Raw genomic sequence first — 56994 nt, 5'->3', positions numbered from 1 at the left:
ATTGAAATAGACCCATTCAGCGATATTTAGAGTCTGCTCAAACGGGCTTTCCCGGATGGCGTTGACGAGACGCTTCTTCCATGTCGGGGTTCCAAGGTTCCCCGCGCTAAACCCGGTAGTGTAGTTGTACTCTTCCCCGAACAGGTAGTTGTCGGTCCAGAGGCCACAGTCGTATCCGCTCTTCGCCAGTCGTTCAGCGATCGTTACCGGTGGGTCCTCGTCTGGGAGGCCCCATCCGGGGACCGAGTCAGAGTAGACGCTCGTCGCCAATCCCGGCATCGCCGAGTTCGTGTCCGAGGCGGTTGCAATTGCATCGGTAAAGTCGACGGCATTAACGAGGTCTGCTAACTCGGGGAGGAAATCGGAAAAATACTGCTGGTTTAGAGAATCAGCCGAAAGTATGAATACGTTAGGTTCGTCACTCATATCGGATAGCTACGAGCGTGACGGTTAGTGTTTTCTGTTTCATTCCCGTACCTCCACGTAAACGACGATAGGGCCTGTTAAGTTTCGAATGATGAGCGTTACGACAGACCAAGACGAACACAGTGTGGAAGTCGGCCCAGACGCACTCTACGGGGACGACTGTGGAAAACATCCGGGCCGCCGAGATATGTACAAGCGTCGACAATCATGGAGTGTCGTTCGTCTTCATCTAACGAAAACGACATTCTCCCTTGGGGATACTGTGGCGGCTACAATAGCGCTTGCCACGAACAGCCGACCGGAGATGGTCGTCTCGACCACAGGCCAACTTCTCGAAGGCGAACCGTCGTGTGTTCACGAGTTACGGACGAGCAGTTCGTAGCAGTTCCGGTTCCCCTAGTACCTCGATGAACGGCTCGACACCCTCCCGGATCGTCGTCGGTTCATAGTCGTTCAACTACTTTGCCTTCGAAATGTCGGCACGGGTGTGTTCGGCGTCTGCGTCGTTACGTTCGGCGTAGTGTGACTCCAGTTCCGGCGCGATCTGTTCACGGATTTCCTCGGCCAGCGTCGGAATTTCGATGTTGTCCATACTGCCGACGTTCATGGCCTTGCCGTCCGTGGCATCAGACTCCAGCAACGTCCTGTTCGCCTACATCATGTCATGGGCGTAGGTGAAGTCTCGGCTCTGGGTGGCGTCGCCGTAGCTGATTGGCGGTTCGCCGTTGAGATAAATCCTTCAAGCTGTTGGAAGATATAAAAACCACTACATCTTGGCCGTCGCTCGCAAACTGTTCGGCGAGGTGACTCACGATGAAGCCTGCATTGTCGGTGACGAGTATCTCCATTATCCATGCCCCAGAACGGATACGATAAAAACCTCCGAGTCGGATTCGGTGTAGGTTATCCTATGATTTTGCGACCTCGGCCTCGGAGTCCTCGCCGCGGATGAGGCGCTCGGCCCGGTCGCGGTCTGCGGGGTACCCGACGTCGACGCGCCAGCCGTCCATCCGGATGGCGTCGATGGTGCGGCCGCTCTGGATGAGGAGGTCGATGGCCTCGCTGATCTCGTACTCACCGCGGTTGGAGGTTGAACGAGATAGCGGACGTGAACGTGTAGAAGCCCCTTATCACGAGGTTCGACGGCGAGTCCTCGGGCTTCTCCACCACGTCAGTGATCTCGCCGTAGTCGTTGGTGTCATAGGCCCCGTACCGACTAGCTTCTTCATAGGGCACTTCCTCGGTGAGGAAGGCAGCATCAGCGCTGTACTCCTGTTGGCGTTTTACTACGTCATCCAGATTCGCGTCGAAGATGTTATTGCTCAAGATGAGCATGAAGTCGTCCTCAGTGTTCCTCAACGGTGAGCAACGCGTGGGCAAGTCCCTTCTATTCGCACTGGTGAGCGTACGTGATGTGGATACCCTCGTATTTGTCGCCGTAGTACTCAATGATGTCCTGTTTGCGGTATCCCACCACGACTACGAACTCGTCGGCCCCCAGTTCGGCCAGTTGGTCGAAGCAGTGGGTCAGAATCGGCTTTCCGTCCACTTCGACCATTCCTTCGACTTGTCCTCGGTCAGAGGTCGAAGCCGAGTTCCTTCTCCGGCGGCTAGCACGACGGCTTTCATGTGCGTGTTGACTCCGAGCGAGTGTTAAATAGTTTTAGACTCCGAGCGACCATACTACGTCGAACGACGGCGGCCGCGTTGCTCGCTATTCGGGAGAAAGAATTATTGATGGATGTTAAGAAATCAGAATAGCCTTTCAAAGGCACCTCTACGGATCCAACCAGTGGATACCTCGACACGTACTCCGTCTATCCGAACCCTCAAAAGACCAGCCGGAAATCCATCGAACGATGAACGTCAGCATCGTCCGAAGCGGATATGCCGGGACCACCGTGGTAGCCTGTCTCGCCGACTACGGACACGAGGTGACGAACGTCGACATCGACGAGAAACTCGTGGCGGCCATCGAGGACGGAGACGAGCCCATCGACGAAACAGGGTTGGACGGACTCGTTTCAGAATGCGGTGGGGATTGATTTAACTCGACGACCGACTACGGCATGATCCGCAAGACGGACGTGACCTTGCTCGCGCTTCCGACACCGTCGCGTGAAGACGGTAGCATTGACCTATCGGCGATGAAAGCTGGCGCACGCTCACTCGGCGAGGCCCTCGCCGCGAAAGACGATCCGCACATGGTCAAACCCACGGTGGTTCCAGGTACGACCGAGGAGACTATTGCACCACTCGTGGCCGAAGCAGCGGTGAAGAAACTGGGCGAGGACCTCCATGTGGCGATGAACCCCGAGTTCCTCCGGGGGAAGCGCAGTCTCGGACTTCAAGAATCCGGACAAGGTGGTGTTCGGCACTCGGAGTGACTTCACCTGCGACTGGCTTCGAGAGGTGTTCGACCCTCTGTTCGCTGATTCCGACGCTGAACTAGTCGAGACGGGGATTCGAGAAGCAGAGATGATAAAGTACGCCAACAACGCCTTCCTCGCGACCAAGGTGAGTCTAGTCAACTAACTCGGGAACCTCTGCAAGGAGTACGGTGTAGACGCCTACGAAGTCGCAGAGGCAATGGGCATGGACGACCGCATCGGCGAGCGGTTCCTCTGTTCGGGTGTGGGATGGGGCGGCAGTTGCTTCCCGAAAGATGTGCCCGCGCTGATTGCCATAGCTAAAGACGCAGACTACGACCCTAGCCTGTTAGAAGCCGCAGTCAAGGTCAACGACGAGCAGCCTAAGCGTATGCTCGACCTACTTGAATTACATCTCAACCCCGCCGGAAAGGGCGTGGCCGTTCTCGGACTGGCATTCAAGCCCGGCACTGACGACGTGCGTAACTCCCCGTGATTCCCATCATTGAGAGCCTCCGCGAGCGTAACGCCAAAATCGTTGCCTACGATCCAGTAGCGACTGAAAACATGCGGGAGCACTTCCCCGACATCGAGTACACCGAGTCGGCCGCCGAGGTACTTGACGAGACGCACGGCGCACTAATCGTGACTGACTAGGAAGAGTTCGCGACATTGGATGACAAGTTCGACGCAATGACAGACTCTGTCGTCGTCGACGGCCGCAGAACCGTAGAGCGTCGGAACGGAATCACCTACCAAGGACTGACGTGGTGACCGACGTTACGTCGCAGTTGCGTTATCCGCCTCGTAGCGCTGACGGACCTCTTCCGGCGTAAGTGCGCGGTCGAAGATGCGAACCTCGTCTATTGCACCGTTGTAGGCGTGCCGTGTTTCCCCACTGTATCCGCTTCCAAGTCGGAGTTGTCCGTTCCAGTCGACTATTCTGTTGCCGATTCTGTCGGTTCCGACCTGCGTGCCGTTCACGTAAATCGTTCGGTGAGTACCGTTGTAGGTGGCCGTGACTTGGGACCACTCACCGACCGGAACCTCGCTCGCTCCGAAGTAACTTCTCTCAACTCCAGGAACACGGAATACTATTTGTCTGCCCTCACCGATGACGAGAACGTTGGAGAGATCTGGACTGCTAATCAGGCGGCGATAGTCGTTCTTCTCGGTTACGTCGATTCGGTCGGGCTTCACCCACAGGCTGAGCGTGAACTGCTGGGGGGCAGTTACGTTCATTTCGACGTACTTCGTCTTGTTCTGATCGAATGCCAGCGCCTTTCCTGAGACGCCGTCTACCTGCGATGTAGATCCGTTCACCGTTCCGCGATGGCCGCCGACTCGATCGTACACCGCTTTGTCCCTGGCCTTCTCAAACGGCCAATGCGCGAGGCCGCTTCGCCGGTGAGATTTCACGAGCTGCCCCGAAGTCACTGCGACTTCGGAGACCGACTGGGTGTCTCCGTCGACGGTGTACTTACCGGCGTACGGAACGGTCACGCTAAAAACCCCGTAGGGGTTGGCCTTTACCGTCCGCTCGTAGTCGAACTTCGCGCCTTCAACTTCGACTTCCTTTGAGATCGTCACCTTCTCGCCCGGCGAAGCGTTGCCGACAATCCTCGCACCTGGGACGAGTCCGAACACTTTGATCGACTTGCTGTCACTGGCGTAGAGCGCCCGGTAATGACCTGCGCCAGTCCGGCCGTTGGTTCCGGCACTTCCGAACCGGTGATGGAGTCGGGCGTAGTTGGAGTTCTTCGGAACCTTCTGCACGTCGATGTCTTTCGTGACGATGAACCCAACCCTATCGTTCAGCTTTTGATATTGTGATTCGGGATTCCGCGAAGAGAGGAATGATTCGTAGTGGTTCTCTGCAAACTTGTATGACCTCGCCTCGCCGTTCACGAAGTAATTATAGACACGATTGCGACCCCACTTGCTCAGTACGTAGTTCTCCGGATACTCCAACCCTTGCTCGTCGGCGTACTCATCGATCCACGTCGCGGCCTCGAACTTCTCGTCCTCGATTTTAACCTGCTCGTGTCGGACGCCGGTCTGCACCGCGCCCGCACTAGTCACGAACAGCAGGAGGATCACAACCATCGTGACCGTACCCCGTTCCGGGAGCCCGAACAACGGTCGCCACGTCTCGCCATGCGGTTCGTCATCGCCGAGCGCGACCGGTGAAGTCACGTCCAGCTTGGCAGACAGGACGACGAAGCCGTAGCCCGCGAAGATGGCGATGAAGGGCGCGAACTCGCCGACGAACCGCCGCTGGAACGTTGCCAGCACGAGGAAGTACCACCCGTAGGTAGAGACGACGAGCCACGCACGGCGTTCCTGCCGGTAGGCCCGCCACCCGACCAGCGCCAACATCGGCAAGCCGAGGAACCACGCGAAGCCGAGTTCGAGAATCGGGCCGATAAAGAATCCGGACGCACCGCCCGCGAATATCGACTGGGTCTCCGCCGGTCCCGACTTGAACAGGAGGAAGGTCAGCCGCTGGTTCAATCGGGCGGCGTACGTCGGCAGGAACGTCTGGAGAACCAACAAGCCGGTCAGCACACCGGCGACTTCGGCCCCGCCGAGGACGAACGCTGGCATCTCGGCCCGACGGACTGCTTCGCCGGCAAGTGACACGGCCAGCACGCCGACGAATAACAGCATCGGCGAGTAGGCCACTACGTCGGTATGCCATCCGAAGCCGGTGTGAGCGAGATGGGTGAGCACCGATGCGAACGCCAGTCCGACCAGAATCGGCGTACTCGACACGAGCGGCGACCGATTGACTCGAACGTCTACGGCGGCCCGAACGGCGACGTAGGCACCGAGCGCACCGATGAGTAGCGGTCCGGCTTCCCATGCCATCACCTGTCCGGCCACTGCGACGCCCAACACGCCCGCCGCCAGCCACGGCCGAATCTCGGCCAAGTCATTTCGGTCCACGTCGGCCAGCAGGACCAGCGCAAGCGCGGTCAGCGCGAGCCACGGGTAGTCGAAGGCGTGGTGGTCGGCGAATCCGAGCCCCGTTCGGTAGGCGAACGCCGGAATCACGGCGAGAAACACGACCGACGCGAGTGCAACTCGCCGATCACCAGTCACCCGGACCGCGATACCGTACACCAGCACCCCGACGAGGAGCGCGGAGACGACGGGGTACCACGCCAGCACCCATCCCGCGGCGTCGGCCCCGCCGAGCAGGTTGGTGAGCCACCACAGCGTTCCGACCATCAGGGGTTCGCCTTTCGCCACTGCGCTGGGAACCCTGGAAAGCACACTAAAGTCGAAGATACCAGTCGCGTCCGCGGCGAGTTGCTCGACCCAGTAGCGGTAGTAGTATGGGTCGTTCGAGGGGAGGACGACATAGTCGCCGCGGAATACGCTCGGATAGATGTAGGTTCGCATCAGCAGGACGAACGCCAACGCGGCACCGAGCGCGCCCGCCTCCGCTATCGACACCGATGGAAGCGACAGCGACGGGAGGTTCGGTCCGTCGCCGCGTTCGGATTCGACCGCAGTGTCGGAATCGCCGTCGAGGACCGCCCGAACAGCGCGGGGGTCTCTTACTTCGTATGCGTCACTGTCCTTGGCGACGATGTCGCGCGAGACGAGTTCGCCGAACGTCCCCGAGTCGAGTGGCACGTCGTCAAAGGACCACCCGTTAGTGCGCTCGTCGACCGAGAGCACTTCGCGCAGGTCCGATTCGAGATTTGGTTTCTCCGCGAGGAGGTCGTCGGTCGCCTCGCGTACGTCAGTCATGGTGGCGAAATAACGTGATGACCCAATAAACCCTACGACACGACGGTGGGAGAACTCCCGGCGAAGAAACCCGGCTTACACCGTGTCAGCGTAGATTCGTCCTATAATGTACTCGCTCGTCTCACGTCACTCCGTAGCGGTAGAGAGCACTTTCCAGATCTGACGGACCACGATTTTCACGTCGAGCCAGAACGACTGGCGACGTATGTATTTGAGGTCGTACCGGAGTTTCGCGGTCGGGTCCGTACTTTTAGCGTCGTTGATCTGGGCGAGGCCGGTAAGTCCGGGCTTGACGAACCACCGCTTGCGCCACATATCCGTCGTCTCCTCCAGCAGTTGCTCCTCGTCGGTCCAGACCGCTCGCGGTCCGACGACGCTCATCTGTCCTATGAGAATCGACCACAGTTGGGGGACCTCGTCAAGATGTGTCCTGCGGAGGAACCGCCCGACGCGAGTAATACGGTCGTTCGCCTCGTCATCGATGGGCGTCGCCGACTCGTTTTCAGGAACCATCGTCCGGAACTTGAAGACTGTGAACGTGTCGCCGAACTCCGCGGTCCGCTCTTGGCTGTACAGGACTGGTCCTGAGCTGTCGAGCTTGATCGCCACTGCGATGACGAATATAAAGGGGGCAAATGCCAATAGTCCGGCGAACGCGAAGGCGATGTCGAACACACGCTTGAACACGTAGTCCTGCCAGTCCCACGGTTCGAGTTCGATGTCTACGAGAATGTCGTCCGGGTTGGCCGTCGTCGTCAACACGTCGTCGGTGTGTTCTCGATGTACCTTCGCGTCGACGCCGTGGTCGTAACAGGTGTCGAGCGCGCCGAAGAACTCCGCGCGGTCGGGCTGGGCAAACGCCAGCACCACCGTATCGACGTTGTAATCGACGAGTACCTCGTCGAGTCGTGAGAGGCCGCTGAGGCAGTCCAAGTCCGCCAACAGTGCTTCACCGCTACCGTCGGCGACCGCAGGCTTACTCGAAACCTCTTCACTGTCGGTGTAGTACGGACTCGGCGGTGAGACGTAACCAACCACCGGCACGTCGATTTCGTCCAGCACGTCGGCGATCTCCTCGGGATCGTCACCCACGATGACTGCCCGGTGTTGGTTCGATGGTCGACGACGAATTGCCACGAACCACATCGGAAGGCCAACGAGGAGTACGGCCGTCGCCAGTACGAGCGTAGAGCGAGGGAGTCGATACGTATAGTCGAAGTACCCGATAGTGGCGAGCGCGAGGCAGGCGGTGACCGTGCGCCGCTGGGTGTGGAGAATCGTATCGAGAATCCGCCGCGGCCAGGGTTTGAACAGCGGCACCAGCGAACCAACAACGACGAGCGTCGTCGTCACGACGACCAAAACGAGCTTATTGCCAGCCAACACGGTCGCTGGTAATCGCCGGAACACCGGGACCGCAGTCGTAAACAGCATCTGTAAAGAGGAGGCGTTCGCAATCAGGACGGCGAGAACCGCAATGAACGCCGTGCCGACGACGCTTAACACTCGATACCGGTACCCGGAGACCATCACCCGATTTGGGAGAGTGCTATAGCTTAAAACCTGTTATCTTAGTACGGTTCCACCGATTTTCCATCCTTTTACTCGATATATCTCGTCTCTAGAAGCTATCGCATACGATCACCGCCACGATCGATAACGTCTGCTTCGAAGTCGCTCGCCCGGACACGAAGCGGAAACCAGCCTTCTTCGTCGATACCGAGCAATGCTTCAGAGAATCCATCGTCTTCGTTCCCGGCCTTTGCGGTTCGTACCCAGTTCACCTCGCGCTCGCTCAAGTCGAACCACTCAGCGAGTTTCTCGGCTTCTTCTTTCACGCGATGGACGAGCGTCACCGAACAAAGATTCGCAATCGTCCGAGCCTCCGGCGTCAACGCAAACTCTCCACCAGTCTGAGTGATGAACTGAATCGAGAGGTCGTAGTGGCGACTGTGCCTCACCGCCGTCTCTAGGAACTCTAGCGATGTTGCGTCGTTCATCAAATAGTGCGCTTCGTCGATGACGAACACGACTCGCTTGTCGGTCTGTTTGGCCCGCTCGTAGACCGCGTTGAATAGAACCTGCATCATCAGGCTCGTCTCTGTGCGTCCACGTGTCCCCTCCTCTTGGTGGAGATCCAGATAGATGACCTTCGAGTCAAGGTCGAACTCGGCCTGACGTGCGAGGTTAGCAAGGTCTCCCTCAGGCCGGAACGATGGCCGGAGATCTTTTAGAAGCGATTGTGCATCAGCGCGGACGCTATCCTGTTCCCCTGTAGTGGTATACCCGAATGCCTCAGGATCCTGCAGGAGGTCTTCAAGCGTCGAGATAACGTCTCGTACCGTCGGCGATTCCTTGTGATGCGTCGCAGGGTCACGAGTGATGCCTTGTCGCTCGTAGGTCTCCTGAACTGTCCGGCGAAGCGTCTGCTTGCGGTCGCCGAGCGGGTTGTTGGCGACGTGAGCGAAGAACGTCTCGAAGAACGTGAGCACCCACGAGATCTGCTCTCCCCACGGGTCCAAGTCCGGTACTTCTGCGAACACCGAGTCTGGAGTTGCCTTCAGCTCGAGGGGGTTGAACCCTCGCGTCCCGCCGACAGTTACGCGCTCACCGCCGAGGGTATCGTTCACGCCAGCGAAGCCAGCCAAGGGGTCAAGCATGACGATGACCGAGTCTTCGTCGTACATTGCCCGCCGGGTGAGGTGGAGTTTCGTCGAGAAGGACTTGCCTGCGCCAAGTTTCCCGATGACCATCATGCAGTAGCCCGTCTCTCGATTGAAACGGTCGAAGATTAGCGGACTCTCGTTGAGCGCGTATGTTCCATACTCAATGCCGGGCTCGGCGAAGGCTCCAGAGACGAACGGGAACATCGCGCCGACTGCACCGCTCAACATCGGCGTCTTCGTATTCATCGTCTCATTTAGTTTGTCGACGCCGACAGGACTCCCAGAGATGAGCGTGTCCAGTTGCGACCACCGAGGAGTAACCGGTGTCAGGTTCGCAGGTGAACGCCGTGCCGTGCTGGTGACGGCATCTGTCCCAAGGTCGTTCTGAGACGGTCCACGCGAGGCCAGATACATCGAGACATCGAACGCCTTCGTTGGTGTGTTCCGAAGGACGTCGTACATCTCCTGGTAGTCTTCGAGGTCTTTCTTGACGCCACGCGCTCCGGCACGGCGTTTCTCGGAGAGGTATTCGTAGTCGGCTTCGAGGTCCTCGATTTGGTTTTCGAGTGAGTCGAGAGTCGCTCGCGTATCGCGTGGGTCGAGATGGAGTGAGATATCCGTCTGGCGTGTTTCGGCCGTCGAATACAGCGACTCGAAGAGGCCGTCCGTGGGCGCATCGGGATACTCCCCAACCCAAAGCGTCTGAGTCCAATCCGTCCCGGTCTGAACTGCGTTCGGTCGCTCGTCGATACTCGACGGCGTGACGATAGTCTGGTGAATGTCCGGAATAGTGTCAAGGTCACCTGTGTCATTTTCATGCGCGACAGTCGGATTATCCGAACTATCGTCGTGTTCGCTGCCCGTCTCTTCACTACTACTCCAGAAGGGTAGTTTCTCTCGAATCATGTATTGCTCCGAACAAGCGGACTCGTTCGCAGAACAGACTCCATATCACCGTAGTCGAGGTTCTCGTCCGCCCAGAACTCTCCGATGAGTTGGGTCGCTTCGGTCACAGCAACTCGGTCTGCGTTACAGCCGTCGATTTCTCGAAGTCCAGTCTGGACCTGCCGCAGGCGTTCGTTGAGCGTATCGACCATCGCTTCTTGCTGTTCGGCACGGCGCGGGGCGAACCATGCCTGCACGAACAGGCCCAGATACGGTAGCTCGGCGAGTTTCTGTGTCAGACTCTCGCGTTCGAACTGCACCTCCCGTGGTGCAACAGGAATGATAACGTAGTGATCACGGATGGTCATCTGGCGCTCGTCGAGTTCCGCCTCGTACCACTCGACATAGTGTTCGATGAGCGCTTCGAGCTGTGGGTTCGATTGCACGTCTTCGTCATCGAGTCGACTTCTGTATCGGTCCAGATACTCGTCTGCAGGGAACGTCTGGGTCGTCGAGTAAATCTGGAGCGGGAAATCGATGGTCGTATTCAGAAAGTCACGGAAGGCGGTTGCCTTCGCCTCCCACTCTGCGTCAGTTGCAAGGGCCATCGTCGGCGGACGTACCTGTACCATTCCGACGAAGACGCCGTCGGTCCGTTCGATAGCACCACGCTCGGGATGGACCTGTTCGACTTGCGTATACTCCTTTGCTTCTTCGTGAGCGTGTTCAGTCGAACTCGTATGGAAGTCGAAGAACGTCGCTAGCCAGTCGAGACTCGACGCGTAGGCCGGCGTGAGATAGACGAACAATCCACCGAACGCGATTGCGAGTCCAGCGACGGGCAACGTTAGTCCTTGGACGCGATACCCGCCGACGGTAAGACCGGCCGGGAGAACGACCTGCATCACGAGGACGACAACGACACCGGGCAGGAGTGCGACTGAGAGATCCGTCAGTGTGTAACTCCCGAATAGTTTCGTGTCTGTACCGAGTGATTTCGGAATCCGTTTCGTTGGGTCACGTTGTTTCATTGGTTGGAGGAACTAGTGGTTGAATCAGAGTTATTCTCAGAACGGTCGTCAGATTGGCTCTGCGAGCTACTCGAACGGCGGTCGTCAGAACGAAGGTTTTCGAGGGTTACGTCGCGGCTACTGGAGCCAGATCGTTGCGTGCCACCAGCGTTCGACGTACTGCCGGATTCACCGCTGTCCGTTTGGAGGCTATCCCGGAGTTGCGTCCCCGCGGAATTGAGCCTTGAACCTGCGGCGTGTGCCCGCGAGTTACCCGACCCGGACATCGTCTGTCCGTCTTGTCTCACAGGCGAGTCATCACGTACGCCGCGAGCGAAGTTTCGGCCACCCTGGGCGACCGTCTGGCTCTGCTCGCGGGCGGTCTTCATTCGTCCTGTCGTCCGCCGCGCAGATGCGTGGCGGCCGATGCGGTCGGCCATGAAGAATATTGCTCCGGCCTGCCAGAAGAGGACGAACGGCGACAGGACGGCGACGATGGGGATGACGAGGGCTGTGAGCCATGCACCGACTCCGCCCATCGAAAGGCTGAAGCTCGACCCGAGAAGCTCTCCAAGACGGAACAGGAGCGCGACCGGGAGTGTCATGAACAAGAATGGGACGTAGAATCCTGCTAGCCGTTTCATCAATCGAGAGACCATGGTGAACGGCCCGATACCAGGAATCCAGAACACGATCAACAGCGGCATCATGAGCGTAAACAGATAGAGGGCGACCTGCCGCAGGAAATAGATGAGCGCCAACAGGACGAACAGTCCGAAGTCCGCACTAAGGGTAAGGACGACGCCGAGAGCTCCCATCGAACTAAACGACAGCGTCTGGAACAGCGACACCTGCGAGAGATCGGGGACTAAGAAGACAGTCAGCTCGCTCAGTAGTTGGCGAGCGAGTGCATCGACCCACCACCAAGCTAGCAGTCCAAGTAGTCCCGAGAAGGCTCGCTTCTTGAGTTTCGTCCGGTGGTAGTTACTGAAGAGGTAGCTCGTCGATTCGAGGAAGATCACGAGTCCGAGCGCAAGCGCGTACAGGAACAGCGAGACGGGGATAATAGCATTCCAGTAGTAGTCATAGATTTTCGGCCATGAACCATTCGTGGGCCGACTGAACACCGTTTCGGGATGCGGTGTCTCGACGACTGTTGTCACGAGGGCGTCCGCATGCTGTTGGATGACGCCCTTGATTGGACTAAATAGGACTCGGAGCGCTTCCTTGATCGCCCAGACGATAACGTCACCGAGCGAGCCACCACCGCCGTCCTGGGCAAGCGCAGGTTGAACGGCGACGATTAGGCCCACAAAGACGGCTAACGGTGCTACGCTTAGTGTTCTGGCAGAGATTCGATTCCGTAGTTGCGCCGCGAAGCGTCGTAGCGTTGCTTGTTTTCTACTCATAGTCCCCTCCACGGTGGCCAGAGTCTCCAGCCGGTGAATCGACTGACGATGAAGACGCCGAAGAGGTAGACAGAAGCGAAGACGGCGATGCGATACAATATCGAGGCGATATCGAGGCCGCCGCTCCGAACGTATCGACTATCGCTATCGCCGACGTAGCCGGTGGCGTGTCGCCACCAATGGCCTGGCTCGTAGCGTGCCGAGATACCACTACTCGGCCGAGTAAGGATTTTGACGATGGTTCCGTTTTCGGACGTGTTCACGCGCTCTCCGTCAAGGACGACGTAGCCAGTACGGCCAGTTGTGTTGATTGGGTCGCCCGTTGTTCGATCCGAGAGCGTTACCGAGACTGTGACCCGCTCTTCCGTCCGGTTGACGACGCTGATCGTCAGGTTACTCTCGTTGACTGGAATATCAGCGAACGACGAGTCAGTTACGTCGGCATCGACGCCGCGAACGAGGCCAGTCGCCGTGACGTTTGAAAGCGTTCGAGACGGTGTCTGTGCCCGAGTCGCAATACCGTAACTGGTCATGTACGGCTGTTCGACCACTTGAAGCCGGACAGAAGTCGGCAACGACGGCGGCCGTTCTTTCGTCCCGTAGGTGTCCAGAAGCAGTACACTCCGCCTCGGCACCGCCGTTGGCCCTGTCTCGCTTGGATAGGCATGTACTTGGAGCGGTTGTAGTGACGACGGCGCTACTGTCTCCCCGTTCTCAGTACTCGTCACGAGCGTATCCCACGCGGGGTCTCTTGCCGAGTAGAACCGCCAGACGCCACGCACGTCTCCGTTCGACATTGAATAGCCACGCCACGGATGGTTCTTGTAGACGACCAATCCGAGGTCGCCATCGGGATACCGCGTCTTGAATCCGGAGACCGAGAGGTCATACTCAACCACGTCGATCGAGTCACGTACGGTAACGGTCTCGACTGAGCGTTCGGAGGTAACATTCCACGACTGGCACTCACCATCGGCGGCTCGGGTAGTGCAAGTCTTGGTCCGTTTCCGTACCGCAGCGCTGATTTCAGCGACCAACGTCACCGTATGGGATTCACCGGGATACGTTGCAATCGAGGAGTACTCGATAGTGGGCGTATGTGTGCCCGTGGTCGTGTTCTCGGTGGTCCCGTCGACTTTCAGGCGTACCTCCGAAATCCGATGGTCGCTTAGCGTCCAAGTCACGTCTGACCGTCCGAACTCACGTCGTCCGGAGATTCGACTCGGTAATCAATCGTCCCGAGGACTGTGCCGTTCGGAGCGACGTAGAGCGGTTGCTCTGTAGGTGACCGTCGAACGCGCGTCGAGGGTTGGATGGCAAACACCGAGGCGTAGGCATCCTTCACGAAGCTTCCATTCGTGAGCGTCGCGTTCGGCGGATGAATCGATTGGTTGGCAGTTGTCTGCGGGAAGTCGTCGATATCGCCGCTGTTCCACCGTTCGACTGCTTGCGGTGGCGACTCGTATGGAACGTCCGTTCGCTTCGCTACTTCCCGCATCGGCTCTGTTGAGTGATTTGACCACCGACTCGATTGGCCCGACGCACGCTCGTCGCTGTCCCTCGACCAGAGCGTATAGTGAGTTGAATTGTTCACACCGTGGTCCGGGTCAGGCGGTGGTTGTGCAACGGGTTTGGTCGTGGATGTGACTGGCGCTCCGACGACGAGGGTAAGGACACAGAGGCTTCCAAGAAGGGATCTTAGAAGCTGCAACTCGCCCCTCCAGCGACGATGTTGTTGAGGACAAACTGGAGAATCGGCGTCGCCAGCGGTGCGACGATAACTCCCCAAATGAATCCTTGGTTCCGAATTGTCTTCAGTTCCTTCTTGATATCGGCTCGGCGAACTGTCGGAATAGCGACGGTCGCACCGAGTGCGAGAAAGCCGCCGACGAGGGGGCCGCCAAATTGCAGGACAGTAAATCCATTCCGAATCGTGTCCGCCATATCACTCTGACAGAACGATTCACCCAGCGATTGGGCACTTGCGGGATAGACGGCGATAATACTCAGTAGGACCAACGATAGCATGAGTATCCGGCTCCTCGATCCGTGTCGGCCGGTCAGCGTTCTGTAGTACGTTTCGACAGTTACCTTCCAGTATTCGAGTACGTTCATGATTTAAACGGTCAAGCCGACAAGAGATACTAAGCCGAATGTGGACTAGCTGGGGCTTCGGGCCCGTCGACTTGTCCGTGAGGAAGGCCGTGCAAGATTTCTATTTAAATTTTCCCTTACAAATTGAAAGACAGAGGAAACTATTCAGGTCTCGGTTGCGGAAGGTGACTTTCGGTGAAAATTAGCGAAGCTCGGCTGCGATAGGGCTGATAGCGAGGTGGCGTTCCCCCGAGAGGACATTCCTTTCGTAGCTGGTGCTCTGTTGCTAATCGGGATCAGCCAGTTTGAGGGAGGCGAGGACTACTTATCCGGGAGGTCACGTCGACCGTTGTAGTAGCAATCCCAACACGGGAAGTCACCCGAAAGGTCTGCACAGTCACAGTGTGGATTGTCTGGTGACTCCCCCTCACTTTCGCTACGACTCTTCGTGGCTTGCCGTTCGCTAATGCCACCGTCTGCGATGAGTTGTTGTTGGGTCGCTACTTTCAGTATCGGTCGTCGAATCGCTACGGCGACTCGGTGTTTGCACGCACCACTATATTTTTCGTCAGCAGGACACGTACACGAGGTCGGTAGTTCGTCCTCGACTTCGACGAGATACTCGTGTTCGTCCGGATTCGCGTAACTGTCGTTCCGAACCTGAACGCCGTCAGGCGCGAGGGCGAACTCCATCGCTTCGTACTGCGCTCGTTTGAGGATGCGATTCGTCACGTCCAGTTCTTCGAGTGGATTCGTAGACATGGCTTACTGCAAAGAGGCTCGATTTCTCTGTGACCTCTCGCCCATCAGAGGGCGATAAAACTGTCAGTGCGACACAGAGGAGGTTCGAATAATGAGCTCTGCTCGTTCGTCTGTCCACGCGACGAGATTCTGTTTCAGGTACGTGATGGCCTCCTCGTGAGTGAAGACGCCACGGTCAAGCAAATCGCCGGTAATCCGTTTCAGCGTCTTGAACTCCCCCTGCACGAAGCCATCTCCAACAGGCTCGCTGTTGTACCATCGAATAGTCCGAAGCGCACCGTGTCCACGGAGTGGACTCGCTTCAGCGGTGTCGGCAACGTGGTGAAGACCGAACCAGTGGACTCGGTATGCCGTTACGTCGAACTCGCTCGAAACGACGTAGAAGGCTTCACTACTGGCGTAGTTTAGATACTCTGTGATGATTTCGTCTTTCGTCAGTCGGGTCGCTTTCGGCTTCAAATCGACTGCTGTCTGTGGTCGATCATCTGCTCCGAGAAATCCTTCTACGATTGTGTCTGTGCTATCCGTCGATTTGAGAAGCTCGGCCAACAGTTCCTGTCTGGTGTTCGGCTTCTCACCCCCGAAGGGTGTACGTGACGTTAGTTCTCGTTTCAGTCGGAGGTGGAGTCCACCGTTGTGCGAATAGTGGAGGTTGTACAACTCGTCGGGCCGTTCGTATGCGACCAATGCGCGATGTCCCATTGCAGTTCACCTGCAGGACCGCTGAACGAGGCCCCGCAACCCTCAGGGGGAGAAAAAACTCAACGTCGCGTAGCAGGTCGCCAGAAACGGGTGAGACTCCTCAGGAGATTTCGTACTCGACGATATCGGTTGGACCACAGTACGGGCACTCCTCGTCGTGGGTGTCAACAGTGGTCCCACATCGTCGGCACTCGTAGACGAAGTTAGGGTCCGGCGTCCTCCCGAACAAGGTACGCCGAAGAAAGGATGCGGTCATCGCTTCCGTCCCGTGGAAGGCTTATTTTCGGTGTATTCGCTCGGTCTCCAGGTTCGCGGGATGTAGCCTATTGTTTCGATGGTCGTGGCGTAGTCTCGGAGAAGTTCGACCAGCACCAGCTCGGGGATTCCTGCTTCAGCATGCTTTGCGAGTAGTCGTTCAAGTTCGCGCTCGGTGATGTCGAGTTTGGAACGTTTCGTACTCATAGTCTCTGAGACAGGCACGAAACCGAACGCGCCTGCACCCCTGCAGGCGCGAAAAGAACCGTACTACCTAGAATGGGTTACTCCTCGAAGAGGAATTGCCCCTGTGCGTCGTCGCCCGTTAGCGTCTGCTGGTCGGCGGCGGTATCCGCAAAAAGCGTCGATTGGTCGCTCGCGTCCGTCCGTTCGACTTTGGGACGGTCATCGACGCCGAACTCGCTCGCTTCGGGTCGGTCACGACGTGACGTAGGTTCACGGTGGTCGATTTCCGCGCCGAAATCCTCGAGTGAGGTTTCGATACTGGTTTCCGACATCTCAAGTTCACCGTCGTCGCCGAAGGACGTCTGGCGATGCACTTCGATTTCTGGTCGGTTGGTCATCGTTTTGAGCCTCCACCGACTCGTGGCTCGAAAAAAGTTCTCCGAGAGACGGAGCGTTACGCCTGCTCTGAGCGAATTTCTTCTGCACGTCGCTTGAGTCGTCGAAGAATTTGAATGCGATTCTGGTGAGTATTCTCGTAGGCGACACAGGCACGGAGTGTGTCCATATCGTCTATCATCGCAATGCTTGGGTCGATGAGTCGGATGTTTCGCGGTTCAAGTCGTTGTTCTGGTGAGAGTCCATTCGACTCGTCGTCTGTAACGTTGCTCACTTGTCGTCGCCTCCGCTCCTGTCGGGGGCGACCAAAAATAACCGAGAGCGATTTTTCGGGACTCCACGCCGGAAGAATACGTGAGGCCTATGTTCAAGGTGAGGACGAGAGAACACGACCGGGCTAACAGTCGTGGTCGGTGTATCGGTAGTAGTCCGTCGTTGTTCAATCGAGCTATTGGAACCACCGAGCGAGTTCCTGTTGGAAGCGATTGAACCACTCCAAGTCATCGTGGAGCACGTCGTACACAACGTCGTGGTTGACGTCGCCGTATCTGTGCGCGAGAATATTTCGAAACCCGACTGCTTCTTCGAGTTTCGCCTGCGTCTCGTTCGAGATGATGTCTGCTTCTCCAAGCGCCTGTATCTCCTGTTTGGCGGTTCCGCTCGGGGAGAGATCTTCTGTCGACCGAACGTGCTGAGCGAGGTCGATACATGCCTGAATGAGGTTCATCAACGTCCGTTCGACTGCTCGCTGGGTCACCATATCGTCCACGTATTCGGCTTTCGAGAGACCTCGCATCTGTTCGAGGTCCTTGATGTACTGGTTGATGTGGCGGAGTTTGTCAACGAACACGTCTTCGTTGACCATTTATACGTCTCCGCTTGCTAATCGGTCGATGAATTCACGCTGTTGGCGTTTTCGCTCGTCGACCGTTGATTCGTACTCGTCTTTGATTTGCTCGTGATAGGTTTCGACAGCCTGCTCGTCGCCAGTTAACAGGAGACCGTCTTGGAGAGCGGCGTGTGCGACGGCTGTCGGGAGTTGCTCGATATCGCTTACGTCCACAAACTCCTCGGCATACTGCTGGAGGTCCGCATCGATTTGATTTCGCAGTTGGAATCGTTCCCGAGCGTCCAACGTCTCCGGGAAACGGAGTGCGATGTCCACGTCTGAGTCCGGTCCAGCCGTTCCGCGTGCGTGCGAGCCGAAGAGAATCGCAAAGACGACTCGCTCTTGGTCGAGATACGACCGCAGTCGGTCGAGCTCGACGCGTTCGACCGCGGAGTCGTCTGTCTGCACCATACCTAAGTGTTCATCGTCCCGCATAATATAGTTGTGTTGCCGATCAGTCGAAGCGCTCGCCAAGTTCACGGATCTTGGCAGTATCTTCTTCCTCTGGTATCTTGACCGCGTCTCGCATCTCGTCCACTTGCTCGCTGTCGAAGACATCCTGAAGGTCGCGGAGCGAACGGTTGTCGATGAGGCGCTCGATCGTATCACTAAACGACTCTCCCTCCTGTCTGTTTGCTTTGATGCGCTCATAGAGGTCGTCATCAAGCCGAACGTGGCGCGACATCCTCGTTGATGACATTACCGCCGAAGTTGAATCAGCATTTGGATCACTCACGAAATCCCTTCGCTGACACTCTCCGCGACCACGTTTAGCGACAACATCCATTTTGATAGGACGCGCCAGACGATTCAACCCTCAATCGACTCCAGAGTTTGAAGGTCTGCTTACAGGACGTCGCCATGCCGGACATCGTATCGAGAGGCAAGCACTGGGAACCGACACTTGGTAATCTGGCCGTCTGAATATCGAATTCGTCGCCTTCCTCGACGTACGCTGCGAGTGCCTGAAGGAACTCGTGCGTCTGCTGTCCTGCTTTGTAGTCGGGCAGGCCGTTTTCTCGACGCCCGTAGACCTCGAATGCGTCGTATCCCCACAACGAGAATCGACCGTCGTCGTCCACATCCCACTCGAGCGTCCCGAAACAGTACGACTCGCAGAGTGTGCAAACGCGCTCGGGTCCGTTACGATTGCACCGTTCGACGTCGTTGCTGCTTGGAGTGTTGCCATAGGGTTCTATCGTTTCGTCTCGGAAGCTAGCTACACGTCCAGTTCATCGAGCGCGTCCCGGTGTGTCCGTATCGTCGGTGGGCTACTGTCGGCCACCTCCGCGACTTCTCGTTGGCTGACCAACCAGCCGTGTTTATGACACGCTTTGTAAAGGCAGGCCGCCGCGAACCCAGACGGTTGGACCCCGACCGTGACCTCCGCTTCTTGTGCCGCCCTTGCGAGCGTCCGCGCCCGCTGGCGTATCGAATCGGTCACGTCGAGCGCCGAGGCGAGTCGCGGCACGAACGCGGTCGGCTCGACGGGTTTTGCCGGGAGTCCGAGTTCCACGTTCATCGCTTGGTAGGAACTGCGCACTCTCGACTGCGCGACGCGCGCAACGCTCGCTACGTCGTCGAGCGTTCTGGAGAGACCAAGACATCGACACGCGCCGTAGACGCTCGCGGCCGCCATCGCTTCAACCGACCGTCCTCGGAGGATATCCTCGTTCTGTGCGCTCCGGAAAAGCGAACACGCCTGCTCGCCGAGTGCTTTCGAGAGCCCGAGTGCACTAGTCAGTCGGCGGATCTCGCCGAGTCCATGCGCGAGAATCTGCTCGGCTTTCGACCTGAACCGACTGCGACTGTGTTCACGGCGCATCCGCGCGAGTCGACGGCGTTTTCGGCCAGCGAACTGTCCACTTGCTGCCTCTACGTTGTTTCCGATTTTCGTCGAGAGACCCCGATCGTGGCGTGTCGCCGTCAGCGGCGCACCTGTACGCTCTCGGTTCTGCTCATCGTCACTAAACGACCGCCACTCCGGCCCGTGGTCGATACGTTCGTCTTCGAGAACTAGTCCACACTCCTCGCAGACGGTCTCGGCTACGTTGGTAGTGACCCGTCCGTCACACTCCGGACACTGGTTACTTTCGTCCTGTACGTCTTCGTCGAACGCCGTCTCGTAGATAGCACTACTTGCCATAGATATCACGACTTGTTCGAGGATGTCGCTGACTCGACACCCTCGCCCCTCGTGGGGTGTATAAAACTCAGCCGTGACGCACGCCATCTTCAGTCGGCGACCTAATTGGCTTTGGACATCTGCCGAGCGTATAGATAGCTCATCGCTACGTTGCTTCTGAACTGACGACCGACTACTGTCCTCTGCTAGAGGTCGTGGCTGCGCGCGCAACGAAGTGAGCACGGAGCGGAGGGTGGGGCGGCGGGCGTCGGGTGGACGGTATCAAAAAGAACGAGACTGCTTAGCGCGCTACTCCCACCACCGACCGCGCTCAGGGAAGAACATCGACGACCACCCGGTCACGGCCAGCGAGACACGTCCCTCGTACCAGTTCCGAGCCGCTCCACGAATCTGGACGCGTTCGCCTTCCTCCATCCACGGCTGGTCTGAGTTCTTCCAGACGGTCACCTTGGTTCGGCCACTTTCGTCTTCGAGCAACCCGACTTGCTGAATTGCGGATGAATCTGCGTCCCACAATTGGGTCACACGTCCTTCGATGCTCACCTCCTTCCGATCGACGTCCTCGACTTTCCCGATTGGAATCACCTGTCCCGGAGCCGTCTGTAGCTCTTCGTGGACGCCGACGACCGCGCTCGTGATACTCGACCCTTCGACCACGCGCTCGGCCAACCGTCGACTGATTGCACCTCTCGACCAGCCTTCGAGTTTCGCGTCTAGCCGTCTCGTCTGCTCGTTCACGCTCGCCAGTTCGTCCTGGGTCAGCTCCTCGCGCGGGTCCGGCCGCTCAGGGTCCGCCAAGGGATCCACGCTCGCCGCTCGCTTCTGGAACTCCATTCGACGCTTCACGCTTCCCTTCGCTGCGTTACTTCTCGCTCGCTTCGCCCGGCCGTCTTTCGTTCCGAGTTCGGCCTGTGCGCTGATGCGCTCCAGTTCGGCTTCCCGCGCTCTGATGCGTTCTTCCTGTTCGAGGGTCACACCTTCTATCCGTTCGTCGCTCGTCTCGACGATTCCTTCCGGGTGGTTCCCGTCCACCTTCGCCTGCGTCTCCATCTGCACCGTCGCCCGGAACTCCGGCGTTTCATCGACGACCTCGAAGTTATCTTCCCCGACCGCTTGCTCGTCCGTCTGTTCGAATGTCTGTTCATCGACCGAAACAACCTTGCTGCTAGCGTTCTTACTCGACATTGGTATCACTGGCTGTGGTACCGCATGAAGGCGCTCACTCGGCGTCTTCTTCCGACACCACGACTCTCCAGCCGTAGCTTTCTCGATTACACCAACTACTCCGACATGTACGCTCTCGCTCGCGCCTTCGCCCGGCTTGCCGGGCGCGAGCGAGAGCGCTATCGGAGGCCACGCATCCAGCACCGCGCGCCGACCCGCTCGGAGCAAGAGTCCAGCGGAGTCCCCGTTTCGCCCGCGTCGCAACTACGTCCGTCGCGGGGCGGAGCTTGCGGAGTGTCCCGGAAGCCTCCGGAAGTCCGGGACCGAAACGGGAGACCCGCTGGCGTCGAAGGCACATTCACTTTAGCCCGGAACGGCGCTTCGCGCCGCATGCCCGGAATGGTCTGTCGCGAGCGATGCGGAGGGCGGCATGCGGCGCGCGGGGCGGGCCGTAGAGCATCAATGGTCGATCCGGTTTCGGTACGTGATACTCTAGCCACATCCTACGGGCTTAGAAAAGGTGATTCCGTAATCAAATAGTGGCTAGTGAGACGAGGTTATTTCGGGTAATAGGATACATTCTCCTAATCGGAATCTTCATTAATTTGCCAAGGAGCAGAATGAGATGGGATTCTATGGCTTTTGCCGTGAGGGCCGTTAACCGGTCACTGCACCGTCGGCCTGTGTTGCTTCGCCGTTCAATTGTTTTTCCACAAGGGCGAACAGACTATCGAGGGTAATTGCGAGCAGTGCTCCTGGAATCGCGCCAGCTAGAACTTGGGGCATGTTGTAGAGGTTAATTCCAGAGATAACCCATAGTCCGAGTCCTCCGCCACCGATGAAGAAGGCTAGGTAAGCGGTCCCGACATTGATGACTGTACTTGTTCGAATCCCTGCGAAGATGACTGGAACAGCAAGAGGGAGCTGGATTTTTCGAAGGATTTCCCAGTCGGTCATACCCATCCCTTTAGCTGCTCGGACAGTTCCGTCATCCACGTCTTCGATTCCAGTTATCGTGTTTGTCAAGATGGGGAGAACTGCATAGGTGAATAGGCCAACGAATGCGGGCAGAAAGCCAATCCCGAGGAGTGGAAAGACGAGTGCAATGATTGCTAGCGTCGGAATAGTTTGGGCAATGTTCCCGAGTCCTAGGATGATGCCTTTAACCCGTTCGTTCCGGGTTGCAAGAATACCAAGCGGTACGGCGACGGCAATGGCGAGGAAGACGGACGAGAAAACCAAAGCCACGTGCTGGCGGAGGAGCTCAAGGAACTTGTCACTGTGAGCTAGCAGGTATCTCCATGCCGTGATGAGCTGACCGAGGACACCCATTAGACATCACCTGTGTTTGTTGTCTTCGACACCGACTGGCGGTCTCCGCCGTTGGTTGGTTCCTCTCGACGGTCACGGATGGCATCCTCGGTCACGACGCCGAGAACTTCCCCGTCATCGACAACAGGGATGGCTTCGATGTCTGCTTGAATCATCCGCGAGAGCGCCACCTGCGTGGAGTCAGTCGGTGATACCGGGACCACTTCTTCACCGCTGTTCACACTTTCACCAATTGTGTCAACGATGCTCTCGTAACCGTCAGCAGGTTCCATTAGGTCTCCGGCTTGGATTACTTGAAGCTCCTTGAGAGTGCGGTCTGCACCGATGAAGTCCTCGACGAATTCACTTTTTGGCTCCTCGAGGATTGCCTGTGGTGAATCGTATTGGACGAGTTCGCCGACGTCGAAAATAGCGATGCGGTCGCCCATTTTCAGTGCCTCGTCGATGCTGTGTGTGACGAACAGAATGGTCGTGTTGATCTCCTCCTGGATTTCGAGGAATTCGTCCTGTAGGTTTTCCCTAGTGATGGGGTCGAGTGCACCGAACGGTTCGTCCATTAGAAGGACGTCCGGATCTGCAGCAAGGGCACGCGCCACCCCGATACGCTGACGCTGACCGCCCGATAGAGCCTCGGGATACTGGTCCCGATACTCGGCAGGCGGGAGGTCCATGAGTTCCAAGAGTTCGTCAACGCGGTCATCAATTCGGTCTTGATTCCACCCCTTGAGGTCTGGAACCGTCGCGACGTTCTCTTTGACCGTCATATGGTCGAAGAGTCCGATTTCCTGAATGACATAGCCGATATCGCGACGGAGGTCGATCGGGTCAAGGTTGCGAATGTCTGTCCCGTCGAACAGTACAGTTCCCTCAGTTGGTTCCTCAAGGCGGTTGACCAACTGCATCGTCGTGGTCTTCCCACATCCAGAGGGGCCGACGAGGACTGTTGTTGTTCCCTCTTCGACCGTGAAACTGATGTCTTCTATTGCGACGGTTCCGTCGTCGTACACCTTCGTAACGCTGTCGAATTCAATGGTGGAGCTCATGCTTTCACCTTGTTTAGTAATCGCTGGAAGAGCAGAGGATCAACTGACTCACCGTTCCGCTGCCGTAGTCGCTGTTCGATCAGTGCAAAGCCATAATCGAACGTGAGCGCAAGTAGGGAGAGACAGATAGTAGTGATTACAATCTTCGGAGTGTTGGCATCGGAGATACCGTCGAAGATGAAATCTCCGAGGCCGCCTGCCCCGATGAAGGCACCGATGGCAGCAATTCCAATGAGTACGACGACTGCGTTACGAACGCCTGCCATCACGACCGGTAGTGCCATGGGTATTTTCACTTTGCGGAGTCGTTCAAGCTGTGTCATTCCAAGCCCTTCACCGGCTTCGATGGCTGCCGGATTAACCTCTGTAAGACCGACGTACGTGTTACGCACGACGGGTAGTTGGGAATAGAGGATGAGTGCCACGATAACCGGTGGATTCCCGATGCCGAAGTAGGGAATCAAGAGTCCGAATAGTGCGATACTAGGGATCGTCATCATAATCCCGGCCAACCAGAGCACGACGGTCGCTGCTCGCTCATTGAAGGTGATAAGCGTTCCTAGCAGGACCCCTAGGGGGACGGCAACCGCAATTGCCTGAGTGATGATTACGATGTGCTGTATTGTGAGCCTAAAGAGACTCGGTGCATTGTCCAGAAGAAACTGGATGTATGCACCCAATATCAGCGGATCAAGTAATGACATGATGGAACTGTTTAGATGACACCTGCGTCCTTCAGGAACTGCTTTGCGACCTTGTTGGCGTCCTTCCCCTCAAGTGAGACCTTCTGATTGAGTTTGCGAATCTTGTCGGTCGTGAGGTTCGGTCCGATTTTGTTGAGCGCAGATTTCATTGCCGGATGATTGTCGAGCGCCTTCTGATTGACAATCGGGGCAGGATTGTAAACGGGGAAGAACCCTTGATCGTCCTTCAGTACCTTGAGATTGAATTTGGGAATCTTCGGGTTTGTGTTGAACCCCATGCCGACAGCTGCTTCGCCTTCACCAACAACCTGATAGGTGAGGCCAGATCCGATGTTCTTGACGTTCAGTTTTTTCCTCACGCCGGCGAATCCGTAGTGTTTAGCGAGTCCTGGCCACCCGTCTTGACGAGATTGGAACTCTGCGTTCATGACGACGGTGAAATCCGTGTTTCCGTCGTTGATGTACTTCGCGAGGTCGCTAATTGTTTCTACGCCGGTTTTCTTCACCCAGTCTGGGTTCGCCGTCAAAACGTATGTATTGTTGAACGGAGCACGTTTCAGGTATTCGAGGCCCTGCTGGTCGTCCCAGTTCTCATCAAGCTTGTTGTAGAGCTTCTTGGGATCCGTAATGACCTTGTCATGGGATGGTGGAAGTGTACTCCACGCAGTTCCTGTATACTCCCAGTAGACATCCACCTGACCTTCTTTAAGCGCCTTGAAGTTCGTTGTCGTTCCGCCAAGGCCAATCTCGTCTTTGACGGTGAGGTCAGTGTTAGCTTTCAACGACTCAAGAGCCATGTAGCCAAGGAGTTCCTGTTCAGTGAACTGCTTGGAACTCACCTTGACCGAGCCACCGCCACCCATACCTGCACAACCTGCAAGTACGCCAGCAACCCCCGTGCTGGCGACACTTTTGATCATATCCCTTCGTGAGAGTTGGTCTAACATGGTCTATCGAAACGATTGTCCTTTTCCCGGTAATACTTCGCACGTACTATTAGGAGTCTTTTTATAGAGGATTTCTATACCAGCCGAAAATGTTCGCTTCGATCTTTATATGTCGATGTCAATTTCGGTGGCCTACATTCTCCGCTTTAGACAGAAGCTTCTAGAAACCAGTTAGCGGCTTGCTCACCTATCCATAGACGGAATAACGACTACCGGAACTGGTGAACGAGCTAAGACATCTCCAATTGTACTTCCGAAAATGGCTTTCCCAGCCGGGGTTCGCTTGCGACTATACATGTACGCCCGATCGGCGTTTGTCTGCTTGATCCCCTGAATAATACCGTCCGGACGGTTGGCGTTCGGAATACCGAGTGTAGTGACAGGGAGATCAGCGTCAATTAATTCTTCTTTTGCACTCTGGATAGCAGCCCGTTCTGAGACACGGTCATCAATGTTAGTGGTATCGTCTACTGTTTCTGGGTCAAGGATGGAGAGGAGAACGACTTCAGAGCCGTCTTCCTGTTCCATCTCCGCAATTGTGTGGGCAGTCCGACGAGCCCATGCGGGATTTTTGCTCTCAGGCATTACGACAGTCGGAGTCTTCGCATGATGTTCCGTCATGGTGTATTCACAAGACCAGTCGCCCGGACATGTTTTTGATTTAAGTGCGTCTATTTCGTTCTATTTTGCCCACTGTAGTATCAGCGGGACTGGTGTCGACGTGCTTCACGGACGGGATTCCGTTTACGTCCCGATTTGAGCACCGTCTCCTGTATCGGGCAACCGACAATCCGCATACCATCAGTCGTCTTACTGAGTACATCTCCGCGTGGACCGGCAATGAGGCTTCCTCCGGCGTGGACACGTCCAGACTGTGATCCGCGGTGATTCGCAGCTGCTACATAGCATGTATTATCGAGGGCCCGAGCCCGTGCGAGTAGCTGCCAGTCCGAGGCGTACGACTGACGCCACGCCGCGCTCACGAATAGGAGGTCGCAGTCGGCATCCATGTACTCCATCGATAGCTCTGGGAAGTTCAGGTCGTAACAAAGGAGGAATCCTGCCTTACCGAGCGGTGTCTCGACTGTCGTTGCTTCAGTACCGGTCGAGAAAATGTCTGCCTCGTCACCCCATGACCGGCGCTTGCGGTACACTGCCTCAACACCGTTATTCGAAATGTAGAGTAGCGAATTATACAGTTCACGTCCATCCCGCTCTGGGGCACCGACGACAAGATCAATCCCTGAATCGGCGGCAATAGCAGACAGGGCATCTGTTTCTTGGCCCGGTACTTCAATAGCGTGTTCCGGTAGTATGTCCAAGTCGTATCCGGTAAGCGAAAGTTCCGGGAAAACTGTGACCTGAGTATCTACTGAACATGATTCAGCGAGTTCGGATATCACCTCCGTGTTCAACTCGGGGTTACCAACCGTAGGTTCGAACTCACAAACTGCGACACAAGGTTCGGTCACGATACCATGCACCTCCAGGATTGAACTTGAGAGTTCATGATGAACGCTGCACACCACATGGCTGTAAGGGTTCGCACAAACAGTTGGTATCATTGACCTTCTTGTAGTCTATGATACCCCCAGCTCTAGAACACAGACGGAAAAACGGTGAGCTACGGGGGACATAAATAATCGACACAAGTGCGCCCTGAACTATAACCACGATAGCCCATTTTGATTCAGCCACCGATGGCTAGACGCAATTTCGATAGGTCCGGTGAGGGTCCAACTCTCATCGACTGTGACATCCACCAACGGTGGAAAGACGAGGAAGAGGTCATCCAGTACCTTCCCGACCGGTACAAGGATCGCGGTCTCCAGTCTCCTGCAATCCTCTACGACAACGTCGCGGAGTTCTCTCGCCGTGATGCTATCCCGGACGATGGGAGTAAGCCAGGGTCGGACATCGAGAAGATGAAAGAGCACCACTTGAACGAATACGGTGTCGACTACGCAATTCTCACCGGGAACTCTTACCTGAACCTTACAGCACTCCCGAACAGGGACTATGCAGCCGAACTTGCGGTGGCTAACAACAAGTGGGTCATTGACCGCTGGCTTTCGGAGGGAGGTCCGTTCGTCGGGTCGCTGATTGCAGCACCACAGAAACCTGAACGGATGGCCGAGATGATTCGCAATCTTGGTGACCATCCCCGCATCGTCCAAGTCGTGATGCCGTATGCGTCACAGCTCCCCTATGGACATGAATACTATTGGCCGATGTACGAGGCGGCCGAAGAGATGGGGCTCCCTATCGCGATGCACCCATACACAGAAGGACACGGTGTCACGCGACCGCCAACCGGAGCTGGCCACCCCGACACGTACTTTGAGTGGCACTCGCTGCTTGGTACCTATGGCATGGGTCAACTTGTAAGTCTCACCGCCGAAGGGGTCTTTGCGAAATTCCCTGACCTCAATTGGGTGTTCATCGAAGGTGGACTCAGTTGGGTTCCTCACTTCCTCTGGCGGATGGACAAAAACTGGAAGGCGCTTAGAGCGCAAGTTCCGTATCTCCAGAAGCCACCAAGCGAGTATATCCGCGACCAAGTTCGGTTCACGACCCAACCTATCGAAGAGCCGAACGACCCCCAAGATCTCGTCCGTATCCTCGAGATGATGCATGCCGAGGAGACGGTGATGTTTGCAAGCGACTATCCACACTGGGATACGGACTCGCCCATGTACGCACTCCCGCCACTCCCTGATGAGATGGAAGAACGCGTCTTCGCGAAGAACGCCCAAGAACTGTACGGCCTCCCGGACGACCCGACTACCCTCCCCACGAGTTAATCATGCAGAAGAGATTTGAAATCTGTCCGACTTCGGAGATCGCACCCGGTGAACGCAAAATCGTGGAGCTAGATGGTGTCTCCGTTGGCGTGTTCAACGTTGACGGTGAGTATCACGCATTGAAGAACGACTGCCCACATCAACGAGCACCGCTCTGCGAAGGAAAAGTAACCGGTACTGTCACGGCCGAGCAACCTGGAGAAGTCAACTGGGAGTGTGATGGCCACATCCTCAGATGTCCGTGGCACGGCTGGGAGTTTGAGATCACGTCCGGTGAATCAGTATTCAACCCCCACAAAGTAAAGGCCCGCTCATACGAGACGGCCGTCGAATCGTCACAGGACGGCGAAAGTGGGCAAACCCCGAGTGACGATAGCTGTGGTTGTGATGTCGACCTTGAGGGTGACGAACCGCCTGTTGATACGTACGAGGTGGATGTCGAAGACGACCAAGTCGTCGTGTACCTCTGAAATGACTGGCAGTGAAACAGAGGCCCAAGATTCGGCCTCTGGGACAGTGAAAGTCGCACAATTTGCCCGCTGTGCGAATCTGTCCACCTATGACGAAGTTGTCACAGAGACGGTTCGCCGCCGAGTGCTAGATACGCTCGCTGCGATCACAGCAGGATACCGATATGGGAGTGGTGAGGTAGTCCGTGACCATGCACTTGACCGTGCACACGACAATGGCGATGTAACAGTGCTCGATGGGAACGGCCGGACAGCTCCACCCACCGAGGCATCACTCGCGAATGCAACAGCCGCAAACGTTCTTGACATCGACGACGGCCATCGTGACGTCAAGGGTCATCCGGCAGCAGTCGTGGTCCCCGCAGCGCTAGCGGTCGCCGAAGAGACAGATGCCTCTGTCGCGGAACTCCTCAATGCAGTCTACATCGGGTATGAAATCGCCGTCCGAACGGGATTGACGTTACACGATGTCGATGGCGTTTACACCGGAACGGGTTCATGGGGTGCCGTTGGTGCTGCTGCCGCAGTTGGGCGTCTCAGAGACTATGATGTGGGGACGATGGCTGCTGCATTGGGCACTGCAGAGTATCATGCACCACGAACCCCCATCATGCGTGGGGTTGAGCAACCGGGCATGACGAAAGATGGTATCGGCTGGGGATGTTACACGGGTGTTGAAGCGGCCGCACTGAGCGAACGTGAGTTCACAGCCTCAGGTACAGTGTTTGACGAGTCCACAAGGTTTATTGAGGATTTAGGAACGGCTCATCACATTACGGAAAGCTATCTCAAGCCGTACCCTTGTTGCCGGTGGGCACAACCCGGAATCGAGGCGATGCGCGAACTCGTTGCTAGCCACGACATTACTCCAGTGACTGTTGAGTGCATCACCGTTAAGACATTCGAAGAGGCGACACACTTACAGACTCGACATCCGCAATCAGTTGAGGAGGCCGAGTACTCCTATCCATATCCAGTCGCCGTAATGGCGAGTCAGGGTGAATTCACTGAATCAAATCTTTCTCCGGCCCAATGGGATGACCCAGAAGTCAAGGCTCTCGCGGAGTCGATTAGACTTACTACGGATGAAGAGATAGACAGTCGGTTTCCCGAAGAGTGTCTAGCAAGGGTTATAGTTGAAACCGAGAGTCAGACACACCGTTCGGACATCGTTAAGGCAAGAGGTGCTGTTGACCGACCGCTCTCGGAGTCGGAGTTCATGCGGAAGATTGACGGGCTTCTCTCTCCGACACTTCCATCGAACACGTTCGAGACCGTCAATAGGGTACTGAATCAACCTACATCATCGGTTCATGATGTGTTGGCTCCATGGAATTGATGGTGCCACTACGAACCTACCTTGGTCTCAGCGTGACCCCCATTGACACCCATGTTAACTGCGAAAATCTGTGTCCAGTATGAGGGCGACTGGACGGCTCAGCTCCAGAGCTACGATATCTTCGGTGAGTTCGTTGCATCGACGTTCCAGAACCGCCGCTATATCGGCATCATGGCACTCGAGACGAGCGAATTTGACGAGGTCCTTGAGGTAATTCAAGAACACGAGGATACCGAGACAGTCGACGTCGTTGAGCGCTATAACACCGGTTCGCAGGGCCGCGTCTCAGCGACGCTACTTCTCCGTGGCTCGCTCTCTGAGTTCACACCACTGCAGACACTCCTCTATGAAGGCTTCCTTCCCCTCGGTCCAACTAGATTGGAGAATGGGAGGGAATGCTTCGACCTATTGCTGGAGGATCGAGAAGAACTTTCGAAAGCGACCACACTCCTCAGTGAATTCGGCAACGTGAATGTCCGCCGACTCTCGCAGAACTACAGCCGACAAATCGTTCCTAGCGAAGCTGAGTGGCAAGAGTTGCTAAACTCAATTCCGGAACGTCAGCGTGAACTACTGAACATCGCATATGACCACGGCTATTTCGAGATACCACGGGAAGTGACTCTCGAAGAAATCGCTGACGAAATGGGAATTACGAAGACAACTGCGTCAAACCACATGCGGAAAGCCCAGCGAGAGGTGTTCCATTTCATCCTCCCATACATCAACCTCGCCATGGAAGACTAGGATGAATTTCTGAAATGACTTCTCGAACAGAGGGACGAGTTCCACGACAGAATTCAGGAGATACAGTTTCCTATCTGGGGTTACGGAAGCAACGCAAATCTTGGCGTGAAGGTTTTCAGAGTGACAAGCTCATTGATTTCCTCCATTTCTTACCTCTCACTGCGTAAGAACAGGGATTTATCCGGGATTGGTAGAGAGGGGTATTCACCGATTTACCCTCCGCGATGACCCCCTGAATCCATGGCGAAGTCTGACCCCGTTACGAACACCAAGACCGCTGAGGAACCGGCTGACGAGAAAACTAACCAAGCTGAATCCCTGGACGAGTACATCCACGTCCAACCGACTGACAACGCTCTCAACCCAAAGACTGTACAGCGTCAGTTCAAGCGACTGCAACAAATCACTCGTTCTGAACCAGACGGCCTCCTCGACCGTTTCCGAGGACCGGCTCGTCCTACGCTGGAGTTCCTGCTTGTCTCCAACACGGAATCTCCGCTCTCCTACTACGTCGGTATCGACGAGCAAGACGCGGTTGATGAACTGGAACGCATCCTCCGTAGTGTCTTCCCGAACTCATACGAGTTCGACCGCGTAGAATGGCATACTGACCAACTCACACCGTCTGAAGAGATACCCCACGAAGCCGATAGTGAGGCCACCAATATCGCTGGCGTTGAATTTCAGGGCCGGACCGACAGACGCCGGGACTGGCAGACCCAACTCACGTCCTTCGAAGAGTTCACGAGTCACGACGAGGACGACCATGCACGAGTTCCGCTGACGGCGGTCGTTGAGACGATGGCCGAGCGTGACCTGCCGATGGTCTACCAAACTCTACTCCGTCCGAAACCAGACTGGACGGACGACCTCGAAGACCGCCGTCTCGACATCGAGATGAACATCGATACCCTCGGCGGACAACTGGCGAATGCGGTTTTTGGATCACCCGACGACTCAGAGGCCGTTCTTTCAGCAAGCGACGAAGAGCGCCTTGCAGAGCTTGAAGGCAAAGACGCTCGCTGTTCGTTCGAGGTGAATGCACGGGCCGTCGCTATCACAGACGATAGCGGTACAGAACCGCCGACTGACGACCCGAAGCGTGCAGTTCGAGAGTTCACGTCTGCGTTTAGTGACGTCAGTCGGACGAGCTACGAAATCGACGCGACAGTTCACACCGGAAGCGATGGAGTCGCTGTCTTTGAGGCAATCCAAGAACGTACATTCCAGTCACCGAATTACGAGCGACTCACAACGAAGGCTCCGTGGACAGCGAACACGAGTCCCGGTATCGTTGCCGACGCAACGGAAGCCCCGAACTTCTGCCTGCTTGATGGCGCGGCCCTCACCACAGCCGGGACGCGGGCACTTGCCCCATCTCGTGGTGAACAAACTGCACTGCCACGACCGACGAAGGACGAACTCACTCAGTACCGGAAGTCGGGCCTCACGCTCGGCCAACCTCTCTCCCAAGACGATACCCTCACTGACCCTATCGCACTTCCACCTGAACTACAGCCCCTACACGTTGCATGGTTCGGGAAGACGGGGTCGGGGAAGTCGACCGGACTTACGACGGGGATGCTCGACAATCACGCCGCGACCAAGGGTGCCTCAATCCTCATCGAACCGAAGGGCGACGGCATGCCCATCGAATACCTGCGGGCACACTATGCGAAGTACGGAACGCTCGACAACGTCTACTACTTCGACTGCGCTGAAACACTCCCTGCGCTCTCGTTCTTCGATATCCGACCCCAGTTGGAGGCTGGTATCGACCGGGCGACCGCCGTCCAGAACACGGTCGACCACTATATCGAACTCCTCATCGGTATCATGGGCCGCGACCGATTCGAGCGTGCGGTCCGCTCGCCAGACATCATCCGCTATCTCGTCAAAGCGATGTTCGACCCAGTCCACGGGGCGGACGCGTTCAGCCATCGGGACCTCCAGCAGAAAGCCACACAGATGGCCGAGACGCGAGATGCACCGCCCGTTACGGACGACGATCTCGCGGTGATGCTCGGTGGTGTCGTCACGAACAGCAAGCGCTCGTTCGACGAACTCATGCAGGGCGTGATGAACCGCATCGAGAAGGTCTCGCTCGACGACCGCCTCGCTCACCTCTTCAATCACGTCCCACAGAATACGAGCAGTAAGCGTAACGATAGCAATGTTGACGAAACAGCGCCTGACCCGGAGTTCGATTTCTTCGACGTACTCAACGAGGACGCCGTCGTAATCTTCGACACAAGCGGCTTGCGAACGGAGAGTCGGCGAGCACTCACGCTCGTCTTGCTCTCGAACCTCTGGACGGCACTTCGGCGTCGGCAACGTCTCCACACGAAAGAGAGGGAATCCCCCGAAGACGACGTTACTAATGACCTGCCGCTGGTAAACCTCTACGTCGAAGAGGCCGCAGAGGTCGCGGCCTCGGGCTTGATGACCGACCTCCTCGCTAAATCACGTGGGTTCAACCTCTCGGTGACGCTGGCGATGCAGTTTCCGGCACAGATCCGGAACACGGATACAGAGGCTTACGCCGAGATTTTGAACAACATCTCGACTATCATCACGGGGAACGTCGCGGTTGACGCCGACCTCGAAAAGCGACTCGCCACCGAAGACATCCCTCCGAGCGAGGTCGGGAATCGATTACGGGCGCTTCGTCGCGGACAATGGTTCGCCAGTCTCCCGGCCGGGTTCCAAGACCGCGAACCGCGGCCGTTCCTCCTTTCGTCCGCCCCACTCCCACCGGGTCATCCAGAGGGCGACGACCCGCTAACTGAAACACAGTCGTTGGCGTTCGAGGCTCTCCTCGACAGCGTCAAGGACCGAACCCGGCTTGACTACGGACTCGACTTCCTCGCTGATGGACAGGCTCAGTCGCGACCGAATACGTCAATCCAAACTACTGGAAGCGAAAACAGCGCTACCGCTACTGAGACAACCAATACACGCGTCGATTCAGCACTTCCGTACACGAAGCGACTGCCCACTTGCATCCAATACAATGAAGACGCCCACGCTATCGTCTGCACGGGGTGTGAGAGTCGCCACGACCCGTCGCCTGCTGGCCTGAAGCGCGGTATCAAGTGTTGTTCGAGCCTTGACCGCGTTGACCGTGAGAAGATTCCGGTCTGTGAGGTGAATCTCACCCTCTCGCCACAGGAGCGCGAGGAAAGCGAGTATTCCGACCGCCAACTCGCATTCCTGCAGGTCGTCTACGCGGCCCATCAAGGGGAGTACAACCCTGAATGGGAGTACGATATCTGCTGGGACAGCATGCTCCGCCTCCAAGAGTACGTCGGCATCGAATCCGAAGCAGTAGACGAACTCGTCGACGATGACCTACTCCGTATTGACTGTGACCACCCACACCGTCTCTACACGGTGACTGCGGACGGCCGGAATGAAATTCAGGCCGCTCACCGCGAAGGGATTGCCTATGGTCACGGTGTCGGTGATCTCGGCGAATCGAGTCTCCACCGAGTGATGGTGAAGATGGGTCACCAGTACATCGAAGAAGCCTATGTAGACGACAGCGATTCTGACGTCGTTGAGGTTGTTCCCTACTATGAACTCGACGACGGCCACCGACTGGACGTTGCAGGGCTCGACGCTGACGGAAACGTTCAAGCTGTCGTCGAGGCCGAACGAGCCAACAACGATATCCTCCGAGCGGTCCCCGAGGACTACGACAAGATGGCGGCTCTTGACCCCGAGGACGCTATCTGGATTGTGAAAAACCGCGACGCCGCCCACGACGTGCTGGAAGCGCTAAACGATCCGCCGACTGGTGACCGACGGGTCGAAAAGGAGTACAGTCGCTCATCACCTCCGCGAGCGTTCCGCCTTGACGCACCTGGGTGTTCAGAGATTCATACGCTTGGGTATGTTCGGGGGTCGTTACTCGATCTTGAATCACCATGATAAGGGAAGTAGAAACCCTATCGAGGGAGAGATACGAAATAGTATACATATAGTTTGATAAGATAGGGGAAAGGATGCGCTAAGTACCTATGTCGACCTTCCTCATTCAGGTAAGTGGGCACTCCATCCAAGAGAAAGCTGACCGCCGTTACATCGCTGGCGCGAAAGGACCACGCTTCTGTGATGAACCACTTAAGCACGGGGAGTATTTCAACGCCAGTCCATTCTGGAAACGAGAAGGATATGGACGACGAGAAGCCTGGCAGAGTATTTTACCGGGAGATGAAGTTCTAGTTTACTGTACTGGAAGTGTTGACGAACATGGAGCCTGTTTAAGCCATCTTTTGACCGTAGAGAGCGTGATTCTTAGTGAATCAGATGGAGCGCGCCTTGAATTCTCATCCATCCAAGAACTGATTCCCAAGATTCCCTATAGTGATATTCAGGAGGAGATCGAGAAAGGCTCCTTCTCCGAGCAGATGAATTACTGTGGTCAAGAGGGCTTCAACATTGCTCAGATAACGGCTTCGGATATTGACCGCGTTCGTAATCTCGTCGACTCGATGGAGTCACAGGAAGGCTCTTCAAACTCACGTCCAGACGACTCTTTGGAGACGATTGCAGAAGACCACTTTGGAGGATGACTCGCGCATGTCTGCACATTAGAGGTTCAAACAGCTCCGAGAGTTCGTAACAGCCGTCTACGGAAATCGAGGCTTCTTTCTGGGAGCTTTTCATCGGCTACCAATTTTTTCGTAGTTGACGTGGTTCTTGGTGATACAGATGCCAATTGATATTGGAGACGTTGTGAGTGATGGGTACGAACGAACTGTAGCACGAAACGGGTTACTCTTCATCGGTATTTTCTACCTGATTTCTCTTCTCGAGGGATTGTTCTTGCCCACTCCAACTCAATCCACTACGCTTCCGGACCCAATGGGCGGGCCGGGTATGGGGCCCGTTCCAGCGGAAGGGATGCAGCCCTACGCACCATCGTTGGGTTTCTCACCGGTAATCACGAGTCTTCTCTCGTTGCTTCTCGGAATCATCTCGATAGTCGTTACAATCGGTGCACTACGGACGTTCGTAACTGAGGAAACAGAGCAGATCCCCGAAGCGCACTTCAGACACAACCTCTTGTGGGCGGGACTGAACCTCATCATCGGAGGCATCATCTTTGGAATCACCATCGCTATTGGATTCATCTTCCTCGTTGTTCCAGGCTTGTTCCTGCTCGTGAGCCTATTTTTCTGGGAAGTCTATGTCGCCGTAGAGGATCAGAACTTCATCGAAGGGTTCCGGAACAGTTGGCAACTGACTAGTGGCCATCGGCTACGATTGTTCGGACTGGGCATCGTCATCGCAATCATCGCAATGCTGGTCAGCATCGGTTTCGGAATCCCGGGAATCGTTCTCCCCGATATCCTCGGATTTTTGATTGCACAATTCGGATCTGCATTTCTCGGGGTCTTTTTCCTCGCTACTGTCGCACAAACCTACAACCACCTCCTCTCGATGGAGAATAAGCCAGGCGTTGAAATATCTGAAAAGAGAATGTGATGCAGATTCGTTCCGTACACCTCTCTTTGAGGTTCCCAACCGTCCATATCATCCAGATAGAATCTGTTTGAGCCGGTAGATGATCCCAGTAGGCGAAGACTCCTGTAAGTTATCGTCTTCGAGTGCTTTCCGTTTTGCACGTTCAGCATCGCGTTCTTCACGGAGACGTTCGTTCTCTTCTTCGAGCTCTCGGAGCCGTTGTTCAAGCCTCGTAATCGTCTCGATACGGGCCTGCTCACGCTCATAGATAGTTCCTTCATCCTTCGAAGGCTGAACATTACGAACGGATGCAGACGCCGTCGCCGAATTAACAGACAAATCGTCCGCTCCGTCGTCGGGGTCTGTCTGGGTTTGTTGATCGTGCTCGTCGTTCGGCGAATAGTACTCGGTCGTCACGTTATTAGCACGCTCAATCGTCTTTTCGCCGTAGGTACTTCCGTCGGCGTAGTGAACGGCATCCCATTTCTCACGCATGAGGCCCGACCGTCTGAACAGTCGGTCCATGCGGTGAGTATCGCCGCCGGTCCAGAATGCGAGGAGGCACGCAAGCGCCATGTCGGCCTCAGATTGGCTGTCGTACCCGTGGGTATCACCACGCCAGAGTTGCTCGAACTTCGCGCTGTTGGACGCTGCTCGCGCCCGAGCAAGCAACTCCTCGTCCGAAAGCGCCTCGTTCGGTGATGCGGACGCTTCGGCGCTACTTGTTTCAGCTCCGGTAAGTTCGTTATCCCCGCCGCTGGATTCCGTGTTTGGCTCGCCGTCCGTTTTCTCATGTTCGTCTTCGTCGGCGACATGGTCGGCGTACACGCCTGCAAGAGCCGTTGTCCGTTCGATAATTCCGGTCGGAGTCGTCTCAACGTGGTTGGCGGTGACGGTGAAGAATCGGGCAGTTTCGTAGAGTTCAACGTCACCTCGCCGGTTCCGACCTGGCGGTAGTTCACCGTCAACGAGGACGTGATAGCCCGTTCCAGACGGACTGATTTCGGTGTACGAGTTGAGTTCGTCGATAATGGATTTCGCCCAGTCGGTCGGCGTTCCCGTCTCCGGGTCACGGGCGTCGTCAAGGTCAACCCCCACGAAGGGGTCGTCATCACAGAAGACGAAGCCGAGCCCTTCAGCCGATCCGTCAACTGCATACTCACGTGCCGTCTCGAAACTCCCCCATGTCTCGTCATCGGTCGCGGACGCAAACCGTCCCGTGTGGGGGTTCACAGGAACCTTCGTTGGGTTGTCGCCGCGTGTCTGTTCGCGCCAGCACACCCACTGGTCGTACTCAACAAGCAGTTTGGGAAGGTCGGAAGCAGTCGGAAGCATTGTCATCTCATATCGAGGGACGCCGCTATCGAAGCGATTCGGTCCAGAGTACCGGCACAAATGCAACCGGGATACTTGATGGTACCAGATGTCGATTTCAACACGCTTCCAGACACGTTTTTACTTGAATAGCTTTGCATCCGTCTGAATCGACAGGAAACGCAGGCGGCTGTCTCGAAATCGTTCGGCAATCTCCGATTCCCGTGAGAACAAGCGTTCTCGAACCACTTACCCCCGAAGCAGTTCACACCTCGTGAATTAGCCGAAAGAACGGCTCTCGTGGACGATGTACCCTTTCACCCAGTTCCCAATTCCACGCACGTAGCAGGAAGTAGACCACCTGATTCGAGACCGACCCGGAGCGGCGCTAAAACGAGCATGTAGACCTGAGTTGCCCTGCGATTTCAGCGAACAATTCCCGCAAATTCGACCGCACAACAAGGGTGTATCCAGGAATTTGGTCCGCCTCGTACCGGGGACGCGTTACAGGAGCGCCTTCTAACGACGACCGCCTACGGTATTTTCACCACACAGAAGCCTTCACGACCCCATTTTTTCGCACTCAGCCCCGAACCGGAGGCCTCTCCTGAATCTACTACGGCGAAACGCCCGAATTCGACAACAAAACCGGCGATCTACCGTCAAATTCCATTTCTACCGATACCGAATCAGAATCGGAACCATCTATATACTGATTACCAGACCACTCACAGACCAGAATCTATACGTACACCATGTCTCTCCGAAGAAATCAAGCAATACGTAGAATCGTTTCGATAACCCTAGAACCCCACAAGTTAATAACGCAAAACAGCAGTCTACACTCACTCATACAGCATAACTTTCGGGAAACAGCCGATTTGTAGACCGGCATTCGGAAGCTTTGCGAACATCTTGCGGTCAAATACACGGACTGAAGGGGTGTAGAAACAGTCCGCAAATACCGACTGAAGACCGAAATTAGTCCGGAGATGCCGACTCTTCGTCCAATCGCTGAGCGAGTTGGTCGAGGCCGAGCGTTGCGAGGAGCAGGACACCGCCGGCGTATAGGAACGACTGGGGGTCGGTGGCCAACTTCGAGAGATATCCGCTCCCGTATCCGACGAAGGTGCTCGCATAGCCCCAATACCGAGGTCGTCCAACCGATGCCCGTGACGCCGCCGAGGCGGTGAAGGGTCTCGCTATCGAAATTCATACTCCCTCCGTTTGCGCAGTCAATTCGGCGTCGTAATTCACCTGGTGACTCGCATGGCAGAGTAGGCCGAATCGGTGCGTCATTCGTCGGTAGCTACCCTTGGAGGAGGATGGTGAAAGGGGACCCATAGAAAGTTTGTTCAAGGTCACTCTTGAGTACTTTTTGCTTAGGTGAGCGCCGAACCCTCGGACCGCTATCGTCGGCACTTCCTACACGGCGACGAGGGACGAGAGCAACGCCGCTAGCGCGACAAGAAGACTTGATATCGTTCACAGGTATAATGATGGAAATATACGCCAGCAAAAACCCACTTACGTTGATAGCAGGAAGTAAAGAGCAACCAGTCAGGAGTTCCGGACCAGCGGTTCGTACCAGTCCCGATTTGCTCGGTACCACTCGGTGAACTCCTCGACGCCCTCTCGGATGGTCGTCGTCGGTTCGTACCCGATCAGTTCCTTCGCCTTTGAGATATCGGCGTGGGTGTGTTCGGCGTCGGCGTCGTTGCGTTCGCCATACTCTAGTTCCAACTCCGGCGCGAGTTGGTCGCGAATCTCCTCGGCGAGCGTCCGAATCTCGATGTTGTCCGTGCTGCCGACGTTCATCGCCTCGCCGTCGGCGGCGTCGGTGTCCAGCAGCGTTCGGTTCGCTTCGACCACGTCGCCGACGAAGGTGAAGTCCCGCGTCTGGGTGCCGTCGCCGTAGATGACCGGCGGTTCGCCGTTCGTGCACCGCGAGACGAAGTTCGAGATGGCCATGTTCGGCCGCATTCGCGGGCCATACACGGTGAAGTACCGGAGCGAGACGGTCGGCAGGCCGTACACCTCGTTGTAGACGCGGGTGTACTGCTCCTGAGCCACCTTCGACGCGCCGTAGGGACTGACGGGCGTGTTCGGGTGGTCCTCGTCGTAGGGCAGGTACTCCGGCTTGCCGTACACTGACGACGATGAAGCGACGACGACGCGCTCAGTGTCCGAGTCACGGGCGGCCTCCAGCACGTTGAGGGTGCCCGCGACGTTGATGTCATTGACCTTCTGGGGTTCCTCGACGCTGGTTCGGACTCCGGCCTGCGCGGCCTGATGGAAGACCACGTCGGCGTCGCCGACCTGCTCGTCTACGACCGCCTCGTCGCGTACGTCCCCCCGAATCAGTTCGTACGACCCGTCGCTCTCCGCGGCCGCCTCGCGGGCCGCCTCGACGTTGTGTTCCTTGATGCCCGTATCGTAGAACGGTTCGAAGCTGTCGAGTGCGACCACGTCGTGGCCGTCGCGGGCGAACTCCTCGGCGAGATGGCCGCCGATGAACCCCGCACCACCGGTAACGAGTATTCGCATTACCTACTGCTCTCAACGGCGATTAGCAAAAAGCCACTGGGGTCAAAGCCGATACACGGTAGTCTGAGGGTCGTCGGTCGCCTCGCGTACGCTATTCATGGTGGGCGAATGTCGTGAGTGGGGTATAAACTCTGCGAAGGTCCTGCGAGGGCGACCGGCCCGGGGAGATGGACAGGATTTTCCGGGTCGCTCCCGCGACACCGCGTATGACAGCGCCAACTGCGCACCACTTCGGCGTGACGGTGACGGACCTCGACCGGGCGGTCGAATTCTACCGCGACGTCCTCGGTCTCGACGTTCTCGACCGATTCACCGTCTCGGGCGAGGCGTTCTCGGACGGCGTCGGCGTCTCGGGCGCGACCGGCGACTTCGCGCACCTCGACGCCGGGTCGGCCCGCGTCGAACTCGTGGAGTACGACCCCGAAGCCGACGAGTCGGACGCGACGAGCGTCAACCAACCTCGCGCAAAACACCTCGGCCTCGCGGTCGACGACCTCGATAGCTTCCACGCGGACCTGCCGGCCGAGGTCGAGACGCTGAGCGAACCCCGGACGACCGAGAGCGGGACCCGAATCCTGTTCGTCCGCGACCCCGAGGGCAATCTCGTCGAACTACTCGAAGCGTAGGTCCGGGAGGAACTTGTGATTGCGGACAACTTCAGGTACCGCGAGCGCCAACTCACAGTATGCTCGGAGTCGTTCCGGCCGCCGGCGAGGGAACTCGTCTCCGGCCGCTGACCGAGGAGAAACCGAAGGGACTGGTCGAAGTCGCTGGGAAGCCGTTGCTCGCGCACGTCTTCGAGACGCTCGCCGCGAGCGGCGTCGAGGAGGTGGTCGTCGTCGTGGGCTACGAGGGCGACGCGATTCGGGACTACTTCGGCACCAGTGCCGCGGGCGTCCCGCTCTCCTACGTCGAACAGAACGACCGGTTAGGACTCGGCCACGCCGTCTTGCAGGCCGAGTCGCACGTCGATGGCCCGTTCGTCGTGCTGAACGGCGATAACGTGGTCGCGGGCGACCTGCGCGAACCGATGGCTCGCCAGCGCGACCCCGACGTGGACGCGGTGGTCGCCGTCGAGGAAGTGGACCTCGCGACGGCGCGGGAGACCGGCGTGGTGTCCGTCGAGGGAGGCGACGACGGCGCGAGCGAGCGCATCACTGGAATCGCGGAGAAACCGACCGACCCGCCCTCGACGCTGGCGACGACCGGAGCGTACGTTTTGCCGGAGGAAATCTTCGACGCGCTCGACCTGCTCCGTCCGTCCGAGCGCGGCGAGTACGAACTCGCCGACGCGCTCGGCGTCCTGATTCGGGCGGGAGCGCGGGTCGAGGCAGTTCCGCTGACCGCCGAGCGCGTGAACGTCAACGCGCCCGCCGACCTCGACGCCGCGGCGGAAATCGTCCGTGAGCGCGACTGAACTCCCGCCAGCGGCGACACTCGCGGCGTGTCAAATTTCGTGATAATTTCGGTACTTTCATATGCCGCTGTCGTTCTGTTCCGAACGATGCAACAGGTATCTTCGCAAGACGCGTCGACTCCGGTGCTCGCCGCACTCGTCGGTGACGAATGCAGTTGGTGCGCCGCCGGAACCCTGGCGCGCGAGGAGTTCAAGGGCGACGCCGCCGTCGTCTGCGAGGAGTGTGGCACGCCCGCCGCTCGCGTCTGGTAACTCGATCGCCGCGGTCCCCGCCGGAAAATCCTCCGCGTCGGTCCCGCCAGAAAAACTCGCGTTTTTTCAGAACAACGCTTCCAGTTCGTCGGCGTCGTCCCGGACGAGACTCTCCAGATTCTCCTCGCGCTCTTCCTCGATGTCGTCGATGTTGTCCTGCGTCTCGACCGCGACCTCTTGGAGGGCCTTGACGCGCGGGACGTCGGTGACGCCCGAGAGGAGCGTGACCGCCGCGACGTGGTCGGTGTCGCCGACGGGGAAGTCGCCGCCCCGGACCTCCATGCTCGCGGTCTCGTTCTCCAGCCACTTCCGGCCGCGCTCGATTCCCTTCCGATTGAGGTGGTCCTGTGGGCCACTCACGACGACGAGCGAGCGGTCGGTGCTTCGGACCTCACAGGGCAGCGTGAGTCGCCCCAGCGCCGCCTTCCGGACGAGGCTGGTGATGCGATTGGTGGTCTCGGTCGCGTCGAGTTCGCCGTCGGAGAACCGGCCGAGCAGACCGCCGCCCGCCGTCTCGACCTGTTCGGTGGCGTAGCCGACCGTCGAGACGCCGCCGCAGGAGAGCGTGTTGATTATCTCGCTGGAGTCCACGACGCTCTCGGCGACCGCCTGCCCCTCGCGGACCTCGCCCGCCGAGAACAGGATGCCGAACCGGCGGACGATCTCCTCGTTGATGCGGTCGTAGCCGCCACGGACCGACTCGCCGGTCTCGCGCCACGCGTCGTTGTCGAACACCAGCAGGTTGTCCACCTCGTCCACGAAGGTCTTGAACGACCGCGCGGCGTTGAGCGTGTAGATGCCGCCCTCGTCCTCGGCGGGCAGGATGCCCAACCCGTACACCGGTTCGGTGTAGATGCGCTTGAGGTGGCTGGCGAGGACGGGCGCGCCGCCCGACCCGGTGCCGCCGCCCATCCCCGCGACGACGAGGAACGCGTCGATCTCGTGTACCGGCACGTCGTCGAGCGCGCCCTGAATCTCGTCGATGTCCGCCTCGGCGATTTCGGCGCCCAACTCGTTGTCGGCGCCGACGCCGTGACCCTTGACGCGGGCCTGTCCGATGAGGACGCGGTTTCGCTCGGGGACGTTTTCGAGTCCCGCGAGGTCCGCCTTCGCGGTGTTGACCGCGATGGCCGACCGGACGACGTCGCTTCCCGTCTCCCGGTCGTACTCCACGAACTTGTCCACGATTTTACCTCCTGCCTGCCCGAAGCCGATCATTGCGAGCTTCATATTTTGGTGCCTCCCTAACGCCGATATCTGCGAGTTACCCGGCGACTACCGCGCAGGTTGTGCCGGGCTTATCGGCTGTATCTCGTCACGTCGGGGGACTTACCCATAGTTATACGGCGGCACACGGGGTTTCAGGCGGTCCCACACGAGACCGTGGCGGACGAGCGAACGCCGTCGCGAGGAGTCAAGCGGTGTGTTCTCCGAGCGGTGACGGTCGATTCGTCCGAGACGGCTCGAAGTACGGACCGCCGCCGTTTAGCGGTTCTCGGCAGTAAAGACCGCTTACTGCCGGCCGCTCCGCTATCCCGTCGGCGCGCTTCGACGCGCGTATTATTCCCGACCGACAACCCAAGCGCATGCGCCAGTTCATCGTCCTCGGCCACGACGCCCCGACGACCCCCGACTTCTCGCTCGACGACCTCGCGGGCGGCGCGGGCCGCCTCGACGTGCTGTGTCGGTGCGTCAACTCCGCGTTCTTCCTCTCGCACGCGATTCGAGAGGACGTGCGGGTCCACCTCGTCTTGCGGGACGAGGTCACGGTCCGGTTCGAGGGGTCCGAACTCCGACGACTCAATCCCGACGAGCGAAGCACGGCGGCCCTGATTCGCGGTGCCCTAGAGGAGAAAGGCGAGGCTATCGGCCACATGGAGGCCGAGAGTTCGCCCGGCGTCTACGTCTCGAAGCGCGGCTTCGAACCGGTGCTGGAGGAGGCCGCGCGCGACGGCACCGTGGTCCAACTCCACGAAGACGGCGACCCGGTAGTCGAGGTCGAACCGCCCGAAAATCCGGTCTTCGTCCTCTCGGACCACCACGACTTCGGCGACGGCGAGGCGTCGCTGCTCGCCGACGCGGCCGACCGGCGCGTGCGCCTCGGCCCGGAACTGCTCCACGCCGACCACGCCGTCACGGTGGCGCACAACTACCTCGACACCGAGGGGTTCGAGCGCTACTGACGGGCATTTCCGGGGTTTCGAGACGGTCCGGTCCAGAGTCGGCGGACCGAACTCGCACCGAGACGCGGGTTCGTCTCACCGGGAGAACGACACCCTCACGGTTCTCCGACCAGCACCTACGCCCATGCGAGTCAGCGTGGTCGGCGGCAGTACCGTCACTGAATCGGAAGCCAAGTCCGCCGAGCGCGTCGGCCGCCGCCTCGCACAGCGCGGCCACACCGTCGTCTGCGGCGGTTTGGGCGGCGTCATGGAGGCCGCGTGTCGCGGCGCGAGCGAGGCGGGCGGGCGGACCATCGGCATCCTCCCCGGCGAGGACCGCGCCGCCGCGAATCCCTACGTGGACGTGGCCGTCGCCACGGGACTGGGCCACGCCCGGAACGCGCTCGTCGTGATGAACGGCGACGCCGTGGTCGCGGTGGACGGCGGCGTCGGCACCCTCTCGGAACTCGGTTTCGCGGGCGTCTTCGACCGGCCGATAGCGGGTATCGACACGCACGACGCGCCGGGGGTCGAGGCGGTCGGGTCGGCCGCCGACGCGGTGGCCTTCGTCGAGGCGGCCGTCGAGTCGGGCGACGGTAGAGAACGGTAGATGTGTCTTAGAGGTGCGTAGATATTGCTGAGAGAAACGTACAGTTATCTTCTGCCTCGACTCCGACAAAGACCGAACGGACGACCACGAGACGACGACTCTCTCACTCGACGTATCGCCCGCAACAATCCTGAAGGCCGTCCGTCCGCTACGGGACCCAATGCCACTCTCCGAGGACCAGTGGGAGCAGGCCGAACCGGACCAGAACGTCATCGCGCTCGTCTACGGCTTCCTCGAAGACGAGAAGCCGACCGCCTACTCCATCGAGGAGATATTCACGAAGGCGGAGGCGAGCGTTCAGGACGACTCGTCGTCGACGTGGGAGGACGTGGGCGCGGTCCTCGGCGAGCAGTCGGCCGAGGACGAGTACCGGTGGGCGTTCGAGTACCTCGTCCACGCCGGTGAACTGGAGAAGCGCGCGGTGGTCGACGGCGGCGAGAAGGTCGAGTTCTACCGCGCGACCTGACTCCTCGGCGGCGGAATCCCGGCGACCGGTCGGGCGAATCCGGAAGGATTAAACTTCCGACCCGCCTTTGTTCACGTGCGGGCCGGTGGGGTAGCTTGGTATCCTTCGGCCTTCGGGTGGCCGTAACCGCGATTCGAATTCGCGCCGGCCCACTTTTCCCGCATTCACTCCCGATGAGCGACGGCGAGGGGCACAAGCCTCTTGCGCTCGCGCCCCCTTCGAACGACGCTCATGCACGTACTCGTAGCCGGTTCGCACGGACAGGTCGGCCAGCACGTCACTCGACTACTTGCCGAGGGCGACCACGAGGTCCGGGGGATGGTCCGCGACGAGGCCCAGACGTCCGACATCGAGGACCTCGGCGCCGAGGCGGTCCTCGCGGACCTGACCGAGGACGTAACCAGCGCGGTCGAAGGGTGCGACGCCGTCGTGTTCGCCGCCGGGTCGGGCGGCGACGACGTGTGGGGCGTGGACCGCGACGGCGCGATAAACATCATCGAGACCGCCGAGGACGGCGACGTCGACCGGTTCGTGATGCTGAGTTCCATCAACGCCGACTCGCCCGAGGAGAGTCCGGAGGAACTCCGGGAGTACCTGAAGGCGAAGGCCGAGGCCGACGAGCGACTCCGCGAGAGCGACCTGACGTACAGTATCGTCCGTCCGGGGGCGCTGACGAACGAGGAGGGGACCGGGAAAATCCGAACCGGTGCGGACCTCGACCGGAAGGGCGACGATATTCCCCGGGAGGACGTCGCCGCCACCCTCGTCGCCGCGCTTCCGATGGAGAGCACCCACGGGCAGACGTTCGAGGTTCTCTCCGGGGACGAACCGATAGAACAGGCGCTGGAGTCGCCCCTCGACGGGGAGTGAGCGACCGCCGACCGCTCGGACGAACGGACGGAACGGCGAACAACGTTTTATACTTCCCGTAGAATCGGTGAACAACGACACATGGCGACTGCCACAGGCGTTCCACTTCCACGCCAGCGGACTCTACGCCGCCTGACGCAACGCACACGCCCGACCGACGCCGAGAGCGTCGCCGCCGCATGATGCCCGGCGACGCGGACCGCGAATCACGTCGAAACGACGACCCCGGCGACGAGTTCGAGCGCGCGGAACCGGTCGAGGCCGACGCCGAGTCCGCGGGACCGGCCGACGCTGACGCCGAGTCCGCCGAGACGCCGCCGACCGACGACGGCCGACTCACCATCCCCCTCGAAACGGTCGCGGTCCTGAACTGGCTCGGCGACGTTGGCGTCGACGGCGTCGAGTCGCGACTGAACAAGGTGCCCGTCGGCGACCTCTCGGCGCGGACCGACCACGTCAAAATCGACTACGCGACGGCCGAGACCGTCGTCGACCGGTTCGGCGTCGAGGACCGGGCCGGCGCGCGGGTCCGCCTCCGCGGTCCGTTTTCGGGGACCGTCCTCGTCGTCTTCCCGGTCAAGAGCGCGAACCGCGCGGCGTCGCTCATGCTCCGGAGCGCCGTCCGAGACGTGGAGTCTGTCGTCTCGACCGAGATGGGCCGGGACGCGCTGACCGAACTCTGCAACGCGATGGCCAACGGGTTCGTCGACGAGTGGGCCGAACGCCTCGACACGCCCATCGACACCGGCCCGCCCGTCGCGGTCCAGAACCCCGAGATGACGCTGGTCCAGCGCGTCTTCTCGATTTCGGACGTGGGACTGTACCTGACCGCGAGCCTCCGGATTCCGGAACACGACGTCGAGGCGACCGTCTTCGTCTTCCCGGACGACGAGGAGTTCGTGAGCAAAATCGCGCGCTTCGGCCCGAAAGTCATCGACCGATAGAGTCCTCCGGCACCCTCGCCCGATTCCCCGGACCGGAACGTTTCTTGCCGGGGCGGAAGACGATACGCCATGCTCGAACTCGACGCGCTCGACCACGAACCCCACGTCCGACGCGCAATCGACCTCGCCCGCGAGGCCGGCGACCGCGGCGACGGTCCGTACGGGTCGGTTCTCGTCCGCGACGGCGAAGTCGCGATGGAGGCGACGAACCGCGAGAACACCGACGACGACGTCGCGCTCCACCCGGAACTCACGCTCGCGCGTCGCGCCGCTCGCGAACTCTCTCGGGCCGAGCGCGCGGAGACGGTGATGTACACCAGCACCGAACCCTGTCCGATGTGCGCGGGCGGCATCGCTATCACCGGTCTCGGCGGCGTCGTCTACAGCGTCTCGGCGGCGCGACTGGCCGAGGCGTTCGACGGGCCGGAAGGAATCCCGTGCGGAGAAGTCTTCGAGCGCCGCGGCCGGGAGATTCCGGTCCTCGGCGACGTGCTCGCCGATGAGGGGATGGAGATTCACCGGGAGTTCCGGGAGTAGTGCGTCCTTCCGATGGCTGTCGGTCGAAGTGAGGGCGGGGTGTTCGCCCGAGTCCGCGGCCCGACGGAATCGCCGGTCAGGCGTCGAACTCGTCGGCGATTTCGCGGAACGTTTCCACCGTCAGGTCGGGTTCCGCATCGTACGGCCCCCAGAGCGCGTCCTGCCGGTCGACCCAGATTCCCTGCATCCCGGCGTGCATCGCGCCCGGAACGTCCCACCACCCGCCGGCCACGAAAGCGATTCCCTCTGGCGGTTCCCCGATGCGGTCGGCGGCGTGGCGGTAGAGTTCCGGTTCCGGCTTGAACCGCTCTACCTCGTCCGCGCTCACGGTCGCTTCGAGCAGGTCGCCGATGTCCGCGTGGTCGACCATGGATTCGAGCATCTCCTCGTTGCCGTTCGAGACGACGTAGAGGTCGTAGCCCGCGTCGCGCAGTCGCTCCATTCCCTCCCGAACGTCGCCGTACACGTCGAGTTCGTGGTACGTCGAGAGGATGTCCTCGCGTTCGCTCTCGTCGAGTTCGACGCCCCGCGCGTCGAGCGCCCACCGGAGCGCGTGCCTGATGAGTTCGTAGAACGAACGGTACTCCTCGACGGCGTTCCCGACCATCGCGTACTCCAGCGACCGGTCGCGCCAGAGTTGGGCGACCGTCTCGGGGTCGTCGACGTGCTCCGACAGCGGTTCTTCGACCGTGGTCACGTCCACGATGGTGCCGTAGGAGTCGAACGCTATCGCCTCGACCGCGTCGGTGTCGAGCGCCATGTCGGGTGTACGTCCACCCGGACGCCGAAATAGCTTCTCGCCGGGCGACCGAACCGCCCGAACTGCTCCGGTGTGTGGCGACGTTCGGCGGTTCCCTTCCCGGTACCGCGACGACCCGGCGACCGCGAGACTACCGATTCCGGACCGCGGGTCACGACCCTTTTGTCCGTCGCGCTCCGAGTGAGAGCGATGACAGAGCAGTTCGACGCGCCCGTCGAATCGACCGAGGACGCCGCCGAGCGCCGGGACGAGGTGGTCGCTCGGGTCCGCGACCACGCCGGAAAAATCGCCCGCCAACTCGCCCTCCTGCAGGGCGGCGACTACGGCAAGCGCACCTTCGAGACCGACGACGGCGAGTGGACGGTCAAGTACGAGGCGGGCGACCTCCAGTTCCTCCTGTTCGAGGGCCGGAAGGCCGAGACCTACGTCGTCTCGACCCACCAGCCACCGGACCCCGAGGACCTCGCCGAGGCGATGACCGACTACGGGAACTTCGTGGAGTCGTTCAACCGCTACGTCCGGTCGCTCGACGGCGTGCTGGACGAGGTGCCCGCGGACTTCCCGACCGTCGCGTCCACCGAGTCGGTGGTGGCCGAGCGCGAGCGCATCCTCCGGCGCGTCCGGGAGGTAGCCGACCAGATTGCCCGGCAACTCGCCCGCTACGAGGGCGGCGAGTACGGCACCTACGGCACTCGGGTCGCGGGCAACCGCTGGGAACTCAAGTGGGACGAGGACGGCGCGTCGTACCTCCGGGTCGGCGGCGAGGGCGGCATCTACCTCCTCTCGCAGTACCAACCCCCGTCGGCCCACGACGTTCGCAGTCTCGCCGAGGACGTGCCCGCGTTCGTCGAGGCGTTCAACGACTACGTCGAGGACCTCGACGCGAGCCTCGACGGCGTCTCGCTCTGAGACCTACCGCTCTCCGAGGACTCCCCGCGAGGCCTCCTTCAGAATCTCCAGTCCGGTCGCGGCGTCCCCGAGGTCGATGTACTCGTCGACGGCGTGGGCCTGCGCGAGGTTCCCCGGTCCCCAGATGATGGCTGGCGTCCCGGCCGCCACGAACTCGCGGGCGTCTGTCGCGGCCTCCAGTCCCCACGGGTCGGCGGGCGCGTCGGCCAGTTCCGCCGAGAGACCCCGGAATCGCTCGGCGAGCGGATGGTCGGGGCGAATCCCCGCGGAGGCGTAGTGCTTGACCAGCGAGCGGTCGGTCTCGACGCCCGCCTCGCGCTCGACACCCGCGAGCAACGCCTCGATTTCGTCCTCGACTTCGGCGAACGTCTCGTCGGGCAGGATGCGCCGGTCGAGCAGCAACTCCGCGCGACCGGGCAGGACCGCCATGTTCGAGTCGGTCCCGGCCTCGAACTCGGTGACGGTCGCGAACGCCCGGCCGACCAGCGGGTCCGAGCGCTCGCGCAGGCGGTCGTCGTACTCGTCTGCCGCGTCGAGCAGCGGTCTCGCGGCGTCTATCGCGTTGGTGCCTTGGTCGGGGCGACTCGCGTGGGAGGCCGACCCCGAGACGGCGATGCGGTAGGTCGCGACGCCCTTCGCGCTCGTCCCGACCCGGAAGTCGGTGGGTTCCAACACGACCGCGCAGTCCCCGCCGTAGCCCTCTTCGAGGAGCGTCCGGGTTCCGGGATGGCCTGTCTCCTCGCCCATCGCGCCGTGGAAGACCAGCGACCCGTCGAGGTCCCCCGACTCGATTTCGGGCGCGAGGTCCCGGAGCGTCAGCATCGCGAGCGCGAGGTTGGTCTTCATGTCGGCGCTCCCCCGGCCGTAGAGGATGCCGTCCTCGACGACTCCGGCGAAGGGGTCGCGCTCCCACTCGCCGGGGTCGCCCGCGGGCACCACGTCGAGGTGGCCGTTCAGCACGAGCGTAGTTGCGTCGTCCCCGGCCGCCTCCCGGGGGTCCTCGCCGACCCACGCGACCACCTGCGCGCGCTCTGCGCTCGGTCGCTCCACGAGGCGGGTCTCGATGCCGCGCTCGGCGAACCAGTCCGCGACGAACTCGGCGCAGGGTCGCTCGTCGCCCGGCGGGTTCTCCGTGGGGATGGCGACGAGTTCGGCCGCGAGCGCCGCGAGTTCGTCGTGCGGAGTCGTCATCGTCGTGGCGGCGTTTCGGTCGCCACCGCGTTAGTACCCCGGGTCGTTCGAGGCCGGCCGACCCCCGACCTACGCCTCCGGGCGGCCGAACAGGCGGTCCACGGCGGCCAGTCCCGGCCGGCCGAGCGCGGACCCGAGCGCCGCCCCGATGTGGTAGGCGTAGTCGTCGGGCGTCTCCCACGCCGCGCGGGCGAGCGCCGCCGTCGCGCGGGGCGACCAGCCCTCCTCCGCGAGCAGTTTCCGGCCGACCTGATAGTGGGTCTCCCGGAGCGCGCGCTGGCGAATCCGGTCGGGGAACCGGCGGTAGAGTCGGTCGTAGGTCGCTATCACCTCCATGCGCCCGTCGAGGTAGGTCCACGAGTCCGACAGCGAGTCGCCGGTCCGACCCCGGACCACCAGCGGTTCGGCCACGTAGTCGAACTTCGTCTGGAGCGCGAGGTCTATCTTCAGTCCGGTGTCGTCGGCCCCGTGGCGGTGACGGAGCGGCAGGACTCGCTCCAGCACCTCGCGGCGTATCAGCATCGTGGAGTTGATGCACGGGAACGTCCGCATCTCCAGCGCGCGTCCGAGAACGTCGCCGCGCACGACCGGGTTCGGCAGAATCTCGCCGCGGTTCTCGTCGTCCATCCCGCAGTAGACGACCCCGACTTCGGGACCGAGGCGGTCCACCTGCTTGCGCACCTTCGAGGGCGCGAGTCGGTCGTCGTCGTCCAGGAACTGCACGTACTCGCCGTCGGCCATCTCCGCCCCGATACTCCGGGCGGCCTGCGGCCCCTCGTCGCGCTCTTGTGGGACGTAGGTCGCGCCGAACGACTCGGCCACCGGCCGGGCGTGTTCGTCGTCGGACCCGTCCACGACGAGGACCTCTATCGGTCGGTACTCTTGGGCCGCGACGCTTTCGAGCGCCCGGCGGAGGCGGTCGTTCCGGTAGTGGGTCGGCACGACGACCGAGACGAGACCGCCGGACTCACCGTTTCGCGTCATCTCTCGGTCGTACGACTTCGGTCGGGAAAGTCGCGGCGGCGGCCGACGCCCGAGTCCGTTCGGCGGCCGCTGGACTCGTTTCCACATCTTGATAAGGCATTGGTGTCGTGGATTACGGTAGCTACGATGAGTCGCACCTGCGCTGTAACGAATCGACCGGGGGCCGGTGGCGATGTCTGAGACCGAATCGCTCGACGCGCGACAGCGGACTCCGCAGTTCGTCGTGGTCTGTGGCCTGCCGGGGGTCGGCAAGACCACCGTCGCCGAGGACATCGCCGAGCGACTCGACGGGCGTCTCCTCCGGACCGACGTGGTTCGCAAGGACATCCTCGACGACCCCGATTACACCGAGGCGGAGGCCCGGATGGTCTACCGCGAACTGTTCGAGCGCGCGAGCGACGTGGTCGAGGGCGGGCGGAGCGTCGTCCTCGACGGGACGTTCAAGGACGCCGCCGACCGCGAGCGCGCGGTCGAACTCTGCGAGTCGCTGGACGCCGAGTTCCGACTGGTCAAAGTCGAGTGCGACGAGGCGGTCGTCCGGGACCGAATCGCCAGCAGGGAGGACGACGCCAGCGACGCCGACTTCGAGGTTCACGCGATGTACCGCGAGCAGTTCGACGCCGTCTCGGCCGACCACGTCACGGTGGATAACTCCGAGAGCGCGGCCGAGACGCGGAGACAGGTCGCCGAGCAGTTCTGAGTCGAGAGCGGACTCTCCGGACGACCCCGGGTTTCTGGAACTTCGACCGGCGAGAGCTATCTTCCAGTACCCGCAACTCGACGCGACCTGCTAACCGCGACCCGGCCCGCTAACCGCGACCCGACGCCGCCGACTCGGAATCCGCTACCTTTTTGCTCCGATGCCGACCACCGGGCAAAGAGAATGGTCGCCGAGCAGATAGACGCGCCCGACCCCGAAACCCTCGTCAGCGAGGCGAAGGCCGCGTTCCGGGACGGCGCTTTGCTCTCCGTGCAGGCACGTTGCGAAGTCGAGTACGACGGCCGGACCTCGGGCTACTTGGGACCGGGGGACCGCCTCCTCGTCGCCAAGCCCGACGGGACGTTTCTGGTCCACCAGCCGACCGGCCACAAGCCCGTCAACTGGATGCCCGGCGGGGGAACCGTCTCCGCGCGCGTGAGCGACGGAGAGGCGGTCTTGCTCGCGCGGCGCACGAACCCCACCGAGCGGGTCGAGGCCCGGATTCTCGACGCCCACGGTCTGACGCGCTTCGACGCGACCGACGGCGCGACCTACGAGGAATCGGGCACCGAGGCCGAGATGCACGAGTACATCGAGTCGAACCCCGACGTGCTGGAGGAGGGCCTGCGCATCGTCGAACACGAGCGCGAGAGCAAGTACGGCTTCATCGACTTCTTCGCGCGCGACGAGTCGGGCACTCCGGTCGTCGTCGAGGTCAAGCGAATTCAGGCGACCCTGAACCACTTCGACCAGTTGCAGCGGTACGTCTCCCTCTACGAAGAGCGCGAATCTTCGCCTCAGGAAGGCGGTGTAGCCGCCGGAAACGACGAAGTGCGCGGGATGCTCGTCGCGCCCTCCGCTTCCGAGCGCGTGAAGCGGGCGCTGCGGGACAACGGTCTGGAGTTCGTCGGTCTCTCGGAGTTCGAGACCGACGCGAAGGGCGCGACCGAGGCGAAACTGACCGACTTCTAGCCGACTGTGAGCAACGTCTAGGTTTCTTTTGGGCGCACGTACACACAGAATGGAATGAATTTTATTCCTTCGTAGCGCCCGCTCCGGTCTCGAACCGAACGACCGTCCAGCGATTCCGGCGGACCCGATCCGCGACGAACTACGGCCCGTCGACTACCGCAAGCAGGGGTGAGACGCGCGAGGTGGCTTGTAGCGGGCATACGACTCATGGCGCTCGGACATGAACAGTGACCCGAGATGAGACTCGTTCGACGGACGACCGTTCTCGATGGAGTCCACGGTATCCATGCCCACTAACTGGTCGAAGTGGTTCGCCGGCGAGGACACGCTGTTCCCGTGGCTGACCCGCCGCCAGCGCCTCGTCACCGCCTACGTGATTTCTCTCGTAGTTCTCATCCTGCTGTACTCGGTCCTCTACAACTACGGGATGCGGACGCTGGAGGGCCACGACCACTCGCTGTTCCGGTCGCTCCAGACCGTGGTCGAGACGATGACGACGACCGGATACGGCGCGGACGCGCCGTGGTCGTCGCCGCTGATGAACGTGTTCGTCATCTTCATGCAGTTGACGGGCATCGCCATCGGGTTCGCCACGCTTCGGGTCCTCATCATCCCCCTGTTCGAGCGCGCACCGCTCGACCTCAGCGACCGCCTGACCGCGAAGGACGACCACGTAATCGTCTGCGAGTACCGGCGAGACACGGGCGTCCTGCTGGACGAACTGGAGCGACTGAACGTAGGTTACGTCCTCATCGAGTCCGACGCCGAGGAGGCCAAGCAACTCTCCGACGACGGCTATCAGGTCATTCACGGCGACCCGGAGGAGGGCGCGGAACTCGAACGCGCCATGGTAGACGAGGCGAGCGCCATCGTCACCGACGCGGGCGACCGTAACGCCAGCGTCGTCCTGACGGCGCTCCGACTCAACGACGACCTCAGGGTGATATCGTTCACGGACACGCCCGACCACAACGCCGCACTCCGGGAGGTCGGCGCGGACGTGGTGCTGTCGCCCGACGCGCTCATCGGTCGCCGACTCGGCCAGAAGACGGCCGCGTGGGCCGACACGCCGGAGGCGATGGGCGACGCCACCGTCGGGGACGTCCGCATCCGAGAGGTGTTAGTCCGCCGAAACAGCCCGCTGGCGGGCGTGCAGATAGAGGACACGGCGCTCGCCAACCACTCCGACGTCACGCTCGTCGGCGCGTGGATAGACGGCGACCTCCGTCTGCCGGTGGACCCGACCGACGTCGTCACGCCGAACTCGGTCCTCATCGTGGCCGGGACCGAGGCGGCCATCGACGACGTTCAGGAGTTCGCGGCCGGACTCCGACCCCCGCGCCGCCACGAAAACGTCGTCGTCGCGGGGATGGGCGTCGGCGGCCGGGCGGCCGTCGACGCGTTGGCCGAAGGGGTCACTGCGACGACCATCGACGCCGAGGACGGCCGAAACGTGGACGTGGTCGGCGACGTGCGCGACCCCGAGACGCTGGAGACGGCCGGCATCGAGGACGCCAGCGCGCTCGTCGTCACGGTGGGCGACGACTCGACCGCCATGCTCGCTATCGCCATCGCCCGCACGCTCACCGACGACATCGAGATTCTGGTCCGGGTCGACGGCACGGCGAAGTCGCCCACCGCGTTCGACGCCGGGGCCGACTACGTCCTCTCGACCCAGCGGGTCAGCGCCCGCCTGCTGGCCCGCGAACTCCGGGGAGAGGACGTTCTCACGCCGTTCGAGCAGTTGCGCATCGTCCGCGCGGACGCCGCGGCCTTCGCGGGGCGGACGCTCGCCAAGGTGAGCGCCGAGACGAAAGCCGGGTACGTCTTCGTCGGCGTGGAGCGCGACGGGGCACTCGTCACCGACGACGGGACCGAAATCGCGGCCGGCGACCGACTCATCGTGGCCGGAACCGACGCGACCATCCGGGAGTTCGAGCGCCAGTACGCGTAAGAACGGCGGGCGGTGGACTCCGGGAGGACGGTCAGTCGCCCCGCACCGCGGTCTCTGACTCGTCCTCGAAGTCCCGCTGGCTCATCTCCTCGACCGAGAGGTGACACGAGATTTCGTGGCCGGTTCCGGCCCGCTTCTCCTCCAGTTCCGGGACCTCCTGTTCGCACACGTCGCCTATCTTCTTCGGACAGCGGGTGTGGAACCGACAGCCTGACGGCGGGTCTATCGGACTCGGGACCGACCCCTCCAGAAGGATGCGGTCGGTCTCCCGGTTCGGGTCGGCGTGGGGCACCGCCGACAGCAGGCTCTCCGTGTAGGGGTGGTACGGCGGGCCGAACACCTGCTCGACCGTACCGATCTCCGAAATAGTGCCGAGGTACATCACGGCCACCCGGTCGCAGATGTGCCGGACCACGCCGATGTTGTGCGAGATGAACAGGAACGAGATGCCCCGCTCGGCCTGGATGTCGTTGAGCAGGTTGAGAATCTGGGCCTGCACCGACACGTCGAGCGCCGAGACCGGTTCGTCGCAGACGATGAGTTTCGGTTCGACCGCCAGCGCGTGAGCGATGGCGACCCGCTGCTGCTGGCCGCCCGAGAACTCGTGGGGGTACCGCTGGGCGGCGTCGCGCGAGAGGCCGACCCGCTCCAGCAGGTCCCGCACGCGCTCGTCTTTCTCCTCGCCGGTGGCGATGCCGTGCTTCTCCATCGCCCGGCCGACTATCTGACCGACGGTCTTGCGGGGGTTGAGCGAACTCTGGGGGTCTTGGAACACCATCTGCATCTCCCGGCGGAGGCTCCGGACCTCCGAACTCCCCATCTCGTGGACCGGTTCGCCCTCGAAGTAGACCTCGCCGTCGGTGGGTTCGAGCAGGTTGAGCGCGGTCCGGGCGACGGTCGACTTCCCGCACCCGGACTCCCCGACCAGTCCGAGGGTCTCGCCCTCGTAGATGTCGAAACTCACGCCGTCGACCGCCCTGACGTACTCGCGCTCGACCGACGGCAGTCCGCCGTCGAACGAGAGGCTGAGGTTGCCGAGGACGCCGTCGCCCGCGCTGAAGTGCTTCTTCAGGTCCCGGACCTCGAACAGCGGTTCGCCGCTGCGGTCGACGTCCGCCCGTCCCGCGCCGGTCTCGCGGACGTCGCTCTCCGAAAGGTCGAGGTCTGCGGCGTGGATGCAGGCCGCCCGCGAGTTCGTCCCCGGGACCGTGTCGAGCGGCGGGTCCCCGCCGGTGCGACACGCCTCGGTCGCGTGGGGGCACCGCGGGGCGAAGTTACAGCCCTCGGGGAGGTTCGTCAGGTCGGGCATCGCCCCGTCGAGGGTCGGCAGTTCGTCGTAGTCGGCGTCGACCTCCGGAATCGAGTCGATGAGCGCCCGGGTGTAGGGGTGCTGGGGGTCGGCGAACAGGTCGTCGAGTTCAGCGGTCTCGACGAGGTTGCCCGCGTACATCACGCCGACGTGGTCGCAGGTCTGGGCGACCACGCCGAGGTTGTGGGTGATTATCAGCACAGCCATCCCCTTCTCCTCCTGCAGTTCGTTCAGCAGGTCGAGTATCTTGGCCTGGGTCGTCACGTCGAGCGCGGTGGTCGGTTCGTCGGCGATGATGAGGTCGGGTTCGCAGGACAGTCCGATGGCCAGCAGGACGCGCTGGCGCATCCCGCCCGAGAACTCGTGGGGGTAGTCGTCGATTCGCGACTCGGCGTCGGGGATGCCGACCTCGCGCATCGCCTCGATGGCGCGGCGTCTAGCCTCCGCCTCGCCGAGTCCCTGGTGGTGTTCGATGGTCTCGATTATCTGAGAGCCCACAGTCAGCACCGGGTTGAGCGAGGACATGGGGTCCTGTGGAATGAGCGCGATGTCCTTGCCCCGGACGCCCTGCATCTCCGTCTCGGTGAGTTCCAGCAGGTCCTCGCCCTCGAACAGCACCTGCCCGCCGGTTATCTCGCCGGGCGAGTCGATGAGTCGCATGATGGAGCGGGCGGTCACGCTCTTGCCGGCCCCCGACTCGCCGACGATGCCCATCGTCTCGCCGCGGTCGAGCGCGAACGAGACGTCGTTGGCGGCGACGACCGACCCCTCCGCGGTTCGGAACTCCGTGCGGAGGTTCCGGACGTCGAGCAGGTGGTCCTCGTCGTTCGCCGGCGATGCGACGGTCGATGCCTCCTCGTCGGTCGGCGTGTGCGTGCTCATGGGTTCACCGTTCCTCCGTGTCGACCTTCGGGTCGAGGACGTCCCGCAGGCCGTCACCGAGCATGTTGAACCCGATGACGGTGATGCCGATGGCCAGTCCCGGGAAGACGATCATCCACGGAGCGGTCTCGATGAACCCCCGTCCCGTGTCGATGATGAGTCCCCACGACGGCGTCGGTGGCTGTGCGCCCAGACCGAGGAACGAGAGGCTCGCCTCGGCCAGGATGGCGAACGA

General features: G+C 60.0%; 51 protein-coding genes, 1 tRNA gene and 5 pseudogenes (2 of these 57 running past the window's edge). 22 read left to right on the top strand and 35 right to left on the bottom strand.

The genetic code is table 11. The annotated features are described in order from the left end of the window. The 3 genes and pseudogenes from M0R89_RS04040 to M0R89_RS04030 all read right to left on the bottom strand — a co-directional run. On the bottom strand, positions 1–426 hold the 5' portion of the coding sequence (locus M0R89_RS04040) for a sulfatase-like hydrolase/transferase (RefSeq protein ID WP_248651286.1). Its footprint begins 966 nt before the window's first position; 426 of the gene's 1392 nt are visible here — the first part of the coding sequence; its start codon is at positions 424–426; its stop codon lies off the left edge, out of view. A 354-nt stretch (positions 427–780) separates the two neighbouring features. Next, positions 781–1153, bottom strand: a pseudogene (locus M0R89_RS04035) (GDP-mannose 4,6-dehydratase); the annotation flags it as partial. A 181-nt stretch (positions 1154–1334) separates the two neighbouring features. Then, a pseudogene (locus M0R89_RS04030) lies at positions 1335–2055 on the bottom strand (sugar phosphate nucleotidyltransferase). A gap of 230 nt (positions 2056–2285) precedes the next feature. On the opposite strand from M0R89_RS04030, the pseudogene aglM reads away from it, so the two are divergent. Then, positions 2286–3569, top strand: a pseudogene (aglM, locus tag M0R89_RS04025) (UDP-glucose 6-dehydrogenase AglM). A gap of 6 nt (positions 3570–3575) precedes the next feature. Here the strand turns inward: aglM and M0R89_RS04020 are convergent. The 24 genes and pseudogenes from M0R89_RS04020 to M0R89_RS03910 form a co-directional block, all read right to left on the bottom strand. Continuing rightward, positions 3576–6557 (bottom strand): LamG-like jellyroll fold domain-containing protein, encoded by a 2982-nt coding sequence (locus M0R89_RS04020; RefSeq protein WP_248651285.1) that lies wholly within the window; start codon positions 6555–6557, stop codon positions 3576–3578. Positions 6558–6683: 126 nt separating this feature from the next. Then, on the bottom strand, positions 6684–8087 hold the full coding sequence (locus M0R89_RS04015) for a sugar transferase (protein ID WP_248651284.1): 1404 nt from the start codon (positions 8085–8087) through the stop codon (positions 6684–6686). A gap of 98 nt (positions 8088–8185) precedes the next feature. Beyond that, entirely contained in the window at positions 8186–10129 is a 1944-nt protein-coding gene (locus M0R89_RS04010) for a VirB4 family type IV secretion system protein (RefSeq protein WP_248651283.1), read from the bottom strand. Continuing rightward, on the bottom strand, positions 10126–11139 hold the full coding sequence (locus tag M0R89_RS04005) for a TraC-like domain-containing protein (protein ID WP_497007465.1): 1014 nt from the start codon (positions 11137–11139) through the stop codon (positions 10126–10128). The genes M0R89_RS04010 and M0R89_RS04005 overlap by 4 nt, the downstream gene beginning before the upstream one ends. Beyond that, complete coding sequence (locus tag M0R89_RS04000; protein ID WP_248651281.1) at positions 11136–12527, bottom strand: TrbL/VirB6 family protein; 1392 nt, start codon at positions 12525–12527, stop codon at positions 11136–11138. Before M0R89_RS04000 ends, M0R89_RS04005 begins: the two co-directional genes overlap by 4 nt. Next, positions 12524–13426 (bottom strand): DUF8186 domain-containing protein, encoded by a 903-nt coding sequence (locus M0R89_RS03995; RefSeq protein ID WP_497007468.1) that lies wholly within the window; start codon positions 13424–13426, stop codon positions 12524–12526. Before M0R89_RS03995 ends, M0R89_RS04000 begins: the two co-directional genes overlap by 4 nt. A gap of 48 nt (positions 13427–13474) precedes the next feature. Further along, a pseudogene (locus M0R89_RS23620) lies at positions 13475–14025 on the bottom strand (DUF8186 domain-containing protein); the annotation flags it as partial. Between the two features lie 200 nt (positions 14026–14225). After that, positions 14226–14642 (bottom strand): hypothetical protein, encoded by a 417-nt coding sequence (locus M0R89_RS03985; protein WP_248651278.1) that lies wholly within the window; start codon positions 14640–14642, stop codon positions 14226–14228. Between the two features lie 300 nt (positions 14643–14942). Continuing rightward, positions 14943–15314 (bottom strand): SWIM zinc finger family protein, encoded by a 372-nt coding sequence (locus M0R89_RS03980; RefSeq protein WP_248652312.1) that lies wholly within the window; start codon positions 15312–15314, stop codon positions 14943–14945. 132 nt (positions 15315–15446) lie between these two features. Next, positions 15447–16085 (bottom strand): DUF6735 family protein, encoded by a 639-nt coding sequence (locus M0R89_RS03975; RefSeq protein WP_248651277.1) that lies wholly within the window; start codon positions 16083–16085, stop codon positions 15447–15449. A gap of 539 nt (positions 16086–16624) precedes the next feature. Next, on the bottom strand, positions 16625–16924 hold the full coding sequence (locus M0R89_RS03970) for a hypothetical protein (protein WP_248651276.1): 300 nt from the start codon (positions 16922–16924) through the stop codon (positions 16625–16627). A gap of 56 nt (positions 16925–16980) precedes the next feature. Further along, positions 16981–17196, bottom strand: coding sequence for a DUF8129 domain-containing protein (locus M0R89_RS03965; RefSeq protein WP_248651275.1), 216 nt, complete (start codon positions 17194–17196; stop codon positions 16981–16983). 174 nt (positions 17197–17370) lie between these two features. Beyond that, positions 17371–17787 carry a type VII toxin-antitoxin system HepT family RNase toxin gene (gene hepT, locus M0R89_RS03960; protein ID WP_248651274.1) on the bottom strand — a complete coding sequence of 139 codons (417 nt, stop codon included), beginning with the start codon at positions 17785–17787 and terminating at the stop codon, positions 17371–17373. Continuing rightward, on the bottom strand, positions 17788–18246 hold the full coding sequence (mntA, locus tag M0R89_RS03955) for a type VII toxin-antitoxin system MntA family adenylyltransferase antitoxin (protein WP_248651273.1): 459 nt from the start codon (positions 18244–18246) through the stop codon (positions 17788–17790). It lies immediately after the preceding gene. 19 nt (positions 18247–18265) lie between these two features. Beyond that, positions 18266–18547 (bottom strand): DUF7557 family protein, encoded by a 282-nt coding sequence (locus M0R89_RS03950; protein WP_248651272.1) that lies wholly within the window; start codon positions 18545–18547, stop codon positions 18266–18268. A gap of 110 nt (positions 18548–18657) precedes the next feature. After that, a pseudogene (locus M0R89_RS23415) lies at positions 18658–19000 on the bottom strand (hypothetical protein). Positions 19001–19030: 30 nt separating this feature from the next. Beyond that, entirely contained in the window at positions 19031–19957 is a 927-nt protein-coding gene (locus tag M0R89_RS03945) for a transcription initiation factor IIB (RefSeq protein WP_248651271.1), read from the bottom strand. Positions 19958–20245: 288 nt separating this feature from the next. Continuing rightward, positions 20246–21142 (bottom strand): OB-fold nucleic acid binding domain-containing protein, encoded by an 897-nt coding sequence (locus M0R89_RS03940; RefSeq protein WP_248651270.1) that lies wholly within the window; start codon positions 21140–21142, stop codon positions 20246–20248. A 636-nt stretch (positions 21143–21778) separates the two neighbouring features. Beyond that, the gene (locus M0R89_RS03935) at positions 21779–22453 is read right to left on the bottom strand and encodes an ABC transporter permease (RefSeq protein WP_248651269.1); all 675 of its coding nucleotides are present in this window, start codon (positions 22451–22453) and stop codon (positions 21779–21781) included. Continuing rightward, a complete protein-coding gene (locus M0R89_RS03930) occupies positions 22453–23496 on the bottom strand; it encodes an ABC transporter ATP-binding protein (RefSeq protein WP_248651268.1) in 1044 nt (347 codons plus the stop codon). The genes M0R89_RS03935 and M0R89_RS03930 overlap by 1 nt, the downstream gene beginning before the upstream one ends. Then, the gene (locus tag M0R89_RS03925; protein ID WP_248651267.1) at positions 23493–24200 is read right to left on the bottom strand and encodes an ABC transporter permease; all 708 of its coding nucleotides are present in this window, start codon (positions 24198–24200) and stop codon (positions 23493–23495) included. The genes M0R89_RS03930 and M0R89_RS03925 overlap by 4 nt, the downstream gene beginning before the upstream one ends. An 11-nt stretch (positions 24201–24211) precedes the next feature. After that, positions 24212–25147 (bottom strand): glycine betaine ABC transporter substrate-binding protein, encoded by a 936-nt coding sequence (locus M0R89_RS03920; RefSeq protein ID WP_248651266.1) that lies wholly within the window; start codon positions 25145–25147, stop codon positions 24212–24214. Positions 25148–25330: 183 nt separating this feature from the next. Continuing rightward, the gene (locus M0R89_RS03915; RefSeq protein ID WP_256478485.1) at positions 25331–25732 is read right to left on the bottom strand and encodes a universal stress protein; all 402 of its coding nucleotides are present in this window, start codon (positions 25730–25732) and stop codon (positions 25331–25333) included. A gap of 116 nt (positions 25733–25848) precedes the next feature. Then, positions 25849–26619, bottom strand: coding sequence for a carbon-nitrogen hydrolase family protein (locus M0R89_RS03910; RefSeq protein ID WP_256478559.1), 771 nt, complete (start codon positions 26617–26619; stop codon positions 25849–25851). Positions 26620–26847: 228 nt separating this feature from the next. Here M0R89_RS03910 and M0R89_RS03905 point away from each other — a divergent pair, with 228 nt between their 5' ends. From M0R89_RS03905 to M0R89_RS03875, 7 genes are all read left to right on the top strand, one after another. After that, positions 26848–27951: an amidohydrolase family protein gene (locus M0R89_RS03905; RefSeq protein ID WP_248651263.1), complete on the top strand. Its 1104-nt coding sequence runs from the start codon at positions 26848–26850 to the stop codon at positions 27949–27951. A gap of 2 nt (positions 27952–27953) precedes the next feature. Further along, positions 27954–28421 carry a Rieske (2Fe-2S) protein gene (locus M0R89_RS03900; protein ID WP_248651262.1) on the top strand — a complete coding sequence of 156 codons (468 nt, stop codon included), beginning with the start codon at positions 27954–27956 and terminating at the stop codon, positions 28419–28421. Position 28422: 1 nt separating this feature from the next. Then, positions 28423–29760, top strand: a complete 1338-nt coding sequence (locus tag M0R89_RS03895; RefSeq protein WP_248651261.1) for an MmgE/PrpD family protein — start codon at positions 28423–28425, stop codon at positions 29758–29760. A gap of 51 nt (positions 29761–29811) precedes the next feature. Then, positions 29812–30507: a helix-turn-helix domain-containing protein gene (locus M0R89_RS03890; RefSeq protein ID WP_248651260.1), complete on the top strand. Its 696-nt coding sequence runs from the start codon at positions 29812–29814 to the stop codon at positions 30505–30507. A gap of 240 nt (positions 30508–30747) precedes the next feature. Next, positions 30748–34440: an ATP-binding protein gene (locus M0R89_RS03885; protein ID WP_248651259.1), complete on the top strand. Its 3693-nt coding sequence runs from the start codon at positions 30748–30750 to the stop codon at positions 34438–34440. Between the two features lie 89 nt (positions 34441–34529). Next, on the top strand, positions 34530–35084 hold the full coding sequence (locus tag M0R89_RS03880) for a hypothetical protein (RefSeq protein ID WP_248651258.1): 555 nt from the start codon (positions 34530–34532) through the stop codon (positions 35082–35084). A 139-nt stretch (positions 35085–35223) separates the two neighbouring features. Beyond that, entirely contained in the window at positions 35224–36000 is a 777-nt protein-coding gene (locus tag M0R89_RS03875) for a DUF7847 domain-containing protein (RefSeq protein WP_248651257.1), read from the top strand. Between the two features lie 48 nt (positions 36001–36048). On the opposite strand, the gene M0R89_RS03870 is transcribed toward M0R89_RS03875, so the two are convergent. Both M0R89_RS03870 and M0R89_RS03865 read right to left on the bottom strand, forming a co-directional pair. Next, positions 36049–37320, bottom strand: a complete 1272-nt coding sequence (locus M0R89_RS03870; RefSeq protein ID WP_248651256.1) for a phage NrS-1 polymerase family protein — start codon at positions 37318–37320, stop codon at positions 36049–36051. Positions 37321–38853: 1533 nt separating this feature from the next. Further along, positions 38854–39840 carry an SDR family NAD(P)-dependent oxidoreductase gene (locus M0R89_RS03865; protein ID WP_248651255.1) on the bottom strand — a complete coding sequence of 329 codons (987 nt, stop codon included), beginning with the start codon at positions 39838–39840 and terminating at the stop codon, positions 38854–38856. A gap of 206 nt (positions 39841–40046) precedes the next feature. Here M0R89_RS03865 and M0R89_RS03860 point away from each other — a divergent pair, with 206 nt between their 5' ends. The 3 genes from M0R89_RS03860 (at position 40047) to M0R89_RS03850 (ending at position 41509) form a co-directional block, all read left to right on the top strand. Next, the gene (locus M0R89_RS03860) at positions 40047–40466 is read left to right on the top strand and encodes a VOC family protein (protein WP_248651254.1); all 420 of its coding nucleotides are present in this window, start codon (positions 40047–40049) and stop codon (positions 40464–40466) included. Positions 40467–40525: 59 nt separating this feature from the next. Continuing rightward, positions 40526–41257 carry a sugar phosphate nucleotidyltransferase gene (locus M0R89_RS03855; protein WP_248651253.1) on the top strand — a complete coding sequence of 244 codons (732 nt, stop codon included), beginning with the start codon at positions 40526–40528 and terminating at the stop codon, positions 41255–41257. An 87-nt stretch (positions 41258–41344) separates the two neighbouring features. Then, positions 41345–41509, top strand: a complete 165-nt coding sequence (locus M0R89_RS03850) for an HVO_A0556 family zinc finger protein (protein ID WP_248651252.1) — start codon at positions 41345–41347, stop codon at positions 41507–41509. 66 nt (positions 41510–41575) lie between these two features. On the opposite strand, the gene M0R89_RS03845 is transcribed toward M0R89_RS03850, so the two are convergent. Further along, entirely contained in the window at positions 41576–42739 is a 1164-nt protein-coding gene (locus M0R89_RS03845; protein WP_248651251.1) for a tubulin/FtsZ family protein, read from the bottom strand. Positions 42740–43095: 356 nt separating this feature from the next. Between M0R89_RS03845 and trmY the strand changes: the two genes are divergently transcribed. The 7 genes from trmY (at position 43096) to M0R89_RS03810 (ending at position 47098) form a co-directional block, all read left to right on the top strand. Further along, positions 43096–43692 carry a tRNA (pseudouridine(54)-N(1))-methyltransferase TrmY gene (gene trmY, locus M0R89_RS03840; RefSeq protein ID WP_248651250.1) on the top strand — a complete coding sequence of 199 codons (597 nt, stop codon included), beginning with the start codon at positions 43096–43098 and terminating at the stop codon, positions 43690–43692. A 124-nt stretch (positions 43693–43816) separates the two neighbouring features. Further along, positions 43817–44281, top strand: coding sequence for a TIGR00725 family protein (locus M0R89_RS03835; protein WP_248651249.1), 465 nt, complete (start codon positions 43817–43819; stop codon positions 44279–44281). Between the two features lie 160 nt (positions 44282–44441). After that, positions 44442–44747: a hypothetical protein gene (locus M0R89_RS03830; protein WP_248651248.1), complete on the top strand. Its 306-nt coding sequence runs from the start codon at positions 44442–44444 to the stop codon at positions 44745–44747. Between the two features lie 79 nt (positions 44748–44826). Beyond that, positions 44827–44899, top strand: a tRNA-Pro gene (locus M0R89_RS03825). 79 nt (positions 44900–44978) lie between these two features. Next, on the top strand, positions 44979–45617 hold the full coding sequence (locus M0R89_RS03820; RefSeq protein WP_248651247.1) for an SDR family oxidoreductase: 639 nt from the start codon (positions 44979–44981) through the stop codon (positions 45615–45617). Between the two features lie 179 nt (positions 45618–45796). Then, positions 45797–46561, top strand: a complete 765-nt coding sequence (locus M0R89_RS03815) for a chemotaxis protein CheC (protein ID WP_248651246.1) — start codon at positions 45797–45799, stop codon at positions 46559–46561. A gap of 69 nt (positions 46562–46630) precedes the next feature. Continuing rightward, positions 46631–47098, top strand: coding sequence for a nucleoside deaminase (locus M0R89_RS03810; protein WP_248651245.1), 468 nt, complete (start codon positions 46631–46633; stop codon positions 47096–47098). Between the two features lie 76 nt (positions 47099–47174). Here the strand turns inward: M0R89_RS03810 and M0R89_RS03805 are convergent, their stop codons facing one another. Next, positions 47175–47858 carry a haloacid dehalogenase type II gene (locus M0R89_RS03805; protein ID WP_248651244.1) on the bottom strand — a complete coding sequence of 228 codons (684 nt, stop codon included), beginning with the start codon at positions 47856–47858 and terminating at the stop codon, positions 47175–47177. Positions 47859–48047: 189 nt separating this feature from the next. Here M0R89_RS03805 and M0R89_RS03800 point away from each other — a divergent pair, with 189 nt between their 5' ends. Then, the gene (locus tag M0R89_RS03800; RefSeq protein WP_248651243.1) at positions 48048–48767 is read left to right on the top strand and encodes a profilin-fold protein; all 720 of its coding nucleotides are present in this window, start codon (positions 48048–48050) and stop codon (positions 48765–48767) included. Positions 48768–48770: 3 nt separating this feature from the next. On the opposite strand, the gene M0R89_RS03795 is transcribed toward M0R89_RS03800, so the two are convergent. Next, a complete protein-coding gene (locus M0R89_RS03795) occupies positions 48771–49958 on the bottom strand; it encodes a M20 family metallopeptidase (RefSeq protein ID WP_248651242.1) in 1188 nt (395 codons plus the stop codon). A gap of 69 nt (positions 49959–50027) precedes the next feature. Next, entirely contained in the window at positions 50028–50942 is a 915-nt protein-coding gene (locus tag M0R89_RS03790; RefSeq protein WP_248651241.1) for a glycosyltransferase family 2 protein, read from the bottom strand. A gap of 172 nt (positions 50943–51114) precedes the next feature. On the opposite strand from M0R89_RS03790, the gene M0R89_RS03785 reads away from it, so the two are divergent. The 3 genes from M0R89_RS03785 (at position 51115) to M0R89_RS03775 (ending at position 54568) form a co-directional block, all read left to right on the top strand. Continuing rightward, on the top strand, positions 51115–51642 hold the full coding sequence (locus M0R89_RS03785) for a P-loop nucleotide/nucleoside kinase family protein (RefSeq protein WP_248651240.1): 528 nt from the start codon (positions 51115–51117) through the stop codon (positions 51640–51642). A gap of 183 nt (positions 51643–51825) precedes the next feature. Next, entirely contained in the window at positions 51826–52614 is a 789-nt protein-coding gene (gene nucS, locus M0R89_RS03780; RefSeq protein WP_248651239.1) for an endonuclease NucS, read from the top strand. A 286-nt stretch (positions 52615–52900) separates the two neighbouring features. After that, the gene (locus tag M0R89_RS03775; protein ID WP_248651238.1) at positions 52901–54568 is read left to right on the top strand and encodes a potassium channel family protein; all 1668 of its coding nucleotides are present in this window, start codon (positions 52901–52903) and stop codon (positions 54566–54568) included. Positions 54569–54599: 31 nt separating this feature from the next. On the opposite strand, the gene M0R89_RS03770 is transcribed toward M0R89_RS03775, so the two are convergent. Beyond that, the gene (locus M0R89_RS03770) at positions 54600–56759 is read right to left on the bottom strand and encodes a dipeptide ABC transporter ATP-binding protein (RefSeq protein WP_248651237.1); all 2160 of its coding nucleotides are present in this window, start codon (positions 56757–56759) and stop codon (positions 54600–54602) included. Positions 56760–56763: 4 nt separating this feature from the next. Continuing rightward, positions 56764–56994: the 3' portion of an ABC transporter permease gene (locus tag M0R89_RS03765; RefSeq protein ID WP_248651236.1), read on the bottom strand. Its footprint extends 675 nt past the window's final position; the window shows 231 of its 906 coding nt (coding positions 676–906); its start codon lies beyond the right edge, outside the window; the stop codon is at positions 56764–56766.

The organism is Halorussus limi (assembly GCF_023238205.1).
Lineage (GTDB): Archaea > Halobacteriota > Halobacteria > Halobacteriales > Haladaptataceae > Halorussus > Halorussus limi.
The sequence above is the reverse complement of the archived record's forward strand: the minus strand, read 5'-3'. Positions and strand labels throughout refer to the sequence as shown.

What these genes read in the sequence shown, in the direction of transcription:
- M0R89_RS04020 (WP_248651285.1), bottom strand. Translation starts at nt 6,557, where the DNA reads ATGACTGACGTACGCGAGGCGACCGACGACCTCCTCGCGGAGAAACCA.
- M0R89_RS04015 (WP_248651284.1), bottom strand. Translation starts at nt 8,087, where the DNA reads ATGGTCTCCGGGTACCGGTATCGAGTGTTAAGCGTCGTCGGCACGGCG.
- M0R89_RS04010 (WP_248651283.1), bottom strand. Translation starts at nt 10,129, where the DNA reads ATGATTCGAGAGAAACTACCCTTCTGGAGTAGTAGTGAAGAGACGGGC.
- M0R89_RS04005 (WP_497007465.1), bottom strand. Translation starts at nt 11,139, where the DNA reads ATGAAACAACGTGACCCAACGAAACGGATTCCGAAATCACTCGGTACA.
- M0R89_RS04000 (WP_248651281.1), bottom strand. Translation starts at nt 12,527, where the DNA reads ATGAGTAGAAAACAAGCAACGCTACGACGCTTCGCGGCGCAACTACGG.
- M0R89_RS03985 (WP_248651278.1), bottom strand. Translation starts at nt 14,642, where the DNA reads ATGAACGTACTCGAATACTGGAAGGTAACTGTCGAAACGTACTACAGA.
- M0R89_RS03980 (WP_248652312.1), bottom strand. Translation starts at nt 15,314, where the DNA reads ATGGAGTTCGCCCTCGCGCCTGACGGCGTTCAGGTTCGGAACGACAGT.
- M0R89_RS03975 (WP_248651277.1), bottom strand. Translation starts at nt 16,085, where the DNA reads ATGGGACATCGCGCATTGGTCGCATACGAACGGCCCGACGAGTTGTAC.
- M0R89_RS03970 (WP_248651276.1), bottom strand. Translation starts at nt 16,924, where the DNA reads ATGACCAACCGACCAGAAATCGAAGTGCATCGCCAGACGTCCTTCGGC.
- hepT (WP_248651274.1), bottom strand. Translation starts at nt 17,787, where the DNA reads ATGGTCAACGAAGACGTGTTCGTTGACAAACTCCGCCACATCAACCAG.
- mntA (WP_248651273.1), bottom strand. Translation starts at nt 18,246, where the DNA reads ATGCGGGACGATGAACACTTAGGTATGGTGCAGACAGACGACTCCGCG.
- M0R89_RS03945 (WP_248651271.1), bottom strand. Translation starts at nt 19,957, where the DNA reads ATGGCAAGTAGTGCTATCTACGAGACGGCGTTCGACGAAGACGTACAG.
- M0R89_RS03940 (WP_248651270.1), bottom strand. Translation starts at nt 21,142, where the DNA reads ATGTCGAGTAAGAACGCTAGCAGCAAGGTTGTTTCGGTCGATGAACAG.
- M0R89_RS03935 (WP_248651269.1), bottom strand. Translation starts at nt 22,453, where the DNA reads ATGGGTGTCCTCGGTCAGCTCATCACGGCATGGAGATACCTGCTAGCT.
- M0R89_RS03930 (WP_248651268.1), bottom strand. Translation starts at nt 23,496, where the DNA reads ATGAGCTCCACCATTGAATTCGACAGCGTTACGAAGGTGTACGACGAC.
- M0R89_RS03925 (WP_248651267.1), bottom strand. Translation starts at nt 24,200, where the DNA reads ATGTCATTACTTGATCCGCTGATATTGGGTGCATACATCCAGTTTCTT.
- M0R89_RS03920 (WP_248651266.1), bottom strand. Translation starts at nt 25,147, where the DNA reads ATGTTAGACCAACTCTCACGAAGGGATATGATCAAAAGTGTCGCCAGC.
- M0R89_RS03915 (WP_256478485.1), bottom strand. Translation starts at nt 25,732, where the DNA reads ATGCCTGAGAGCAAAAATCCCGCATGGGCTCGTCGGACTGCCCACACA.
- M0R89_RS03905 (WP_248651263.1), top strand. Translation starts at nt 26,848, where the DNA reads ATGGCTAGACGCAATTTCGATAGGTCCGGTGAGGGTCCAACTCTCATC.
- M0R89_RS03900 (WP_248651262.1), top strand. Translation starts at nt 27,954, where the DNA reads ATGCAGAAGAGATTTGAAATCTGTCCGACTTCGGAGATCGCACCCGGT.
- M0R89_RS03895 (WP_248651261.1), top strand. Translation starts at nt 28,423, where the DNA reads ATGACTGGCAGTGAAACAGAGGCCCAAGATTCGGCCTCTGGGACAGTG.
- M0R89_RS03890 (WP_248651260.1), top strand. Translation starts at nt 29,812, where the DNA reads ATGTTAACTGCGAAAATCTGTGTCCAGTATGAGGGCGACTGGACGGCT.
- M0R89_RS03885 (WP_248651259.1), top strand. Translation starts at nt 30,748, where the DNA reads ATGGCGAAGTCTGACCCCGTTACGAACACCAAGACCGCTGAGGAACCG.
- M0R89_RS03880 (WP_248651258.1), top strand. Translation starts at nt 34,530, where the DNA reads ATGTCGACCTTCCTCATTCAGGTAAGTGGGCACTCCATCCAAGAGAAA.
- M0R89_RS03875 (WP_248651257.1), top strand. Translation starts at nt 35,224, where the DNA reads ATGCCAATTGATATTGGAGACGTTGTGAGTGATGGGTACGAACGAACT.
- M0R89_RS03870 (WP_248651256.1), bottom strand. Translation starts at nt 37,320, where the DNA reads ATGACAATGCTTCCGACTGCTTCCGACCTTCCCAAACTGCTTGTTGAG.
- M0R89_RS03865 (WP_248651255.1), bottom strand. Translation starts at nt 39,840, where the DNA reads ATGCGAATACTCGTTACCGGTGGTGCGGGGTTCATCGGCGGCCATCTC.
- M0R89_RS03860 (WP_248651254.1), top strand. Translation starts at nt 40,047, where the DNA reads ATGACAGCGCCAACTGCGCACCACTTCGGCGTGACGGTGACGGACCTC.
- M0R89_RS03855 (WP_248651253.1), top strand. Translation starts at nt 40,526, where the DNA reads ATGCTCGGAGTCGTTCCGGCCGCCGGCGAGGGAACTCGTCTCCGGCCG.
- M0R89_RS03850 (WP_248651252.1), top strand. Translation starts at nt 41,345, where the DNA reads ATGCAACAGGTATCTTCGCAAGACGCGTCGACTCCGGTGCTCGCCGCA.
- M0R89_RS03845 (WP_248651251.1), bottom strand. Translation starts at nt 42,739, where the DNA reads ATGAAGCTCGCAATGATCGGCTTCGGGCAGGCAGGAGGTAAAATCGTG.
- trmY (WP_248651250.1), top strand. Translation starts at nt 43,096, where the DNA reads ATGCGCCAGTTCATCGTCCTCGGCCACGACGCCCCGACGACCCCCGAC.
- M0R89_RS03835 (WP_248651249.1), top strand. Translation starts at nt 43,817, where the DNA reads ATGCGAGTCAGCGTGGTCGGCGGCAGTACCGTCACTGAATCGGAAGCC.
- M0R89_RS03830 (WP_248651248.1), top strand. Translation starts at nt 44,442, where the DNA reads ATGCCACTCTCCGAGGACCAGTGGGAGCAGGCCGAACCGGACCAGAAC.
- M0R89_RS03820 (WP_248651247.1), top strand. Translation starts at nt 44,979, where the DNA reads ATGCACGTACTCGTAGCCGGTTCGCACGGACAGGTCGGCCAGCACGTC.
- M0R89_RS03815 (WP_248651246.1), top strand. Translation starts at nt 45,797, where the DNA reads ATGATGCCCGGCGACGCGGACCGCGAATCACGTCGAAACGACGACCCC.
- M0R89_RS03810 (WP_248651245.1), top strand. Translation starts at nt 46,631, where the DNA reads ATGCTCGAACTCGACGCGCTCGACCACGAACCCCACGTCCGACGCGCA.
- M0R89_RS03805 (WP_248651244.1), bottom strand. Translation starts at nt 47,858, where the DNA reads ATGGCGCTCGACACCGACGCGGTCGAGGCGATAGCGTTCGACTCCTAC.
- M0R89_RS03800 (WP_248651243.1), top strand. Translation starts at nt 48,048, where the DNA reads ATGACAGAGCAGTTCGACGCGCCCGTCGAATCGACCGAGGACGCCGCC.
- M0R89_RS03795 (WP_248651242.1), bottom strand. Translation starts at nt 49,958, where the DNA reads ATGACGACTCCGCACGACGAACTCGCGGCGCTCGCGGCCGAACTCGTC.
- M0R89_RS03790 (WP_248651241.1), bottom strand. Translation starts at nt 50,942, where the DNA reads ATGACGCGAAACGGTGAGTCCGGCGGTCTCGTCTCGGTCGTCGTGCCG.
- M0R89_RS03785 (WP_248651240.1), top strand. Translation starts at nt 51,115, where the DNA reads ATGTCTGAGACCGAATCGCTCGACGCGCGACAGCGGACTCCGCAGTTC.
- nucS (WP_248651239.1), top strand. Translation starts at nt 51,826, where the DNA reads ATGGTCGCCGAGCAGATAGACGCGCCCGACCCCGAAACCCTCGTCAGC.
- M0R89_RS03775 (WP_248651238.1), top strand. Translation starts at nt 52,901, where the DNA reads ATGCCCACTAACTGGTCGAAGTGGTTCGCCGGCGAGGACACGCTGTTC.
- M0R89_RS03770 (WP_248651237.1), bottom strand. Translation starts at nt 56,759, where the DNA reads ATGAGCACGCACACGCCGACCGACGAGGAGGCATCGACCGTCGCATCG.